We start from the raw sequence: 57,671 nt of genomic DNA on the forward strand, positions 1-57,671 counted from the left end.
ACGCAGGCGACCCGCGGCCCGAGGTTCGTATCGGCACCAGGCGCTAGGCCACGACGCAAAAGCGCATTGCGGAAAGCGCCCCGCGCCCGCTCGCCGTTCAAACGCTGTTCGATCCGTGTGGCGATCTGCCCGAGCGTCTCGCCGTTCGCCGATTCAACCAGGCGAACGTGCAGGATATGCAGAGAGGCAAGACCGGCGTCGTCTAGCTGATCGAGTGTCGAAATATGGAGTTGCCGCGACGCACCCAGCCCCGTCTTGACTTCAAGGCCGTGGCCACGGCACTCGAAGTCATGCAAACCGTCGTCGGGTGCCTTCCACGTGGCGACCGCCCCTGCATTTTCATCAAGCAGCCGATCGAGCACGAGAAGCTCACCGATCAGGCCAACTATCTCATTTCTCGAAAAGGCACCGGCTTGATCGCGTAGAAAGGCGCGCCACGCAGCGAGACGCGCAGCGAGGACTGTGGTCAACTCGGTTTCGCCTTCATCCTCCCGGCGTAGAACGGAGCGGACGCAGTCGCTACAAATTTCAGCGAAGAGATCACGCCTGGAGGGTTCCTCCAGCGAAAGGACAAGAAGGGGGCCGCCTGGATCTGCGGCTCTGGACAGGCGCAGGCCAGCGGTCTCGAAAGAAGCAATAGAATCGCCGGCACTACCCGCCGATGCAACAAGGCATGGCGCACCGTCGGCTTCTCGCAGGCCCATGCGTAGATCCAGAAGCGCGGGGCGGGAGAGTCGTCGAGTACGATATAGCCGGTCTCCGGGCGCCACGGCGGCAAGCTCATGCCACTCCTCCAGCATTGACGCCGCGTCGGGGGTCGTATTCATGGCGCTGCCCGCTGCTGGACGGTATTTTCCAGACGCCACTCAGCCGAGGCCGTCGGCGAGGTCGGGAAGCTGACGACTACGCCCCAAAGTGGGATCCCGGGTTCGAGGCCGGCACCTGCCGGATCGATCGGATAGAGGATAAGCAAACCGCGACGCGGATCATCGCCACGCACCGCTCGAATCCACGGCCCGGCCGGACGGTCGGCGGGCGGCTCACCTTCGTCGGCCAGTACCTGATCGGTATATTCCTGGGCGCGGCGATACTGGTCATCGCTCAGATCTATGGCCTCGTCGAGCGGACTGAGGATCGACTTGGTGATGAAGCGCGCAGTTGTCGAACGCGTGATTGGCGAGCGACGAACGCTGCGCAGGTCGCGCCCGGCTACCTGGACAATGGCTCCGACGCCAGCGGGTACGAACACCGTCCAGTCATTAAGCTCGCCCCGGCCCAGCTGCGTCGTGATGTAGCCCGCCATGCGTTTCCCATCAACATCGCTACTCTCCGGCGGAAACGCCATGGCCTCGAGCAATGCGGCGACGCGATTACCACGAACATTTCGCCAAACGAACCCCGCAGCCGGAGGGCGGCCTCCGGGCCGAGCCGGATCGATCTCCGGCTCCCCCAGTTCGTCAAGTAAGCCATCGACAGCCGCCGCATTCGCGAACGTAGTATCGGGGTCTCGGAACTGCACCGTCTGGATCTTGCCTTCGCCTGCGTAGGTGACCGGACGGAGCACCGCATGCCGACGCTTGTTAGCGGCCGTCACGTTCATGATACTGTGATCAGCGATACTCAGGCCGTAGAGTTTGGGCGTGCCCGCCGTAACCCGCATATGTGCCAGCTGCGCGCGGAGATCCTCGTTGATCGTCGCCAGGTGTCGGAACCAGGTTTCCATATCGATAGTGGTGTAAAGCCGGCAGAGATCAGCGTAGCCGCGGCGGTAACCGAACCAGCGTCCCATCTGCAGCAGGCTGTCGTACTGCCGGGACACGCGGAGGAAGTAGCTGGTCGACAACCCTTCAAGCGTCAGTCCACGTGACAGCTTGTCGCCACCGATGATGATGACTGAGAGGCTCTGCCCGGCAGCGTCGGCAGCGTCATAGTCGACGCCAGTGCGGCTGCGGCCGTTTGAAACCGCGACCTGGATGCGGTCAGCCTCATCTCCAAGCCGTGCCGCGACCTCATCCCAGCCGATCCGCCGGACAGAACGCCCGAATATGGACGACGCCATTGCCTCGGTGGTCGGTTCGAAGTCTTCGCGCCACAGCCGCCGAAGCTCATTCATTTCGACTGGATCGGCCGCAGCGATCGCATTGCGGATCGAGCGAAGCTCTCCTTCGACCTGAGCATGGACCGGGTCATGGACATCCTGAAAACGGGAAACATGCACCAGCATGGTCTTATGCGTATTGCCTTGGCCGCGGGCGGCACGCGCCGCGCAGCATATGACAAAGCTGCGGATCGCCTCAGCGAGACTCGGAGGGACACGCGCCACGCCCCGATAAATCGGCCGCAACATCTTATCGTGTGGGTCAGGAATCCAATTCTCAACGGTCTGGTCGAGATGGCGGATGACGGGCAGCCCTGCTGCATTAGCGTCGTCGTCGCGACCAAATACTGCGAGTGGTCCGAAATAATCGTCAGGAGCGGACAGCGACACGATAAAAGTGGAAGGAAACAGGTCTGCACCATAGTCCTCAGCCGCGCGCTCGTCATGGATCATGATGTTGGCAAAAGGAGTCGCAGTGTAGCCGACATAGGCACTACGCCTGAATCCGCTGAGCAGTTTGCGGATTTCGCCGTTGATACGTTTCGGATCATAATCTTCATCGAAGCTGCCATCCGGAAGGAAGCCCTGATCTCCCGTGTCAGGCGATGCCTGATCCGCTTCATCATCGATCACGAGCAGTGGCGCGTTGCGCGACTCCTCGGGAAGTCGCGCGATCCAGCGATTGAGGTTCTTGAGCACCGCGCCGTTCTTCTTGACGACAAATACGAACGGCCGGTTGGCCGGTGCAAAATTGGAATTTTGCGCGACTGCACGGCTGAAGTCGCCGTTCAACTGAGAAGTGGTCACACTGTCAACCAGCAGCACCGATCCCGGCAGCAAGCCTACGCCGACCGGCCGTCGCCCCCCGCTTCCAGCATTGCCGGCGGTATCGAAGCCGAGAAAATCCTGGTCAAGACGCAGCTGAGTCTGGCGACGCAGGATGTTATGCATCCCTGCCAGGACGATGATCACGCGATAGCCTGCATCAGCGGCTCGATTGATGACGCCTGCGTAGTGTGCAGTCTTGCCTGACTGGACATTGCCGACTACGAGGCCGCGCCAATCCCAGGGCACATCGCGGTCTGGATCATCGATGAGCTCAACGACATCCGCAGTGCTTTCCTCAAGGACTTCAAGAGCGCGGGGCGCCCACCCGCTCTCGCCCAGCTTCTGAAGATACCGTGAGAAAAAGGCGCCCGGCCGACGACGCTCTCCAAGATACCAGGGTGGCGGTTGTGATTCGCCAAGCAGCCGGATCGACGGCCCCTGCGCGACCACGAAAAGGGCCTCGAGGTCGCGGGTTGCTGCTTCAATCTCGTCCTCGGTGAAACTGTGTCCGCTGGTCAAACCCACAAGCGGGGCAGAGGCGCGCACTACTGCCAAGATCTCATCTCGGCCCAGTGTGCGGTCGCCAGCGCGTGGTCCGAGTGCAACCCGAGCAATATTCGCAAGCTGTGTAATTGGATCCATATGCTTAATCCTCCCCCAATTGCTTGATGACAGCAGCGCGCAACGCGGGCTGCTCGACGCCAAGCGAACGCAGTACCGCGTCAAGTCGGTCTTTGGTATCGCCCATCTTGTTCATACTGCGCACAAGTGCCGCAAGCGGCGCGGCCAGTTGGGCAATCTCGGTCCCCACCGGTTGCGCAGGCTCAGCGCCGCCCTGCTCGGCGACATCCAGCCAAATACGTTCGACCGGAACCGTCAGCTCCAGCGCAGAGAGCAACCCTTCAAGGAGCCTCGATTCGGCGCCAAGCGCTGCAACCACCGAAGCAACTGCAGGGTGGTCCCGTCGGACACGATAGCGAGGCACCGCCTTGCCGCTGCGGACTTCCCATGGCCAAGCATCGCCATCAGTGTCGGTCCGGTGGCTCTTGCCACGCGGCCCGACACCGCGCCAGGCGAAGACCTCGCGAGCGCGTCGTCGGCAGTCCGCACCGAGACCTGCTAAACGTCCCCGCGCCCACGCGGGTGGTCGAGCGACGGACTTGCGAATATCGATCCGCCACGCCTCGTCCATCGAGACTGGGAGATCGAGAGCGATGCGCGAAAGCCGACTCGACTCCTCGCGGCTCCAGGCCCGAGCACCGCCGAGGCCAAGCCAACCGCCGGCAGAGACGAGGCGGTCGCCGCGGTAAACATAAAACCCTTGCCGTTCGACCCAGCCACCCGGCCCGCCCGCATCCTCCCATTCGCGCTCGCTCGAAAACCGGTCACGATGAGGGAGAATATATGGCCTTGCCGTGATCGTGCCGTCAGGACCGCGGATGATATCGCGCGGCAACGCCATGGTTGCATCATGTTTCCTGCAAAACGGATCCCAGCCTGCAAGAGGCAAACCGTTAACGCTGATGGCAAGCCGTCGTGCCTCGCCGCTCAGAAAGCGGTGAAAAGTCATCGCGAGATGCGCGCGGATATCGGAAATTCGGTCATTGAAAGCATCGCGATCAAGACCCCAGAGCCCGCCGAACCGGTCCATCCGGTTCCAGCTGATTAGCGTGCCATTGGCTGACGACTGGAATTCTGTTGCCAATTCACCGGGCGGCGAAGCGTCGGGTGCGTCGGCGCACCACCCTTGCTCGACGCGGTCGATATCCCACGCCAGTCGCGCGACTATTCCCTCACGGCGCGAGGCCACAGTCAACTCGCGGCACTGCGACAGCGAGGCAGTTTTCATTCCGAGCCCGAACCGGCCAAGATCTCCGCCTTCTCGCTCGGCATCAGGTCCAGCACCTCCGAATCGCATTGCCTCGACGAGCCGCTCGAAGGTCATGCCGGCGCCATTGTCAAAAATTTCAACGAGTGGGCTGCCCTCGCGCCAATCAAGATGGATCCGGACTTCTCGGGCGCCAGCGGCGAGCGAATTATCGATCAAGTCGGCAAGCGCGGTTTCAGGCGAATAACCAAGACCCCTTAGGGATCGCAGTAGCGCCTTCGGCGATGGATTTATTTCGACAGGACGCAAAGAATTTCTCCGGTAGCAGGCTGGAGCATATGTTTGCCCGTGTACGCCGGGTTGAACTTTGCGAAGAATAGCCCTGACTGACTCAACTCTACAGTTGTCTCACTCCGTCTGGCAATCGTCAGAACATCGGTAATTTTAGGTGGTAACAAGTTATGAAAAGTGGTGCATGGTGATGTGATTTGGTGTATTTTCGCGTCAAGGAGAATCGCGAACTTGGCAACAGGTAAGACCGTCCGCACCACCGTATTGCTACCCGAGGGGGTGCATCGTCAGGTACAGGCTTTGGCTACTGCTAATGACGTTTCATCTGCCTGGGTGATCCGGCAGGCCGTCCTGCATTACCTTGCGACGAAAGCAGGCCAGACCGAGCTACCGCTAGGGAGCCGCGATCGGTCATGAGTGCTGACCCTAGAACCATTCGCCAGAAGATCCAACGTCTGCAGGCTGGCGCGCGCCCTCGCGTTCTGGATCTTTTTTCGGGCTGCGGTGGAATTTCGCTTGGCTTTCAGTCGGCTGGCTACGAGATTGTCGCCGCGATTGAGAATGATCCAGAAGCCGCCCGCTCCCATGGTCTCAATTTCCATCACGGCGAAGATCGCCATAGTATCGCGCGCGACATCACCGCAACATCTCCCACCGATCTCGCGGCGGCGCTCGGTCTCGGACCTGCAGCGGGCGCTTTCGACGTCATTGTCGGCGGTCCACCCTGCCAAGCGTTTGCGCGCGTTGGTCGCTCGAAACTGCGCGAGATCGCTGAGCACCCCGAAGCGTTCCGGCATGATCCGCGCGCGCGGCTCTATATTGAATATCTTTCGTATGTTGAGGCGTGCGCCCCGCTCGCTGTGGTGATCGAGAACGTACCGGACATGCTCAACCATGGGGGCCATAATCTCGCTGCCGAGATCGGCGAGATCCTAGCCGGCAAGGATTATGTTGTCCGCTACACGTTGCTCAACGCAGCCTTCTACGGCGTGCCGCAGATGCGTGAGCGGATGATTCTTATCGCAATCCGCAAGGAACTTGCGGACGATGTCGAATTTCCTGCGCCGACGCACTGGATAGATCTGCCGTCCGGTTATCAAGGTTCGCGAGCAGTCGCGCTCAAACTTGCGACGAGGAAGGATCTACTCACCGCCGCGACCAGCGGGAGCGCATACAAGGCCGCGCCGGAAGCCGATGAAACCTTGCCGCCTGCGATCTGTACCGAACAGGCCATCGGCGATCTTCCCGAAATCATGGCCCGCGAACTGTTCGCTGAAGGGGTCCTCCGACGCGGCACGCGGCGGCTCGATGTGATGTTGCCTTATGGTGGGCACAATAAGCAGAATAACTATGTAAATAGCATGCGAGCTTGGCCCGGCTTCGAAGGCGGTTCCCATGTGCGGGACCATGTCATCCGATATCTCCCGCGCGACTATCGGATCTTCGCTGGACTTAAGCCTGGCGACCAGTATCCAGAAGCGCATCGCTACGCACTCAGCCTTTTCGAGGCTGAGCTTGAGCGTCTCGAAAAGTTAGGCTTGAGGCCGGAAGTTGATAGTCCCGAATGGGACGTCCTCAAGGCGGCTTTCGTGCCGCCTTACGATGCTGGGAAATTCCCGAACAAGTGGCGCAAAATGGAAGCGCTGACTCCGGCCCGCACGCTCCTCGCGCATCTTGGTAAGGACGGCTACAGCCATATTCACTATGACAGCCGGCAGGCACGGCCGATCTCGGTTCGCGAAGCTGCGCGTCTGCAGTCTTTTCCAGATGGCTTCCGGTTCGCTGGAACTATGAACCCGGCTTTCCGGCAGATCGGCAACGCGGTACCCCCTTTGCTCGCGCGCGCAATCGCACAGACACTGCGCAGCCAGCTCGTCGGGGAAGCGTCGGATCAACTACCGCTCGCGGCGGGCGCAAAACGCTGATGGCCCGGCGTGACGAGATCATCGTGGTCAGATCAATTGCCGAGTCGGACCTGGGTATTTTTTCGGCGCACCGTCTGAGCGCAACCAGCAAGCAGCGCGCGATCGCGCTAACGACGCCCGTTGCGCGTCGGCTCCTGAGCTCGCGGTTGTTCGAGAACGGTGGTGGGGACATGGATTTGATCTGTCTCTATGGCGGCTACGGTAACCGTGAGCTCAGGAGTATTGGCAAGGTCGGCAAGAATTGGCGGTTGGGCGGTCGCAAAATCACGGCAAACGCTTGCGGTTTTCTCGACAGCAAAGATTTTGTGCTGCTGCGATCTGTTGGTGAGAATGACGGTGATCAGCCCATCCTGATGACGTTCGTTGGCCGCCAGCGGGAGCGGCTGCTCCACGCAGGTATCGTGGCCAGCCTCGCCGACGACTTCCGGGACAGCGTCGCCATGATGTCAGCGGGGTCGGATGCCTTCGCCGCCCTCTCAGCTGCCTTTCCTGCGGTTCCAGCCGATCTGGTTGTCGGCGTTCCGCTGGCTGAGGATGATGTCATCCCCCGGGAGCGGGTGGCCGGGAGCGATGGCCGATAGACTGACGCCGGACCAGCGCCGGCTCAATATGAGCCGCGTCCGTGCGAAGGATACAGCGCCAGAATGGACTGTACGCCGGCTGCTGTTTAGTCGCGGCTTCCGATACCAGCTTCACCGTAAGGACTTGCCGGGCAAGCCGGACATCGTGCTTCCACGGTTCCGCGCTGCCGTATTCGTGCATGGCTGTTTTTGGCATGGTCACGCTTGTACGCTCTTTCGCATGCCAGCAACCCGTACGGAGTTCTGGTCAGAAAAAATGGCTGCCAACCGACAGCGTGATGCCAAAGCAATTGCATTACTCGACGAGTTGGGGTGGCGCAGCCTTTGGATTTGGGAGTGCGTACTCAAGGGACGCGGCCGCCTGCCGGAAAGCGAGCTTGCTGAGCAAGTTAAAGCCTTTTTGTACAGTGACGCCGCCTTCGCCGAAATTACCGAGAACCGGATTTTCCCTACAGCGGAGGAGATTTTATGAGCGAAACGTTGCCGGTCCTGCCTGCAGATCCGTCGGACGAGCTCGCCGACTTAACCGACATCGGCTTGCTTCGATTGCGGGCCAGGGTGGCAGCGGAGCTAAAGCGTCGCGGGCTTGCGTTGAACGTCGGGCAGGTCGCAGAAAGTCTGGCGATTGCGTTATACAATGCCACTCCCGGCCGCCCGAACTTGCAGTCAGCGCCGACAGGAACGCAGAACGTTGATGCCCTCTCCCGGCGAGGAGACCGCTATTCGATTAAGGGCGTACTCGATGCGAGGAAGACCGGCACCGTGTATCCGGATCGAGATGATCGAGAGAAGCAGTTGTTCGAGTATTTACTCGTTGTGCGCATCGATCCCGATTGGCAGCTGCTGGCGCTTTATGAGTTCGACTGGAAGACGTTTTGCGAAGTGCGTAGCTGGGACCGGCGGATGAACGCCTGGTATGTGGGGCTCGCCGCGAAAACCCTTGCACGAGCGACGCTGTTCACGCCAAGCACCGGCTAAAGGGTCACCGATAAGCCGAAAGAAACTCTAACGCGCGTATCTGATCGGGAACATATCTTCACCCGTATTAGCAAGCGCGAACAAAGCCGCTTTCGGTCCTTTCCACGCGGGGCACGAGCCACTCGCATAATTTTCTGAGTGTTTGAGTTGATCCTTGACCTGTCTCCGAGGATGATCTTCCTAAGAAGCGGTCGAGTGGAATCTGGAACATCATGCCAATTACAGAAGAAGAAGATTTGTCGAGGCTTCTCGCAGATGGTGCCATCACCGCGATTTCTTTCGATACTAATATCTTTGACGAGAAAGGTGGGCAGCTGTCAGCTCCGGCCTTGCAGGCGATCGGCAAGCTAAAGCATCGAAAGTTTGGTTTCGTGCTCTCGGAGACTGTTGCAAAGGAAATCACCGATCATCTCGTGAAAAGCGCCGAAAAGGCATTTGCGGCAACTCGTAAGGCGCTCGGTGACGCGTTGGCGGCGTTTGATGTAAAGAACCCCAGCCGCGACGAACTGCTCGATATCGTTTCCGGAGGACAGACTGCGGCGGCGGCGGCAACCCGCCGCTTCGACGAGTACGTTACTGAGACGGGATGCGAAATCATCGATGATCCTGCGCTCGCCAACATGCGGAAGGTTTTTGACGATTATTTCGCCGGTAATCCACCATTTGGTTCAGGCGCCAAGAAGAACGAGTTTCCAGACGCGATAGCGCTTTCGGCGCTCGAAGTCGAAGCCGAAAGGAGAAACACGCACTTCCTGTTGGTTTCCAAGGATGGCGACTGGCGAAAGTTCTGCGAGCAATCCGAGCGCTTGCATCTCCTCCTGGAACTTGAGCGGGCGCTTGATCTGATCAACGCTCCATCGGTTATTCTAAAGGAAACGGTTCAGACCTGGTTGGAAGAAGGGCAAGACGGTCGGGGGGAGGTGCAAGGCTACTTGTCGAATGAGATCGAGCGCTACGATTTCTCCGTTACCGGAAACGCAACGTCCGGCGAGATGGAAGCGGACGCCTACGGCGGCGAGCTGAAGGAAGTCATCTGGCCGGATCGAGACGAGATTGACATCATTGAACTCGGCGAGGAGGAAAACGGCTTCACGCCGGTGACTCTGAGCTTTCCGATGCTTCTGACCGTCAAGGTGCCGATCGAGCTCTCGTTCTCGGTGTGGGACAGCGTCGATAGAGAAGCGGTCGGAATGGGCGGGAGGTCTGTCGAAGTCGAGCGGGACATCGACGCAAGAGCCGTTCTTTCCATTCGGCTTCACGGTCTCGGATCTGAAGAGCCGGAGATTGAACTGGCGGAATGCGAGTTCGAAGTCGATTATGAAGAGATCGACCTTGGCGACGTCGATGTCTTCGAAGAGGAAGACTATGACGACTGATGTTTTTCACTTGCCTGTTCGAACTCGCGGGCGGTGTGATGGAGAGGAGTTCGCGGAAAAGTCGGATGTTACGAACACTTTGGTGCACTTCGAAAAATGAAATTGCCCATGATCCTTTTACTGGCCGATAATTCTGCATGATTTCTCGAGTCTCGGCGCGAATAGACGCGATCTGAGCGAAAGTTTACGCGATGGGTATATCGCGGCGTCAACTCGCATGGGAGGACTGGTGACTAGCTGGGTCTGTGCATTCTGTGGACCAACGGATCGGAAGCGAACCAAGGAACACCTCTGGCCCGCGAGCCTCCATCGACGCGTCGTAGCCTTGCTCGACGGGGGCGAGCAGAAATTCTGGGTTGCTCGTTTGGATAAGGCTCTTTCAAACGAACCTACTATTCGGGATGTTTGTGCAGTCTGTAACAATGGCGAATTATCGAAGCTTGATAACTATATCTGCGAGGCCTTCGATCGTGATTTCTGTGCAATCCGTGAGCGTGGAGAGAAGGTTTCACTGGATTACGACTATCACCGGCTTAAACGTTGGTTGCTGAAGATGTCGTACAACTCAGCACGTATGAGCGGCACCGACGTGCCCCTGTTTCAGCCGTTGCTTCCGTACATAATGGGGCAGAGCCTGCCCGCAGGACGGAATGTAAAGCTCTTCCTAGAGATGACATATCCCAGCGAAATACCCGCTGACGAGCTGCAAGACGGAATGCCGGCGGCCGTGAGGCCGGCCGTAAACCGTGTCGGGTTCTTTGGCTGCCCGACGCCGAGCGGCATGAAGTGGCTGCGGGCGGTCCATTTGAGGAGCTTCACTTTCCTTCTTGCGTTTTTACCACCGACGGCGAGCGCGGCGTCGATGCACGCTTTCGTCGACGAGCTTCTCTCGAGCCGCCCTTCAGCGTGCGAGCTTCGGGCTTCAATGTCTCGAGTGACGTTGCAGTGTGACGGTATCGATTGCTGGACTTCACTAAAGTCCGGCATGACCAATCGCATCGAGGTGAAATGAAACAACTGACCAAAAAGGAAGGTGATTTCTTTCATCCGGCGTTCAATAGCGGACCCGCGCCCCGGGGGCTGTCGATCCCGGTTTCCGGCTCGTTGCCGGCGCTATGCTAAACCTCCTGCGGCAACCCTTTTAACCGGTCTTGCGGGAGGCGAACGGCTTTTGCAGTTCCTGCTACAGCTGGTATGCCCTTCCCATTTGGACGCTTCTGCCCAGCGACCAAGAGCTGTCACCGCGGTGAATGCCGCAAAATCCGCGGCCGTTGGCAGGAAGATGCCAGGTGATTGGCCGCAGCCGACCCGGCGAAAGCCTAATACCGGCGTAGCAAAGAGCTGCGCTCAGTCGAGCACAAGGTAAGTCGATGACCGCTGAACACTTGGGGTGGTGCTTTGAGGCAAGTAGATCATCCAGCATTTTCAATTGGTTGATGGATCCGAAAAAGTGGCGTGGGTCCGATACCGTTCAAGGCGAAGAAGTCCGTTCGGCATAGTCCGGCCAGCGCCGAACGGCGGCTTCGCGCCCTCGTTCCAGTCATTGACGCGGAATTGGCGAATATCGAAAGCGGAATTTTGGTTTTGTCGGCTCTACGCTCGAAATGGAGGTGGGAAGCTGCCGACGCGCAAATCGTCGAGCTTCCGTTGCAGGCGCAGGCGCTCGTTTTCCTTCTGGCTCGCCGCAACGGCGGCTTCTAGATCCGCGACGGCATCCTCCTCGCCAAGCGCGCTGCGGATATCGTGACGCAAGTCAAGGAACTCGCTCCTAAAACGCTCGGCGCTGAGCTTGGCCAAAGCGCTGTCAACCCATTTTAAGGCGCCGTCGGCATCGCCCTGACCAAGGCGGCATCGCGCCAGCAGTCGTTCCAGCCATTCGGTGTCGAGGCTCGTCTTCTGCCTAAGGATAGTCTCGGCTTCGTCCGGCTTTCCCATGTCGATCAACAGTTCGGCGTGGCGCTGGTGATGAAACTGCATAGGTTTTACGATGGCGAGGTAATGAGCGCGCGCCTTCTCCCTCAGTTCGACAGCCGATGCCGGCGACAGACGGGCGGCCTCGCAGAAGATCTCGGCGCGGGCTGCCCGTTCTCGATCAGACTGCAGCCTTTCCAGTTCCACTTCGGGCAAGCCATCGAAGATTGACCGAAACATCTCTGGCCGCTCTAGGGAGATGTACCTACCAAGAGCGGCGAAGGCGTCGAATGCGTGTTGCGCGCCGGCATTGGCGGCCGATACAATCGTCTGCTCGATCGAGGCGGAATGGCGGTCGATGAGCGCCGCACGCCACCGGCCGGAGCCGGATGGGAGTCGCTCAATTACCCCCAGGAGCACGGAATAGGACAAACCATCGGTGTTGGCGCTTGGTCCGAGCATCTCGTCCACGAGCTGCGTAGCCCTCGTCTCCTTCTCGGGGTGTCCCTTGTAGAGATCGACCAGTTGGAGCCGGGCTTCATGAAGCGGAACCGGGCCGGTAAGCACTTGTTCGAAAAGATCGGCGGCAGCCGACTTATCGCCCAGGCGTTTCAGGGCTTTGCCCTTGTGATGCAACAGCTCTGCGATCTCACGAAGCGTCAGACTTGGAAGCTCGAGCATCTTGTCGAACGCGACCAGACGGTCCCGCAGCCTGTCCTGGGCAGCGGGGTCGTGCCGCTCCTTGTCATAGAGAAAGAGCTGCTCGATAGATTCAATCACCATGTTAATTTCGAGCGGTCGTGGTTTGCGCCCAGCCATCCGTCGCACAATTTCCAAAGGTTCTCCGACCAGCTCTGGCCTGGTCTCGAGAGCGTCCCACGTGGTAAGTAGCGCGAAGAGGAAACTGGGCGGCGTCCCGCCGCGTGCGACCATATCCTCGAGCTTGGGCAGGAGGACGCGAGCATTGCGCCAAAGATCGAGGCCCTCGCCACGGGAGGCTTCGACAAGATATGTGTCCAGCAGATGCTCCAGTTCGACGGAGCGCTCGTTAGTGCACCAACTTCCGTCGAGGGAGGCGTGGACCACGTCGTGCAGGCGGATGGCCCTGTTGCGATCCGGGGCCGTGAGGCTGTTCCCCTTCAACTTTCTAATGCCCAGCGGCTTGATCGCGAAACTGAGGAAATCCTCATCGCAAACAGGAAGGCCCGACCACGCGAACACCGACAATTCCTTGGTCAGCGATGGCCGCAACCGCTCGAGAAGGATATCGGTTAATCGCCGCCCGCCGACTTCCATTTCGCCGATGACCTCGCAATCTTCGAGGATGTCATCCCACGTCGCTCCCTCGTTCACCGCAGCGAGGATGAGCGAAAGCGTCAGCGGATGCCCTTTCACCGTTCCCCAGATCTTGTCGAAAACCGCCTCCGCGCACTTCACTGAGGCAAGCCCTAGGAGCGCCGAGGACTGTAGTCGATCCAGCATGGGCAGATTGAACGATTGCGCATCGGTCGAGCGTTGGGTCAACAGGACATGGGTGCCCTTGCCGCAGATTCTCTCCAACGCCGTCATATCCAGATTTGCCGGAGCGTCATCGATCACCAGCAAGCAGCGCAACGTTTTCATCAATCCAACGACGTTGCGGCTTTCGCCCGCGCGCAAGAGTGGGACCGCTTGCAGATCATCCGCTCTGCGAATCTCGTCGCCGTCTAGCCAGATCCGGACTTCGTAATCGTCCTGATGCCGATGGGCGAAAGCCTGAACGGTCGCGGTCTTCCCAATTCCGCCCACTCCGCCGATGGCCAAAACAGGTTTCTGTCTCAGTCGCTCAACGATCGCCATGTTAATATCGTCTCGAGGCAACCAGCTCGGCAGTGGCTCTGGCACCATTCGGCTCGCCGCTTCCTCCTCCCGAATCCGCTCCAAATCCGGAAGGTATGGAGAGAGCCTGCGGACCACCGAATCACTCAGGATTAGATGGTCGACCAACTGCGTCGCGATCTCCACGGCGCCCCAGAGATAGAGGGTTTTGCCTTCCATCTCGGGCAGGTCGAGCATCGCACGTTCGAACTCCTGAGCGACCTGCGGTCGGCTCGGCTGCCCGGATAGGAGGAATATCTTTTCGGCACTGGGCGCTCCGGCTAGAGCGTGGGCGAGGTCGCCGCGCGCCTTATCCATGTCCCCGCTAAAGTAATCCTTGCGGTCGGAGTACTCGACCGCGACTTTCCCGTCGCCGTTCGTCGTGTCTACAACGCCTGCGACAGGATAGCCGAGCAAGTTCAGTCCCCGGTGGTCCAACGGCAGCTCAAGCAGGGCCTGGACGAGCAGGCCGCCGAACCTCTCGAAATCGGTAGCTATGTAGCCTATCCCGTTCGCCAGCCGGCTGATCAGTGCGGTTCGGCGCTTCGGGTTCATTCAGTTCCTCAGATGAAGGTCAAGCGCGGTCGGTTGGGGGAGGAGGCGGCGCGTCAGGAGTTGTGAAGGTGTACGATGGACACCGCGTTGTCTATGTAATTTCGTCGCTTTGCCGCCTGAATTCAGTCGAAGCCGGGCATGTGACGATCGGTCATCGGGGTCATCCGGTTCGACGTCACGGCGAAGCGGGTCGGAACCGGCCAATCGGCATTGCATTGCGCCCTCGAAGCGGCCGTTCGGGCGGGGTCGCCGCGTTCACAAAACCTCCCGTCCGTTCATCTTCTCGAAGCGTTCGCCGGAAAGACGTACATTGGGAATGTTCCAGCACAACCGCTTTTGGCAGTAAACCGTCCGCGCCGAAGATCTCCGTGACGGGTGCCAAAGACCGCTTCTGCGGTCCTTCATCGTCACAGCTAAGCCTGTCCACGCTCCCACTCTCGCTGCGTTTCATTAGCACCGAAATGGTCGCTTTGAAAAACGGTCGCCGCTGACACGGCGGGTGACGTTCCATCGAATCAGGTGTAACTGTGACGCACGTAAAACGAGAAAACTGCGTCGCGTCAGGGGGCTGCGTTGAAGATTTACGCCGTATCGATCGAGAATTTCCGGGGCATCAGTTATGCGAAGCTTGTGCTGCCCGACCATGCTGTCCTCATCGGCGACAACAACACGGGCAAATCCTCGGTCCTTGAAGCGATAGATCTTGCGCTCGGGCCTGATAGACTGAGCCGCCGCCCTCCGGTCGATGAGCATGATTTTTTTGAGGGCAAATATCTTCCCGTGGCCGCTGTCGCCGCCGAGGAGGGCGCCGTGCCGGATGAGGCTGACGAGGCGCCCGTCGCCGAAACCCCGAAGATCACCGTTGAGGTCACCATCATCTGCCTGTCGGAACAGCAGGAGGCCAGGTTCGGCGGCAATATCGAGTGGCTCAATGTCGAAACCGGCGATTTCTTCACCGAGGCCAACCCGGCGGGTGTCGATGCCGCAAACATCAAAGCGGCGCTGCGCGTCACCTTCATCGGCGCCTACGATTCCGATGAGGACGATTTCGTCGGCAACACCTTCTATTCGCGCAGCATGACGGAGGCGGACAAGCCCGAGCCGTTCTCCAAGAAGGACAAACAGCATTGCGGCTTCCTGTTCCTGCGCTCCCTACGCACTGGGTCGCGCGCACTGAGCCTAGAGCATGGCAGCCTTCTCGACATTATTCTGCGGCTGAAGGAAATTCGGCCGCAGATGTGGGAAGGCACGATCGGCACGCTCGCCGCCTTCGATGTGGCAAGCGACCCCGCGATCGGGATTTCCGGCGTGCTCGACAGCATCGACAAGTCGCTGAAGAAATATGTGCCGCGCGAATGGGGTGTGAAGCCGCACCTTAAGGTGTCGAACCTCACGCGTGAGCATCTGCGCAAGGTAGTGACCGCCTTCATCGCCACCGGCGATGGCGATCACGCCGCGCCCTTCTTCCGGCAGGGCACCGGCACGATCAACATGTTGGTCCTGGCGATGCTGTCGCAGATCGCCGAAGACAAGCAGAACGTCATCTTCGCCATGGAAGAGGTCGAAACCGCGATCCCGCCCTATGCCCAGAAGCGGATCGTGCATGAGCTGCGCAAGCTGGCCTCCCAGTCGATCGTCACCTCGCATTCGCCCTACGTCCTCGAGGAATTTAAGCTCGACGAGACCGTGATTCTGTCGCGGGCCAATGACGGTGTGCTCAGCCAGGCGCAGATTTCGTTGCCCGACAGCGTAAAGCACAAGCGCTATCGGCAGGAGTTTCGCACGCGCTTCTGCGAGGGCCTCCTGTCCCGTCGCGTGCTGATCGCCGAGGGGGCCACCGAGGCCAGCGCCTTTCCGGTGGCCTCGCGCCGGCTGTCGGAGCTAAACCCCGCCACCTATGCCTCGCTTGAGGCGCTTGGCATCTGCATCATTGATGCGGGCACCGAGTCCCAGATCGCCGATCTCGCCGGGCTGTATAGGGGTCTTGGTAAGCGAACGTTCGGGCTTTGCGACAAGCAGACCGATCCGGCGAAGGCTGCGATCGAAGCCCAGGTCGAGCGGCTATTCATGCACGAGGAGAAGGGGATCGAAGATCTCATCCTCAAGAATACGACGAAGGATGCCCTTGAGCGGTTTTCCGACGCGCTTGACTGGCCGCCGCATATCCTCGTGAAATATCCCGATCCGAAGGCCAATGTGATCCCGGCGCTGAAAGAGTATTTCGGCTGGGCAAAGGGCAATTGGGGCATCGCCGATTTCCTTGGCCAGTGCTCCGAGGCCGAAATCCCGTCCTGGATCCGCGCTGCCTGCACAACGCTGAAGGCGATCTGTGATCCCCCGCCTGCGCCCGCCGCGCCGCCCGTGCCGCCAGCGCCTCCGTCCAGCAACGGTGGGGAAGCCGCCGCCGCGCCCGCCGTTTAGAGGACGCGATGGTCAATCTGACGCCCGCGCAAAAGGATGTTCTAACCGTCGAGGGGCACCAACTCGTTGTGGGTGGTCCTGGCTCGGGTAAGACCACTGTGTCGATCCTGAGGGCCGCGAAGATCGCGTCCGAGAAACTGAAGCTGGGACAGCGCATCCTTTTTCTTAGCTTCGCGCGCGCGACAGTCTCGCGCGTGTTCGAGGCGATCGACGAAGAGGAGTCGGTTACGAAGGAGGAAAAGAAGCGGATCGAGGTCGATACCTATCACTCCTTCTTCTGGCGCATCCTCAAGGCGCACGGCTATCTGGTCGGGTTTCCGCGGCGGATGACGATCCTGACGCCGCCGAACGAAGCGATCGCGCTGTCGGCGATCCGCAGCGGCTTCAAGGCGCCGTCCAAGCTGTCGGACGAGGAGAAAGCGCAGAAGGCCGCGCTGGAAGTGGCCGAACGCATGCGATTGGCGACGGACGAGGGCAAGGTCTGTTTCGACCTGTTCGCGGAGCGGGTGGCGATCTTGTTGCATGGCTCGGCTAAGGTCCGCAAGCTTGTGTCGACCATGTACCCGTTCATCATCCTTGACGAATTCCAGGACACGAGCGCCGAGCAATGGCGCGCGGTCGAGGCAATCGGGAAGAGCAGCACGCTGATCGCGCTGGCCGACCCAGAGCAGCGGATCTTCGATTTTATCGGCGCCGATCCCGAGCGCCTCAACCACTTCAAAGAGGCGTGCAAACCCTCCGAACACGACCTGGCCGGGGACAATCACCGGAGCAAGGGCACTGACATCGCGATCTTCGGCAATCACCTCCTTACCGGGAAGTTTCGCGAGGAGCCCTATCAAGGCGTCGAATATCAAGGGTTCGCGTCGAACCCTAACCAAGCCTATGCGTCGCTCGTCGCGCAGGTTTTGCAGGCGCGGCAACGGCTTGTCGCGCTCGGTCGCCGTGACTGGTCGCTCGCGATCTTGGTTCCGACGAAGCGCATGACGCGTCTGGTGTCGGACAATCTGCGCGCGCCGTTTGGCAACGTGCCGCCGATAATGCATACGGCGGCGGTGGATATGGAAGGCCCGATCCTTGCCGCCGAAGTGATCGCCTTCCTCCTGCAACAGCGAAGTCACAGCGGCGGCTTCGATGAATTTGTCGATGTACTCTGCTGCTTCTTCGGCGGACGCGGCGGGGCGACGCCGACGAAGGGTCATCTTGCCGACGCCGCACGTTTCAGGTCGGCGCTGGAAAAGTGGAATGGATGCCTCGCCAAGGGCCAGACGCCGCCGAGTAATAGTGTCCTCCAGGCCACGTTCTCGGTCCACCAGGCCGCGACGGCCATCGCCTTGACCGGACAGCCAGACGCCGATTGGACCGCGGTGCGATCCGTCCTTGAGGCCGGCGCCTGCACGCGGCTCGCCGAGGTGGCGCAGGAAGCCCGCAATGTCCGCCTGCTCGAACGCGGCATGCAGATGCGTCAGAGCCTTGCACAGGATTGGCGCGACACCGGTGGCTACAAGAACGCACTCGCCGTCACGCGGCAGGCGTTCGTCCAGGAACATTTCGCGACGGCGCACAAGCCCGAGTCCGGCATCGTCGTGATGAACATGCACAAGGCTAAGGGGAAGCAGTTCGACGAAGTCATCATCTTCGAAGGCTGGCCGAAGCGGGTTAAGGGGGAGATTGTGGGCAACCCGGATCGTATCGTCGGGGGCAATGTGAACTCAGGTGCGATGATACAGGCCCGCCAGAATTTCCGCGTCAGCGTGACCCGCGCGAAGATCCGGACGACGATCATGTCGCCCAACGACGATGTCTGCGTCCTGCTGAACCGCGTCGAATAAAGCAGAGTGGCGGGCACTGTGTGCGCCCAGGATCACGGGCAGGTTATCTCCGGCCTCCTACCGGCAACGGCTTGGTTGTAGGATAGCGTGTCTATGAGCACTCGGAAGCTGTCATCCGCGTCCGCCTGTGCGGTGCAGCAGCTAACGCGTTTCCGACCCCGAAAGCCGACAGACGGCTCATGGCCCCAATTGGTCGTTCCTCCATGGCCGGGCGAGGTTACCTGGATGTGCAATCTGAACTGAGCCCCCTCTGTGAGCAGTTGGGTGTGGGCTCGGATTTCATCAAGACGCCCAACTCGAACCTGCACTTAATCATTTCTTCGGGACTGGTTTCGGTTTCGGCTGATACAGACGGCGTTTGACGTTTGAGCGCAGAGCGTTGCGAACATCCTTATCCACCATCGACAGGTCGAACCATTCGGAATCAAAATAGCCACCGCACCACCGAATGGTTTCGACATATTCGGGATCTTCCCCGTCTGCGACGATCTCCAGGAACCGCTCATATCCCGATACTCCACCAACATCTTCGGGCGGTCGCGCCCTTTCGCCGGCGACGCAGCTCCCGTGTTTGGGCGTAGCGGCGAGCGTCAAGAACTCCTCGACCGCAACGGTGTGCCGCCAGCCATCCCCGAAATCATAGTGGTAACTGAAGACGGCACCTTGCTCGAAGTCCAGCAAGCGAACCTCTCTCTGATCGAAGACCCGAGGATCGTCATCGGTCGCATCCTCCGTTAGGGTCTCGACTTCCCCATACCGCAGCCCACCAATGCGGAATTCATAGAGGTGATAGTTCCACCAGTTGAATGCGGCCTGAATACCGAGATGCAGATGCTCCAGGTTCCAATGCACCGGCAGGACCAATCGGCGCCAAACGTCCGGCTTGATCTCATCCATGGAAACTCTGACTTGCACGGCGTTTGCGGGTTTGAACATGGCACGAATGAACAAGGTCAGGCAGCGATCGTCAAGAAGGCGCTCAATTGTGACACCGTATTCGAACTGGATCGTTCTTCACGGCATCTTTGCCGGCTTGTCCAGCCCTCGAAGCTTACTATCTCTGGTGTAACCCCAACTGGAGCATCGCCATGGATCGAAACGCGGCCGAAATGCTGTCGGAATTCTATATTGAAATTCTTCCGCCGGACCGCGATGAAACGTGTGCGTCGGATGCAACAACATGTCCGTGCTGTCGAAGGTCACGTCCGGCCTCGCGCATGGATGATGATGGCTGCGGGATCTGCGACGAATGCCTGGCACCATGACCGCCGGCGGCAAAACTTTTCCATCAATCCAGGCGACGTTCGACGACGCGTTAGCGAAATTGCCGGACGGCTATGTCGATGGACATTTTGGTAATCGACCATGGGGCGTGACCGTCAAGCGGTCGGAGGATGGCAAACGAACCTGGCTGTATGGCGAGGAGCTTAGCGGAACCGATATTGTCAGCTTCAACCTTTATCGATTGGCTGGATCGGGGTCGATACTGAAGCCGTGCGAAATGTCCTCCGCCAAGGTGGTCGAATTTGTTCTCAGTTTCGAGCCCAGCAGAGAGAAGGCGGCACCTCGACCATAATGGCCGAAAAATAAGCACAGGATCTATATTGCGTTGCAGAAAGTGCATGGCTGCACTGCGATCTGAGCGCTGGCCGTCGAGGCAGCCTCTGATATCTTCACCTCAACGAAGCAATGCACCTCCTCCCGCAGAGCTTCGTGTCTCAGGCGACCCGCTCCTCCTCCCAAGGGGCGCCTGACGGAACAGCGGCACTCCTCCTCCCAGCCGTTGTTCAATTTTTCGAGAAGCCTGCCGCACCTCCTCCCGCGGCAGGCTTTTTCGTTTTCAAATACATTCAAGCTCTGAGTTCAGGCGTCAAAGCAGGCTGCCTTGTTCGACAGGCTCTCCGGATTTCGACACGATCGTCGATCCGTACGGTTCGCGTGAGGAAATGATCAGCGCGTCATCCGGTTGCGGACGGGCGAGCTCTTTGGCTTCATCCCAGGGCGCCCGCATCCAGATGTCCGTCTCATCCTTCGTCAGCAGCAGGACCGGCATCGCCTTCTCATGGATCGGCTTCACCAGGTCGTTGGGATCTGTGGTCAAAAACCCGTAGAGATCGTCGGTGGTCAGGCCGTCCCTGACCTTTCGGACACTCAGCCATTGCGGCACATGGAGACCGGCAAAGAACATCAGCGACTTCTGCTCGTCGCGGGCGAACCAGGCATTCGGCACGTTGCCGCCATCTTGCTGGCTGGCCGGATCCGGCTCCGCGAAACTGGTGACCGGAACCAGGCATCTGTTTTCGACGCCGAACCATCGTTTCCAGTGCGGAAAACTGAGCTTGCGCACGTTGGTCGTGCCGCGGTCGGCCTCCATGCGGATCAGTTGTTCGAGATCGAAGACCTTGCCCTTGGCGGCAAGTTTCTCGGCCTTGGCTTTGGCCGCCTTCTCAAGGGCGAAGCGCGGCGAGGGAAGTCCCCAGCGCGCATGGACCAGCTGTTTCTGTCCGTCGGCGGCGTTGCGGACGATCGGCCCCATCTGATCGGGGTTCATCTGGTAGGCCGGCATCAGGTTGATCAGGCTTTCGGCATCTTGGGCCCATTTGGCGACCCAGTCCCTGTCTTCCATGCGATACAAGTTGCACATGCTGGATATCCACTCCGCCGAGCTCGAATGGACGACAATCTAACGCATGGCGCTGATTTCGCTAGTCGAGCCGGAAGACGTCGGCATTGTCCTGCGGTTCGCGCAAGCCCTTGTAGGACGGATGGCGCAGTTTTCCGTCGGTCGTCCAGGCGCGAAACTCGATCTCAGCAATCAGGGTCGGCTCGGCCCAGACAATATCGGCACTTCCAAAATAGGGAAGGGGCGGCTGCTTTCGCTTCCATCGAAGCGTGTCCAGCATCTTCCGCAATCGGATCGCCTCGGCTTGCCTGAAGCCTGTGCCAACGCTTCCGACGTTTACGAGATCGCCATCGCGGTAGGCGGCGAGCACCAACGAGCCGAAGCCGGCAGGGGATGCCGTCGACCTCTCATAGCCGACGATGAAGAAGGCCTCGCTCTGGACGCATTTGACTTTTACCCAATCCCCGGTCCGGCCGGAACGATATGGCTGATCAAGATGCTTGCCGACGATGCCTTCCAGGCCGAGGCGGCAGACGTGCTCCAGCAGGACCGTTGGTTCGGCATTGAGTGTTTCCGATAGCCTGACGGCGCCGGCTTGATCATTCTTGAGGCCGTTTAACGTGTCCTCGAGAAGGTGTCTGCGGGACCGGTATTCGACACCGCGCAGATCGTGGCCATCAAGGTACATGAGATCGAAAGCGTAAAGGACGGCGTCGGATGCACGGTTGCCAGCCTGTTTGCCGGATGCGCCCAGCGATTGCTGCAGTAGCCCGAAATCCGGCCGGCCCTCTTCGTCGAGCACGACGGCTTCGCCATCGATGATCATCGTCGCCGGCCCGAGCGCTCGGGCGGCCTGCTCTATCGCCGGAAACCGGTGCGTCCAGTCATGGCCGCCACGGGTGAGGATACGGATCCCTTGCGGCTCGATATGGACCGCAAGGCGATAACCGTCCCATTTCAGCTCCCAGCTCCACTCATCTCCCGTTGGCGGATAGGCCTTCAGTTGCGCTAGCGCGGGTTCGACGCGATCTGGCATGGGATCGAAAGGGAGCTGCGGTTGGGCGAGATTGCGCTTCCTGCGCGGCTTTGTGCGGATCGGAGCCTCGGCGTCACCAAGGAGGGGTTTTGATCTCGGAGGCTTGGTCATGCCAACAGTTCAGCAGAAAAATCTTAAAGACACTGTGACGATGCCGACTTGTCCCAGCAATTCACACAAAGGGAGTAGCGCTCGCAGACGCTCCGGAAAAAACCTCCAGCCGCTACCCTCCTGATTCTCCTGAGTATTCTTCAGTTTCCTAATGTTCAGGATAATATTCCCGGGTGGTGTTCCGGCTGGCCTAAGGCCCCTCCTTGTCGAGCGCAGTCGCGTCATTTGGGCGTAGGAGCTTTAAGTCCGCTCGGGATGCAGGTGAACGGCGGCCCAGTGCAGTGCTTGGTGGTGCGTCCGTGCGTGCAACATTCCGCACGTCCGGGCCGCCGGCGCCAACTGAAAGGGAACGCCGCGAAAATCGAAATAGTGGAACCGTTGGCGCCGGTTATTAAGCCGGTAACAGGGTATCACACACGCCATGAGCCGGCCTATCCGAAAGCGATCTGCCTGGCGCTGGTCGATGGCATCGATACCGCACTTCGCTCCCCCGTGCACATCGATCGATGGGCGTCCCGGCTACTGGCGGTTGCGCCGACGGTCAGGACTAAAGGCGCCGAGCCGGTTCAAAGCAACTGAAGCTTTCGTGAGCAGGGTTAATAAGCCTTATGAGCGAACGGGGGGTTATAGTTTGCGGTTTTGCGCTTAAGCTACGCAAGGCCCATTCACCCCGGACTGGAGGATCTTTCGTGAGCACACCGATCGAATATGAATTGCGCCGCCGAACATTCCTTGCCGGCGGTGCTACAGCGGCCATTGCTGTTCACTTGCCTCGTAGCGCTAGCGCTCAACAGTCCAACTCAGCAGCACCTGTTGGTGCAGAGCAGTCGAACGTTTCGCTGGTTGTCAACGGCAAACAAGAACAGCTTCAGCTCGATAACCGCACGACTTTGCTCGATGCACTGCGCGAACACCTGCGGCTGACGGGGACAAAGAAGGGTTGCGATCATGGGCAGTGTGGCGCCTGCACCGTTACAGTGAATGGCCGCCGGGTAAACTCCTGTCTTAGCCTCGCTGTCATGCATAGTGGCGACGAGGTTACGACGATCGAGGGAATTGGAGGGCCGGATAACTTGGATCCGATGCAAAGCGCCTTCCTGGAGCACGACGGATTCCAATGTGGTTACTGCACACCCGGGCAAATAGCGTCGGCCAAAGCCGTCCTGGATGAAATCCGTGCTGGCATTCCAAGCCATGTCACCCAGGACCTGACAGCTTTGATCAAAGTAACCGATGCTGAGATCCGCGAGCGTATGTCGGGAAACATCTGTCGATGCGGCGCCTACGCCAACATTCTCGCCGCAATCACCCAAGTCGCGGAGGAGCAGGCATGAGAGCGTTTTCCTACGAAAAAGCTGCCGATCCAGTGGCGGCAGCATCTCGTGCAGCACAGGTGCCAGGCGCCAGATTTATCGCTGGCGGCACCAATCTGCTGGATCTCATGAAGCTTGAGATCGAGACCCCCGTCCATTTGATCGACGTCAATGACCTAGCTCTCGACAAGATAACCGAAACCACTGAGGGCGGTCTGCGCATCGGAGCACTTGTGCTCAACACTGATCTCGCGGCCCACGCACGAGTACGGCGCGACTACGGCGTCCTGACCAGAGCACTTGTCGCGGGTGCTTCTGGACAGTTGCGCAACAAGGCGACAACCGCCGGCAATCTTCTACAGCGAACACGCTGTCCGTATTTTTACGATACAGCGCAGCCCTGCAACAAGCGGAACCCAGGTTCGGGCTGTGCGGCATTGAGCCAAGGCGCGTTTTCCCGGCAGCTTGGAATCATCGGCACCTCCGATGCCTGCATCGCAACACATCCGTCGGATATGGCGGTCGCGCTACGCGTCCTCGATGCGGTGGTTGAGACAGTAACATCCACAGGCGTTACCCGTCGCATTCCCATGGAAGAGCTTCACCGCCTGCCGGGTGATACGCCCGATAAAGAGACGGTGTTGATGCCGGGCGAACTGATCACCTCGGTAATGCTTCCGGCTCCGGTAGGCGGCCGCCAGACGTATCACAAGGCACGCGACCGTGCGTCCTACGCATTTGCTCTGGTTTCGGTTGCGCTCATTCGCCAACCCGACGGGAGCGGTCGGGTGGCACTTGGCGGGGTCGCACCCAAGCCATGGCGTCGTGCCGAAGCTGACGCGGAGCTCCCAAATGGTGCGCGCGCCGTCATGGCGCGACTGCTCGAGGGAGCACGTCCCACCGAAGAAAACGCGTTCAAGATCACGTTGGCAGAGCGGACTTTGTCCGCCATGCTTTCCGAGGAGTGAGACGATGGAATTTAACCAGCCCGCCGATCAGAATATTTTCGACCAAGCAACCATCATCGGGAAGCCGCATCAACGGATTGAAGGACGTCTGAAGGTGACGGGTCGCGCACCCTATGCCTATGAGCGCCATGATGTCGTAAACAACCAGCTCGTTGGCTATCCGCTTGGGTCGACGATTTCCAAAGGCCGCATCACGTCCATGGATACCACGGCGGCGCGCGCGGCTCCCGGAGTTGTCGCGGTCGTTACAACGCTGGAAATGGAACCCCTACCGCTCGGTTTCTACAACGTTGCACGATTGTTCGGCGGAAACGAGGTGCAGCACTACCATCAGGCGATCGCCGTGGTCGTGGCCAAGACCTTCGAACAGGCCCGCTCCGCTGCCGCCCTGATCAAAACCAGCTACGAGATCGAAGAGGGCGACTATGACCTGGATGCTGTCTTCAGGCTGGTTCAGGGCTCTGGAAAACCGACGACCGATGTAGGCGATGTTGAGGCTGCCTTCCGGAATGCTGCCGTTGTCACGGACGAGCTTTATCACACGCCGTCGCATAGCCACGCAATGATGGAGCCGCACGCGTCTATCGTTGATTGGTCAGACGGCGACCGACTTACAGTATGGACCTCGAACCAGATGATCAACTGGAACCGGGATTCCCTGGCAACTACATTTGGAATCGATAAAGATAAAATTCGTGTCGAAAGCCCATACATCGGCGGCGGCTTCGGCGGCAAGCTCTGGCTTCGCGCCGATGAGGTTCTCGCTGCGGTGGGGTCTCGCGCTGCGCGCCAACCGGTCAAACTTGCGCTCCCGCGCCCTATGATGATCAACAACACCACGCATCGATCTGCCACAGTGCAGCGCATCCGCTTGGCTGCGGATACGGGCGGCCGCCTCATCGGCATTTGGCATGAAGTCGCGTCGCACACTCTGCCCGGCGGCAGGGGCGAAGACGCGACGGCGCAAACGCCGTTCTTCTATGCTGGAGCCAACCGTCGGATTATCCATCACTTGGTCGATATGAACCTTCCCGAAGCCTCTGACATGCGTGCGCCAGGTGAGGCGTCGGGTCTTATGGCGCTGGAAATCGCCATGGATGAGATGGCAGAGAAACTCGGCATGGATCCGGTTCGGTTCCGCGTCCTCAACGATACCCAGGTTAACCCGAGCGACCCCAAGATACCGTTTTCCGAGCGACATTTTGTTGAGTGCCTTGAACGTGGTGCTGAGTCCTTCGGATGGGACGGTCGTAATAGGTCTCCGGGTAAGAAGCGTGAGGGCATGTGGTTGATCGGTCACGGCATGGCTGGCGCCTACCGGGGAGGACCGACACTGGACTCCGGAGCGCGTGTGCGGCTTAAGGCCGGTCGTTTAATTGTCGAGACCGATATGACGGATATCGGCACGGGTTCGTACACGATCATCGCCCAAACCGCAGCAGAAACCATGGGTTTACCGATGGAAGCAATAGAAGTGCGGCTCGGAAACAGTGCCTTCCCGGTGGCCTCAGGATCTGGGGGTCAATTTGGCGCAGCGAGTTCGACCGCGGGTGTATATGCGGCCTGCCTTGCTCTCCAGGAAACGATCGCCAAACGACTTGGACTGGACAATCCACGGTTCGAGGGTGGCAATGTTCAAACCGCCACAAGGTCAGTTCCTCTCTCTGACGTCGCACCTGATGAAGAGCTGGTCGCCGAAGACACGATTACCTTTGGCGACTTCAAAAAGTCCATGGTGCTCGCCACATTTGGCGCGCATTTTGTAGAAGTCGGCGTCCATATCGGCACCGGTGAAGTCCGTGTTCGGCGTATGCTCGCGGTATGCGATGCCGGCCGCATCTTGAATCCCACCACCGCTCGCAGCCAGGTTATCGGTGGAATGACGATGGGGATCGGCGCGGCACTTTCGGAGGAGCTCGCGACGGACCTCGGCCGCGGCTACTTCGTCAATCACGACCTCGCCGGTTACGAAGTGGCGGTTCACGCTGATGTCCCGCATCAGGAGGTGATCTTTCTGGATACTACCGACGCGTCGTCGACACCGCTGAAAGCCAAAGGTGTTGGCGAGCTCGGGATTTGCGGTGTAGCTGCCGCGATCGCCAATGCCGCTTATAATGCGACGGGCATTCGCGTTCGGGATTATCCGATAACACTGGATCGCATGATAGACAGGCTTCCGGCTGTCGGGTGAGGCTCAACTAGGATCGTGCCGCCTCGCGAAGAGCGAGGTTCAGATATCTACCCGTTGCTCGTCATCCGGCCGGATCAGGCCGTATTTCGCGCTGGCGCACGATATCCCTCGCGTCAATGACCGGCGTGTTGTCAGTGGGATTATTTACGGGTTGAAGCATGGACCTCAGTGGAAAGACGCGCCAAAGAAACATCCGGTGTGCGACCAAGGGGCCGCAGGACGGCTGGTCCACCTGCTGGCCAACTGGTTCCCGCCTTTTCCCGGCTTCTACCTCTACTATCCGAGCCGCCGCCAGATGGCCCAGCCGCTACGCGCGTTCATCGATTTTGTAAGTAACGATGGTCGGGATTAAATCGGAGGGCACTGCGAGAACGTCGGATTTCGGGGCTACAGCGCAGACATAGTGATCATCATCGTCAGGCGCGGCCTTGCCAGCCCTACCGATTGCAGTAAGGCGCGCTAAGGCGCCTGTTTTTGTTTCAACGCTCCCGGTCGAGACAGAAGAACGAGAGCGCCGCGCCGAGAAACAGCACCACTACCGCGACGATGAGCGAGAGATGCATGCCATGCATGAACGCGGTGGATGCCGTATCTCGTACGAAATAGCCGCACGTCTCGACGCCGAGCATGCCGCCGACTTGCCGCGCCGTGTTGAGAACACCTGACGCGATGCCGGCTCGTGATGGTTCGACCGAGGAGAGCGTTACATTTGTCATCGTCGGCACCATCAGCGCGATGCCGCTTGCCGCCATTAGCATCGGCACGACCAGTCGCCAGTACGACGCTGACACTGACGGGAAGTAGGAGAAGGTATCCAACCGCTGCCAGAAGGAGGCCGAACACCATGAGCCGGCGTGCGCCAAGGCGTGTGATCAATCGGCCTGCGATGATGTTCATGACCATGAGAACAATGGTCATGGGCAGGACGGCGATGCCGGTCTCCTGCGGCGAAAGATGCTGCTCCAGTTGGGAAGAACAGGCTGAACCCGAAGATCAGGCCATAATAGGCGAAGTTGACGATAATGCCGGTGAGCGAAACGATTGAGAAAGCAGGACTGGAGGAGAATGACAACGGCAGCATTGGTGCCCGGCTTCCTCGATCAGGATGAAGACCATGGCGGCGAAGATGGCTACGGTAAGGGTCACGAGAATCCGCGGATGGTCAGCGCTGTTGCGAGCGATGCGAGTGCAATGATGGCGGCTGCCTGTCCAGGCAGATCAAGCGAGCGCGTATCGTTTCTGGGACCTGCTACCGAGTGCGGAGGATCATGGCCAGACCGATCAGTCCGATCGGAATGTTGATCAGGAAAATTGCTGAAGCACAGCTCGCCACTGAGTTGGGAACATATCAACCTTACCGGCATCTACACCTGGGATGCGGAACATCAGATGCCGAACGGATTCCGAGCGCTCCGCCTTCCGGCTGGGCTAAGGCGTGCCGCGTGAGTTCGCGCCCCGTTCCCCTTAGCGTACGATTTCGCCCTGCTCTTGTTCCGACCCCATGTCGGCCAGGAATTCCGCCTCGATATCGGGACCGTTCCTGCCGGAGTAGGGTTGCGGAATCTTTTCAATCGCCATTCCCCGACCTGTTCGTTAGATAATCTTGAGTTGCTTATGACCTCGACAGCGCCGCTTCATGAAATTATCTGTAAAACATGACCACGATCACCGAAGACACGATCGCCAATCGAATCAGCCGCATTCTCGCCGACCGTATCATCACAGGTGCGCTGGAGCCTGGTAGTCGGCTTAGGCAGGATCACATTGCTGAAGAATTCGGCACCAGCCACGTGCCAGTGCGGGAGGCTTTCCGTCGTCTGGAGGCGCAAGGACTCGCCGTGAGTGAGGCGCGCCGTGGTGTGCGGGTCGCGTCATTTTCGCTGGCCGAGGTTCAGGAGGTCGCTCGCATGCGTTCTGTCCTGGAGGGACTTGCGCTCCGCCATGCCGCGCCGCATCTCACTCCGTTCATCCTCAGCCAGGCCGAAACGGCGATGGTTGCCGGTGATCGTGCGAGTAATATCCGCGAATGGGACGATGAGAACCGCCGGTTCCACAGGCTGTTGCTCGCACCTTGTGACATGCCGCGCCTGCTCGCGGCGATCGATGATCTACATACGGTCGGATCGCGACTTCTGTTTGTGAGCGGCCGCGGCGGATGGACGCCACGGGTTGATGTCGATCATCATGCCATTCTCGATCATCTGCGTAAGGGCAAAATCGAGCAAGCCATTGTCGTGCTGGATCGGCATGTGCAGAGGATTGGCCAAAAGCCGATCCAGTATGCCTCCGGTGCAACGGGCGAGGCATTTGCCATAGAGGGCTGAGGTAAAGCCCGAGCTTAATTTGTCATCGATTTGAGGCCGGACGTGTGTCGACGGAAAACCTCTCACTTCCGTCTATTCTACTTCCCGTTGCTACCCGGATCAGCATTCGCGTAAATGGCTATTGCAAAGTCCTGCCTTTCGCAGAATTATAGATAAAACTATCTTCTATCTATTGAATGCTGAAGGTGATTGATGACGGATAATGTGACGCCACCGCCCGGTGCTCTCATCTCAATCGGCGAGGCGGAAATTATCTATAATTTGCCGTTCAATGATCTTCTCTTTCGTGCCCACCAAATTCATCGCGCGCACTTTGATCCGAATGCCATTCAGATGAGCCGGCTGCTGTCGATCAAGACTGGTGGCTGTGTCGAGGATTGCGGCTATTGCAGCCAGTCCGCCCACTATCCGACGGGTCTCAAGGCTTCGAAGCTAATGGAAGTCGAGCGCGTGCTTGGCGAGGCGCAGAAGGCAAAGCAAGGTGGCGCGACACGCTACTGCATGGGCGCCGCGTGGCGCAATCCCAAAGAGCGCGACATGGAAGCTCTAGTGGCGATGGTCGAGGGCGTGAAAGCACTGGGGATGGAAACCTGCATGACGCTCGGCATGTTGACGCCGGAGCAATCCGAAAGCTTCGCCGAGGCCGGCCTCGACTACTACAACCACAATGTCGATACCTCCGAGCGCTATTATTCGGAGATCATCACCACCCGCACTTTCGAGGACCGGTTGGCAACGCTCGCCAATGTCCGCGATGCCGGGATCAAGGTCTGCGCGGGTGGCATCCTCGGCATGGGCGAGACGGTCGAAGATCGTATTTCGATGTTGGTGACGCTCGCCAATCTGCCGACACCACCGGAAAGCGTGCCGATCAACATGTTGATTCCGATCCCCGGCTCCAAACTCTCCGATGCCACGCCGGTCGATCCGATCGACTTCGTCCGGACCATTGCGCTCGCCCGTATCCTGATGCCGCGCTCGCATGTCCGCCTTTCGGCCGGCCGCACCGAGATGAGCGAAGAAACGCAGGCCCTTTGCATTTTCGCTGGGGCGAATTCCATCTTCGTCGGCGATACGCTGCTGACGGCCGACAATCCAGGCGAGGATCATGATGCGGCCCTCTTCCGTCGGCTGGGGCTGAAGCCGATGGAACTGGAGCCGTCGGCTTGAGTTCGCCAGCGCTCGCCAGCTACGAAGCGACATTGGCCGGCCTTGAGCGCCGATCGCGGAGACGCGCGCTCACCCCGCACCAAGGCGTGGATTTCACCTCCAACGATTATCTCGGGCTCGCCAATGCCCCCGGCGTGAAGGCAGCGATATCGGCTGCGATCGACAGGGGCGTGCCGGCCGGCGCCGGCGGTTCGCGGCTGCTCCGGGGCAATCACGCCGAACACGAAACACTCGAAGCGCAGGCGGCCGCGTTCTTCGGGGTTGAGAAGGTCCTCTATTTCGGCAGCGGATTTGCGGCCAATGTGGCGCTCTTCTCCACGCTCCCGCATCGCGACGACCTGATCGTCCATGACGCGCTGATCCATGCCAGCGCCCATGACGGCATCTCGGCCAGCAAGGCGCAGGCGGTTGCCGTGCCACACAATGATGTCGAGGCCTTCGAACAGGCGATCCGTCGCTGGCGCGAAGCCGGCGGGAAGGGGCGTCCCTGGATCGCGGTCGAGAGCCTCTATTCCATGGATGGAGACCAGGCGCCGGTCGCTGATCTTGCCAATCTCGCCGATTGGCACGACGGTTTCCTTGTCGTCGACGAAGCCCATGCCACCGGCGTGCTCGGGCCCAGCGGCCGCGGCCTTGCGTCAGGTGTCAAAAGCCGCGGCAATGTCGTGGTGCTGCATGCCTGCGGCAAGGCGCTCGGCGTCTCCGGTGCGCTTCTCGGCCTGCCTTATGTCCTCGCCGATTATATGATCAACCGTGCGCGCAATTTCATCTATTCGACCGCTCCCTCGCCGCTGATGGCGGCTGGCGTGCGCGAAGCCTTGCGCATGGTCGCCGACGAACCGGAGCGGCGCATGCGGCTGGAGCACCTCAAAAATTTCGCCGGCGAACAATTGTCCTCCCGGCTCGGCATCAGTCCCAGCGGTTCGCAGATCCTGCCGGTGATGATCGGGGACAATGCCCGCTCGCTCCGGATCGCCGACCGCATGCGGGCCGAAGGCTACGACATCAGGGCGATCCGGCCGCCGACCGTGCCGGAGGGGACGGCGCGGCTGAGGATTTCCATCACGCTGAATGTCGACGAAGAGCAGATTGCGGACATGGTGCAACGGCTGGCGACCGCGATCGAGGAGGAGAGGTCATGATGCCGCGCTTCGTTGTCTCCGGTACCGATACGGGTATTGGCAAGACAGTCTTTGCCGCCGCCCTGACCGGCGCGCTCGATGGCTATTATTGGAAGCCCGTCCAGGCGGGGCTCGAAGACGAGACCGACAGCGAGACTGTCGCGCGGCTCGGCGGCGTGCCGCGTGCGCGCATCCTGCCGGAAGCCTATCGCCTCGCCACGCCTGCCTCGCCGCATCTTTCGGCCCGGCTGGCTGGCGTTGCGATCGATCCGGAGAGGCTTGTGCCGCCGGTGATCGAGCGGCCACTGGTGATCGAGGGGGCAGGAGGGCTGCTCGTGCCGCTCTCGGACGACCTCGTCTTCGCCGATATATTTGCCCACTGGCAGATTCCGGTCATCCTTTGTGCCAGGACCTTGCTCGGCACGATCAACCATACGCTGCTCTCGCTCGAAGCACTGAAACATCGCAACATTCCGGTGTTCGGCATCGTCTTCATTGGTGAGCAGAACGAGGAAACGCAGCGCATCATCGTCAAGATGGGGGGTGTCCGCTCGCTCGGCCGGCTGCCCTGGCTTCAGAACGTCACTGCCGACGGACTTCGCCAAGCGTTCCGCGACAGTTTCGATCTCGCTTCCTTTACGCAGGTGTCTGCATGAACCGCTCCACCGTCTGGCACCCGTTCACCCAGCATGGGCTCGAACCGCCGATGAAACGCATCGTCTCGGCCGAGGGCGCCTATCTGATCGACGAGGACGGCAATCGCCTTCTCGATGCGATCTCGTCCTGGTGGGTCATCACACATGGCCATCGGCATCCGGCGATCATGGCGGCGATTCGCGCGGCGACAGAGGCCTATGACCAGGTCATCTTCGCCGAATTCTCGCACGAGCCTGCCGAACGACTGGCCGGGGGATTGATCGAGGTCGCGCCGGCGGGATTGAAGCATGTCTTCTATTCCGACAGCGGGTCGACCTCGGTCGAGGTGGCTCTCAAAATGGCGCTCGGCTACTTCCACAACATCGGCAGACCACGCGACCGGATCGTGGTGATGGAGCAAAGCTATCACGGCGACACGATCGGCACGATGTCAATCGGCGAACGCTGCGTGTTTAATGCCGCCTATGAACCGTTGCTCTTCGGCGTCGACCGGCTCGCCTTCCCGCAAACAGGTCATGAGCAGCAGTCGCTTGATATGTTCGAGAGCTTCTGCCGTTCGGGCCGCGTCGCAGCCCTTGTGATCGAGCCTCTGGTGCTGGGGGCGGGCGGCATGAAGATCTATGATGCCGGGGTGCTTGCCGGGCTCAAGGAAATCGCCGAACGACATGGCTGTCTGCTGATCGCCGATGAAGTAATGACCGGCTGGGGCCGGACGGCGACGATGTTCGCCTCCGAGCAGGCCGGCATCACACCCGATATCCTGTGCACGTCCAAGGGGTTGACCGGCGGCGCCCTGCCGCTCGCAGCCACTCTCTGCACCAGCGATATCTTCGACGCCCACCTCTCCACCGACAGGCGCAAGACCTTCTTCCATTCCAGCTCCTATACAGCGAACCCGATCGCTTGCGCAGCCGCTGTCGCCAATCTCAACATCTGGCGCCACGAACCGGTCGTTGAACGGATCGAAAATCTCGAAGCGCTGCATCGTCAGAAGCTCCGGCGATTTGAGGGCGATACGCGCTTCTCCAATATCCGGCAGGCCGGGACGATTGCTGCGCTCGACCTCGTCGCACCCGCGAGCGGTTATCTCGCCGAGGCCGGCCCGCGCATGCGGCGGTTGTTCCGTGAGCGTGGGCTGCTGATCCGTCCGCTCGGCAATGTCATCTACCTGATGCCACCCTATTGCGTGACGGCGGACGAGCTCGGCCGCGCCTATGACGCCATCGACGATGTCGCCTCGATCGTTCTTGGGAGTGTGGGCTGATGTCTGGCCGCTCCTCCCGCATGGTTGGCTTCGGGCATGCCGTGCCGGCGCGGCGTGTCGACAATGCCGAGATCGAGGCGCGCCTGGGTCTCGAAACAGGCTGGATAGAACGCCGCACCGGCATCCGCACACGCCACTGGGCCGAAGACGGCGAGACCCTGAGCGGCCTTGCCGCGAAAGCCGGACGAATTGCGCTCGACGATGCTGCAATTGCCCAAAGCGAGATCGCGCTGACGCTGCTTGCGACCTCGACGCCGGACCATCTCATGCCGCCCTCGGCGCCGCTGCTGGCCCACCGGTTGGGCCTCGAACGGTCCGGCGCGATCGATCTGGCCGGCGCCTGTTCGGGCTTTCTCTACGCACTCACCCTGGCGGATGGTTTCGTCCGCGCCCATGGCCGCGCCGTGCTGGTGGTCGCCGCCAATATCCTCAGCCGCCGCATCAATCCCGCCGAGCGGGCAAGTGCAGTGCTGTTTGCGGACGCGGCCGGCGCCGTCGTGCTGGCGCCGAGCACGAACGGGCGAAGCGGCCTCCTTGCCGCCGATCTCGCATCGGATGGTAGCGGCTATGGCCTGATCAACATTCCCGCTGGCGGCAGCAACCGGCCATTCTCTCCTGAGCTAAGGCCCGAGGATTTCCTGATGACTATGCAGGACGGCCGTGACGTCTTCTCCCGCGCCGTCGCCCTGATGACCGAAACCTCGAAGCGGGCGCTTGAAGAGGCGGGGATTGCCGCATCGGATGTCGACCAGTTCGTGCCGCACCAGGCCAACGCGCGCATATTCGACGCCGTCTCGGGCAACCTCGGCATCGCGCCGGAAAAAACCATCCGCACGATCGAGCGCTTCGGGAATTCGTCCGCCGCCACCATCCCGCTTTCCCTCTCGATAGCCAATGCCGAGCGGCGTTTCGCGGAGGGCGAGGCACTGTTGCTGACTGCCGCCGGGGCTGGCCTCATGGGCGGCGCTGCGGTCTGTCGCATGTAACCACAATGTCGAATCTGGAAGGAGCACAAATTGGAAAAATACGTGGGCGCGAAGCTGCATGGCATTCGAGTGACGGCCTCAAAGCTGAACTACCATGGGTCGATTACCATCGACGCGGACTTCTGCCGGGAGGTCGGCCTGAAACCGCTGGAATATGTGGAAATCTGGAACAAGATGTCCGGGGCCAGAATCAGCACTTACGTGCTCTATGGTGATCCCGGCTGCAAGTGCTGCATTCTCAACGGTGCGGCCGCTCGCACATGCCAGCAAGGCGATGAGATTATTATCGCATCCAGCGTCTTTTGCGAGTTCGATGAGATCATAAAGCTGCGGCCGCGCGTCTTGGTGTTCGGCGCCGGCAATGAGATTGTCGACAGAATTACTTACGAGGTCTTTCGCCGAGCGGACGGCTCTCCCGACATGTCGGTTACCACCGAACTTGCCAATAATGACTACGGATTTCCAGCGGCACTGACATCGAGCCGATCTTCGTAACGCGGTTGGGAATTGGGTTCTGGAATGGTGCCCCAGGGCTTGACGGAGCACCATTTCTCACAATAGCTTAAACCTATTCACCAGGGGGGTCCCGCCAAGGGGCTGAGATACTGCTGGTCGGATCGGCTTTGGCCGGCCGAGGCGCAGTGACCCGTTGAACCTGATCCAGTTCATACTGGCGTAGGGACGGTGCGAGCGCTGCGGCGGCGAGGGCGGGATTCCGTTCTTCGGATTCCGACGTGTTCTTCCATCATTCCAACTCTGGAACTGGGTCTCCAAACGTCAAACCTTGGAGCCTCGAACCATGAATATCGCAACCACCAAGCTCACCCCGGTCGTCACTACCGGCCCGCTTCCCGCCTCCACGAAAGTCCTCAAAGCTGGAACGATCCACCCGGACATCCGCGTGCCGATGCGTCAGATCGCATTGCATCCGACCTCCGGCGAACCGCCGGTCACCGTCTACGATTCCTCTGGTCCCTATACGGTAGAAGGCGCCGCGATCAGTATCGATGCCGGCCTGCCGCGCCTGCGCGAAAGCTGGATTGTCGCCCGCGGCGATGTCGAGGCCTATGAGGGCCGCATCGTCAGGCCGGAGGACAACGGCTTCGTGTCCGGCAGCCACCTGACGCCGGAATTCCCGATCCGCAACCAGCCTTTCAAGGCAAAGGCGGGCAGGGCCGTCACCCAGCTCGCCTATGCGCGAGCCGGGATCATCACGCCGGAGATGGAATTCGTTGCCATCCGCGAGAACCTCGGCCGGCAGGCGGCCAGCGAGCCGCTCATCCGCGACGGCGAAAGTTTCGGCGCCCATGTGCCGGATTTCGTGACGCCGGAATTCGTTCGGCGCGAAGTCGCGGAAGGCCGGGCAATCATTCCCGCCAATATCAACCATCCCGAATCCGAACCGATGATCATCGGCCGGAATTTCCTGGTGAAGATCAATGCCAATATCGGCAATTCCGCCGTCACTTCGTCGATGGCGGAGGAGGTCGAGAAGATGGTCTGGGCGATCCGCTGGGGCGCCGATACGGTCATGGACCTGTCGACCGGCCGCAACATTCACAACATCCGCGACTGGATCATCCGCAATTCGCCCGTGCCGATCGGCACCGTGCCGCTCTACCAGGCACTCGAAAAGGTAAACGGCATTGCCGAGGACCTCACCTGGGAGGTCTATCGCGACACGCTGATCGAGCAGGCCGAGCAGGGTGTCGACTACTTCACCATCCATGCCGGCGTGCGGCTCGCCTATATCCCGTTCACCGTCAACCGCGTCACCGGCATTGTTTCCCGCGGCGGCTCGATCATGGCCAAGTGGTGTCTGCACCACCACAGGGAGAGTTTTCTCTACGAGCATTTCGAGGAGATCTGCGACATCTGCCGCGCTTACGACGTTTCCTTCTCGCTCGGTGATGGCCTGCGCCCGGGATCGATCGCTGATGCCAATGATGCGGCGCAGTTTGCGGAACTGGAAACGCTCGGCGAGTTAACGAAAATCGCCTGGGCGAAGGATTGCCAGGTGATGATCGAAGGTCCCGGCCATGTGCCGATGCACAAGATCAAGGAAAACATGGACAAGCAGCTTGCGGTCTGCGGCGAGGCGCCCTTTTATACGCTCGGACCGTTAACCACCGATATCGCGCCGGGCTACGACCACATCACGTCCGGCATCGGGGCTGCGATGATCGGCTGGTTCGGTACCGCCATGCTCTGCTACGTGACGCCCAAGGAACATCTCGGCCTGCCGGACCGCAACGACGTCAAGGTGGGCGTTATCACCTACAAGATCGCCGCACATGCGGCCGATCTCGCCAAAGGCCATCCGGCGGCCCAGGTGCGTGACGACGCGCTGTCGCGCGCCCGTTTCGAGTTCCGCTGGGAGGACCAGTTCAACCTCTCGCTCGATCCGGAGACGGCGCGTTCGATGCATGACGAGACACTGCCAAAGGAGGCGCACAAGGTGGCGCATTTCTGCTCCATGTGCGGCCCGAAATTCTGCTCGATGCGGATTTCCCACGACATCCGCGCCGAAGCGCAGAAGGAGGGCCTGGAAGCCATGGCCGCCAAATACCGCAATGGCGGCGATCTTTACATGCCGGTCGCCGAAGCGGCGAAAACGCCAACCGGAGAATGACGATGCACATTCTCGTCAAGGGGGCCGGCGTTGCCGGCCTCACCGTTGCCTGGCAGCTCTACCGGCACGGTCTCCGGGTCAGTGTCACTGAACATGCCGACAAGGTCGGGGCCGGCGCTTCCGGCTTTGCCGGTGGCATGCTGGCGCCATGGTGCGAACGGGAAAGCGCAGAGGAGCCGGTACTGGCGCTCGGCCGTCTTGCCGCCGATTGGTGGGAGGCGGCATTGCCCGGCCATGTCCATCGCCGGGGAACACTTGTCGTGGCGGCCGGGCGCGATGCCGGCGAACTTGACCGCTTTTCCCGACGGACGGGCGGATGGGAATGGCTGGACGAGCAGGCGATCGCGGCTCTCGAACCTGATCTCGCAGGCCGTTTCCGTAGCGCACTATTCTTTCGACATGAAGCGCATCTCGATCCGCGACAGGCACTCTCGGGGCTGGCCTCCGGGCTCGAGGAAGCACGCATGCGTCTGACATTCGGCGTCACGCACAATGCTGACGTTGCCCATTATGATCGGGTGATCGACTGCACCGGAGCTGCCCAGATCGGCCAGCTGCCCGGATTGCGCGGCGTTCGCGGAGAGATGCTCTGCGTCGAAACGCGCGAGATAACGCTCTCTCGTCCCGTTCGCCTGCTGCATCCGCGCCACCCGATCTATATCGTGCCGCGCGAAAGACATCGCTTCATGATCGGGGCGACGATGATCGAAAGTGATGATACCGGCCCGATTACCGCGCGTTCGCTGATGGAGTTGCTGAATGCCGCCTACACGCTCAATCCTGTGTTCGGCGAGGCAAGGGTTACGGAAACCGGCGCGGGCGTTCGGCCGGCTTATCCCGACAATCTGCCGCGTGTGACGCAGGAGGGGCGCACCTTTCATGTCAATGGCCTCTACCGCCACGGTTTTCTGCTGGCGCCGGCCATGGCAGGCGAGGTGGCGCGGCTTCTTCTTGAAGAAGGCAAGAAATCGGTAAGGAGAGCGTCATGACCTTCATCATCAATGGCGAGGAACAGGAGGTCGCGGCCACGACGCTCGCAGATCTTCTTCTCGCTCTGGACTACGAAGGCGGATGGCTGGCAACCGCGGTGAACGGCGAGTTGGTGCACCGCGAGGACCGCGCCGATTTCAAGCTCGGCGAACGCGACCGCATCGAAATTCTCTCACCCATGCAAGGAGGCTGAGATGCTGAAACTTTATGATGTTGAAGTCCACTCCCGCCTGCTGCTCGGAACAGCCCGCTATCCGTCTCCAGCTGTCCTTGCAGAGGCGGTGAGGCGCTCGAAGACGGAGATTGTCACCGTTTCGCTTCGCCGCGAAACCGTCGGCGGCAAAGCGGGCGGCGCCTTCATCGAGCTGATCCGCGAGCTTGGCGTGCGCGTGCTGCCGAATACGGCCGGATGTCACAGCGTGCAAGAGGCCGTGCTGACGGCGAAGATGGCGCGCGAAGTCTTCGGCACCGATTGGATCAAGCTGGAAGTGATCGGCCATCACGATACGCTGCAGCCCGACGTCTTCGGCCTTGTCGAGGCGGCTCGCATTCTGACCGGCGAGGGCTTTCAGGTCTTCCCTTACACGACCGACGACCTCGTCGTCGCCGAAAGGCTGCTGGAAGCCGGCTGCCGCATCCTGATGCCCTGGTGCGCGCCGATCGGCTCCGCCATGGGACCGGTGAACCCGATGGCGCTGCGGGCATTCCGGGCGCATTTTCCGGATGTGCCGCTCATCGTCGATGCCGGCATCGGCCGCCCGTCTCATGCTGCCGCCGTCATGGAGTACGGTTATGATGCCGTTCTTCTCAACACCGCCGTTGCCGGCGCAGGCGATCCCGCCGCCATCGCCGAGGCCTTCGCCCTTGCCATCGATGCCGGCCGCCTCGCGCATGGCGCCGTACCGCTGGAGCCACGTGACATGGCCGTTCCATCCACGCCCGTCATCGGAAGGGCAGTTTTCTCATGAAGCTCGACCCCTTCTATCTCATCGTCGATAGCGCCGACTGGGTCGAACGTCTCGTGCCGCTGGGCGTCAAACTGGTGCAACTGCGCGTGAAGGATCGCCCGGACGAGATCCTGCGCCAGGAAATCCGTCGTTCTAAGGCCGTTTGCGCAGCGGCGAATTGCCAGCTGGTTGTCAACGACTACTGGAAACTGGCGATCGACGAGGGATGCGATTTCATCCATCTGGGCCAGGAAGATCTTGTGGAAGCCGACCTTGATGCCATTCGCAGAGCCGGCCTGAAACTCGGTCTTTCCACACATGATGAGGCGGAGCTCGAAACGGCTTTGGCTGCGAAACCTGACTATGTGGCGCTCGGCCCGATCTATCCCACCATTCTCAAGCAGATGAAATGGACGCCCCAAGGTCTGGAACGGATCACAGACTGGAAGAGGCGTGTCGCACCGTTGCCGCTGGTGGTGATCGGAGGGTTGAATGTCGACAGGCTACAGGGCGTATTCGACGCGAGCGCTGACACCGCGGCCGTTGTCACCGACATCACCTTGAATGCCGATCCCGAAGCGCGGACGCGCGAATGGATCGAACGCACGACACCGTGGCGTTAGGGAAGGTGCCACCACGACGCCGTGGCGCGCCCTCAGCTCACACGGGTATACAGCGGATGGTCGGTCGAGCCCTTGCATTTTTTACGACCGAATGTACGAGTTGACCGGCAACAAGAATCCGATCGTTGTCATCAATGTCTCGCACCGCTCTCCGCCGACGCACGCCATGAGGTGAAACACGTGCCCAAGTCCGGGCACGGCGACAAGGGCGGCCACAAGCGCTGATAGGGGCGCAGGCACATGGCGCTGATAGCTTCGCCGGTCCGCTGCAAATAGCGCGACCGTGCTCATTCTCGATGACATCTGCTCGTGAATGAAACTGAGTCGGCAATGCCCACTTCAGCACGTGTCCCGGCCGCAACAGCGCGACCGAGAGTTTCGACGTCGAAGAGCCTCGGGAGAGGCTGCGTCCGAGCAGTACAAGGGACCGTTCGAATTCGGCGGCGTCATCGACAAGGTCGTCATCGATCTGAAGTGGGAAGAGGGTCGCTTCGCCATGGCAGGCGAGACGACCTGGACCACTGGAAACGCCGTCGCCTTCGCGAGGGGCTTGATGTTGGACCGCGGACGCGAATTGGAGAATTCTCCGCGCCTGGAACGTGCCGCCGATCAAGGCGCAACTTACGCTAACCTCCATTCGCGCATCATCAATCACCTTTCCGCGGAGGTAATCAGAAAGTTGTCCGCACCATCGGCGATCGATGGCTGTGTCCTACCTTCTGGACGGTATCGGGTTCCTGTCACCATGCGGCCGGCCGCGACGCAGGGCTAGACCGGTGGCGCGGTAGTCGCTATTTGCAGGGGCATGTTGCGACGCTGAAGACGTCGCCGAAACGTCATCGCACATAACCAAGGCTCCCACGTGAAAAAAGTCCAGCGCAGCTTTGCCGTCGAATACAAATCCGGACGGCGAAAAGCCAATTCCAACCCGAACTCGATCTGGGGAGACATGGATCTCAAGTCCGTTGCGCAAGATCTGCAAGACGAGGCAATGCCATTTCTTTCGGCAGCGCCTCGCGCTAGCAGCGACGCGATGCTTTTACCTGGAGAGCAGGCAGGGCCGTTGTTGACACTGCCGATCGAGCAGGAGACAAATGCATCGGCTTTACAGGAGACCATAATGGCCGACGAAAACGATACGATGACCAAAGCTGACACGCCGGCCGCCGCGGCGCCTGATGTACCGAAGAAGGTGCGCAAACCTCGCGCCAAGAAGGTGGTGCCTGAAACGGCCTCAGCAGCCATTTCTGTGCAATCGGCAGCGGCTTCGAATGCCACAGCCGGTAAGCAGAAGAGAGGACGTAAAGCAAAGTCTGACGACGGTGCGACAAGCGCCAGACGTGCGCCTAATAAACGTGCTCCGAGGGCGGTGCAGACAGCGACTGAACCGTCGGTGGCGGCAGTTGACGAGTTTGCGGATCTTCTGCAGCTGGAAGAGGAAAATCAGAAACTGCGCAAGCTGCTGGCGGAGAAGCTTCGTGCTGAAAATGCTGACTTGCGAAAGCGGCTCAACCTCGGTTGATTGGCAGCATTCGACCAAGCGCTGGCCGCATTCTCATGTTTATTAGGACGATCATTGTGGCGCGGCTATCCCGCCGCCAACGCTTTTGCTCGCAGTCTTGCATGCGGTAGAAATCGAGGTCGAATAAATGGCGTCTCCATGGAAACTGCTTACTCGGCTGGTGTCACGCCGACGGCAGCAGAGGCAAGAACAACCCTCGACCGATGAGGTGAAGCCGGAAGTAGCCTTGACCACCGGTCGGCCAACGGAAACGATCGGCGACAACGGGCCGAACTCCGTGGAGCGTCTTGCCGACGAAGCTCCCGTCACTTACAATCAACACGAGGCGGTGTTAGCGGACCAAGATCATTCCGAGGCTACAAGCAGCGTTGATGACACGGTAGATATCGGAGGCGCCCGGCTCGTTGAAGCGGCTGATCCTGCTTTTTCGAAGGACGCCGATAAAGCCCCATACGACGCGCCAAAGCCCTCGCCGACCGACGAAAGTGCAACGCCAAAGCGCAGCAGACGGGCTAAGAAAACGGAAAGAGTTGAGGTCGTCTTCCCACCGTCTCCAGCCGTCCCCACTTTTTTTGACGATGCGATTTGCCTCGACGAAGAAATCAGGCTGCTACGGGAGCGCTTGGCGCGCAAGCTTCGGCTGCAGAATGCACAACTGAAGAGGATGCTGGAGCGGTTCGAGCACTGAATGTGCCCTTATCCATCTCCGGACCGCTGGCTTGGAGCAGCGGGTCGAACACACATCGTTTTTAAGCTCGGCCGAAAAAGCAGCTTCTGGCCGAACGAGGCGCCCACAAGCGGCAACCTGCGCCTACACTCGAATTCCGGCTGATCAAAATTAGCGGTGCCGGTTCGTGGCCCATCGCATCAGGATTTTTGTCAATTCGGATAGCATTGAACTTCCCCTTTGTCGGCGGATCCACGGTCTGAGCCCATGGCGTTTATCCGCGCCCGTCATCGGACCTGTACAACCTCACACGCGGTCGCCGCTCGGCTGCACCACTATCCCGCTTTCGACGGGCTCGGGCTCGGGAGAACGGGGCCAAACTCAAGATCGGCTCTTAATGCAAATGGGATTCCCGCTCCGTTCACCTGGCTCCGTCAGGGGTGATCACCCTGAAGGATGAGTGGCAATCCCTGTTCGATGTTGCTTCTATGCTTAAGGCAGTTTCATCATCGCGCCCTCGCGCTCTGTCGTGAAAAGTTACTGGCGCCGAACGGCCCTAAAATCCGTCGGGCTGGAGCCGATCAGTTGCCGGAACTGGGTCGAAAAATGGAACGCTGAGTGAAAACCCAGGAGGCCGGCGATCTCCTTGATCGATTTGTCGGTGTTCACCAAAAAGTCGACGGCCCGCTGGATGCGCACCCTCATCTGATATTGCTTGGCCGACATGCCAGTCTGCTCGCGAAACAGACGCCGGAAATAGGGATAGCTGACGCCAAGTTCGTCGGCGAGCTGTTCAACAGACAGAGGCTGGCCGCAGCGCTCCATCAGAATCAACCGTGCACGATCGACGAGCCTGTCGGCAGCATTGGTGTTGAGATCGGCGGGGCGGCATATAAGGGCCAGCAGTTGAAGGCCGAGGGTCGACAGCAGCGGCTGATTGCGCAGGCAATCGTCCTGCGCCAGCGCGTGAATCGACGCAAAAACACCAGATATCTCGGAGCTGCTGGCATGGGCCGGCTGCTCGGGGCGCAACAGGCCTGCATCGCGCGCAAAGTCGAAGGCGCTTCCCCGGCATTCGATCCAATGTTCGACCCATCCGGTCCGGCGGTCCGGAGCAAAACGGTGCCAGACGCCGGGAAAAAGCAGGAAAATAGAGCCTTCGGCGATGGTAATCTGCCGACGTTCTGGTCCGAATTCCAGCCGGCCGCTGCCCGCGCTGATCTGCACGATCTGATAGGCGCTCAGGATACGGCCGCGCGACCAGCTGAAATGGTGGTCGTCCGGATGACGGCTCGGCGGGTAGTCGGAATTCGATCCGATCTCCGTATAGCCGGTGGAGATGGCCGTGCAGCCCCACGCGGCGCAGAGGCGGTTGTCGGGCATGTAGACGAAGTAGCTTTGCATGACGGCGGTCTAGATTGAGGATCATATTTTGCATGCAAAAGATCACTTTTGCGGAATTTGCCGACGTGTCAACGAAAATGCTTAGTGCTAACGTCAGAAGGCAAAGTCATTTTTAGAATGGCCCCGCACATATTTGCTGAGATCATCAGCGGGCCGCCGCTGCCAGGGAGGGCAGTGGCCGGGAGGAGAGAGATATGAAAAATCAAGCCAGACTGCTGGTGGTTGCCGCATGCCTTGCGGCTTCTGCTTCCTATGCCGAGGATTTTCACGGGTTCGATCCAGTGAAGTTCGATGGCAACATGTTATCGCCCGAAAATCTGAAGGCGATGGTGGTCGATGCGGCCAAAGCGACGCCGCCGAGGAACGGAAAGAGCTACAGTATCGGTTTCGCCAATCTGCAGCGCGATATCGCTTTCGGCGTGCTCGTTGAAAAGGGGATTCAGGAAAATGCCGATGCTGCGGGCGTCGAACTTGTGATTGCGGATAATCGCCTCGACGGGCCAACCGCGCTCGCCAATGCCAAGTCCTTCGCAGAACGCAAAGTTGACTACGTCATCGAATTCCAGACGGACGCCAATTTCGGGCAGACTGTAATGGATGTCTTCAAACAGGACGGCACGAAGGTGACTGCGATCGACATCCCGATGCCAGGCGCGAGCTTCTTCGGCGTCAATAATCCGAAATCAGGCTTCATGGGTGGATCCTATCTGGCAACGGCGGCCGCAAAGAAATTCGGCGCCGATGTCGTGAAGACCGGTTATCTGGTCATCGGCGCTTTACCACAGTCGGGCGTCATCCCGCGCATGCGCACGGATGGTCAGCGTTCCGGCTTTATGGCGCTGACCAAGGATTTCCCCGCCGACCATATCATCGAGATCGATACCAAGAACACGCTGCAGGAATCCTTCGCGCAGATGAACAATATCATTGGTCGCATTCCGCCAGGCGCCCCCATCCTCATCATTGCCATCAACGATCAGGCGACAATGGGAATGTTGCAGGCCGTGCGGGCTGCCGGTCGCGTCGATCAGGCGATTGCGGTTGGTAATGGGGCAGATGAGGCCGAGGCGCTCGCCACCGATCCGAACCTGGTTGCCGCCACCGGTTCCTTCCCCGGCAGCTACGGCAATTATTTGATTCCGATCGCACTCTCCGCTCTTGCTGGAAAACCTGTCCCGGAGGCGACCTTCGTGACGCACCAAATGGTCACCAAGGCCAATATCTGCAAGTTCTACAAGGAATTTCCCTGTGCCGGCGAGGCGGATGGATACGTGTTTCCGGAAGCGGAATTCGCGACCTACCTCGCAGACTTGAAGAAGCAGGATTGGCTGAAGGGCTATGAGGCCATTCTCCCTCAGCAATGAGCGAGATAGCGTCAGGGGAGCGTGACATGACCGTCCATAGCACCGAAGGGAGCCGCAATCCGCGGCTCCAGATCGCCAATGTCAGCAAAGCATTTGCCGGCGTGACGGTCTTGAAGAACGTGTCGCTTTCGGCCGATGCGGGCGAGATCGTGGCGCTTCTCGGCGCCAATGGTGCGGGCAAGTCGACGCTCATGAAAATCCTTTCCGGTGTCTACACGCTGGACAGTGGACAGATTAGAATTGACGACACGGCCAGGAATATCGCCACCCCTCAGGATGCAGTTGCTTCCGGCATCCGGCTTATGCCGCAGGAGCTTTCCGTTCATCCGGACCTTTCGGTCGCCGAAAACATCGCGCTTGGCTCCATGCCGAAGCGACGCTTTTTGGGTATTCCGATGATCGATCGGGTGGCCGTCGACGCACAGGCGCGTGCGCTACTCAAGCGATTGCGGCTCGATCATATCGAACCCGGCCGTCGCATGGGCTCGCTGCCATTGTCCGAACAGCGCATTGTCGAAATCGCCCGCGCGCTGGCCGGCAAGGCGCAGATCCTGATCATGGATGAGCCGACGGCGTCGCTGAGCGAGACGGATGCCGACAATCTGTTCGACGTCATCGGGGCCCTGAAAGACCAAGGCGTCACCATCATCTATATTTCGCATTATCTTGACGAGGTCTTCCGGCTCAGCAACCGTATCGTTGTCTTGCGTGACGGCGAGGTCCGAGGTCAGTTCGAAACCCGCGACACCAGTCGCGACGAAGTTCTGACGGCGATGCTCGGCAGCGAACTCGGCGACCTCTACCCCGTCAAATCGAAAATGCTTCAGGACGCAAAGACCGTCCTGTCCGTCGACGGACTGTCTCTTCCCGGATGGCTCTACCGCGTGTCATTTACCGTACGACGCGGTGAGGTGTTCGGCGTCTTCAGCCTGATCGGCTCCGGCGCCGAGAAAATAGGCCGGGCCATCTATGGCGCCGAGCCTGCCGCTCGTGCCAAAGCCATCCAATTGAACGATATCGACATCGGTCTCTCTGGCCCGCGAAAGAGAGTGCGTAGCGGCATCGGGTTCGTGGCCGCGGAGCGAAAGCGCCAGGGACTGATTGGCAATTTGTCGGTGCGAACCAACACGACACTGCCCTACCTCGGACTATTCACGCAATCCGGCGTTGTCGACCGGAAGCGGGAAGTCGACAGCACCCGTGAATGGATCAAAGCCCTGCGGATCAAGACCGCCGGTCCGGATCAGGAGATCCGCCTTCTGTCGGGCGGCAATCAGCAGAAGATCTGCCTTGCCCGCTGGCTGCTCGGAAATCCGAATTTTCTTATCCTCGAAGAGCCGACGCGCGGTGTCGATCTTGGCGCCCGGCGCGAGATCTACATGGAAATCCGCCGCCTGGCGGAGGCGGGGCTGGCTATCCTGATCGTCTCCTCAGATGCGGAAGAGGTGGCGGGGCTCGCAGATCGCAGCCTCGTGCTTGAGGATGGCAAAGTCGTCGCCGAGCTTGGACAGGACGCGACCGCGACGGACCTGATGCGGGCAGCCGAGCCGCGGGCGGCCCTCCGCGATTCGAATGAACTGGAGAAAACATGATCAAGTCGCCTTCCATTCCCGCAGCGTCAGAAGCGTCGATGAGGTCGGCAAACTCGTTCAGCGACCTTCTTGGCCGCCCGGCCGCCGGCATCGTTCTCTTGCTGGTGTTCTACATCCTGCTGCTGATCGCCTTTTCGGTTCTCTCCCCCTATTTCCTGACGCTGAGCAACCTGTCCAACATCGGCACCAACATGGCCTTCATCGGGCTGATGGCAGCCGCGGGCACCCCGCTGATCATCGGCGGAGGGCTCGATCTGTCCGTTGCCGCCGTCGCCGGTCTCGCTGGCGTCATCGTGGCGCTGATGCATGCCAACGGAATCAACATCTGGGCGGGCTGCGTCACCGCTCTCATCATCGGCTGCGCGGTCGGCGTCCTGAACGGCTTCATCGTCACCCGGCTGAAGCTCAATCCGCTCATCGCCACACTCGGCACAATGAGCATCTTTTCCGGTCTCTCCATGGTGCTGACCGGCGGACTTTCGAAGCCGCTCTTCGTTCCGGCTTTCAACTGGCTCGGGTCAGGGCGGCTCTTCGGCATCCCGTTTCCTATCATCCTGATGCTGTTAGTCTTCGTCGCACTTTGGCTGATCTTGTCAAAGACACCGTTCGGACGCTTCGTCTATGCGACCGGCGGCAATCCGGAAGCAAGCAGCCTGCTCGGTGTGCCCGTCGAGCGGACCCAGATGGTGCTCTATGTCGTCTCCGGCCTTTCGGGGGCGGCGGCTGGCATCATCCTTGCAGCAATGCTCGGCGCCGCAGCACCGAATGCCGCAGGGCAGCACCTGCTCACCATCATCGCCGCCATTATCCTCGGTGGTACCAGCCTGTTTGGCGGCCGCGGCAGCGTCTGGGGCACGCTGATTGCCGTTTTGATCCTTGGCACACTGAACAACGGCCTGACGCTGATGAACGTGTCCTCCTTCTGGCAGGACGTGACCCGAGGCGTCGTCCTTTTAATGGCGGTCGGCCTCGATCAGCTGCGCGTGCGCCTGCAGAGCTGACGCCATTCTCATTCCATCGGAGAAGCAGAAATGTCTGAACGCCCCTTGAAGGCCGGCCTTTTCGGTATCGGTCTGGAGGCCTATTGGTCGCAATTCAACGGTCTGGAAGCGCGGTTGCGCGGCTATGTCGATACCGTCGAGGCAAAGCTTGCGCGCCCGGGCGTCGAGGTCGTCAACCTCGGGCTGATCGACACGCCCGAAAAGGCGATCGAGGCCGGTCACCAGTTTCGCCAGGCCGATGTCGATATCATCTTTCTTTACATCACAACCTATGCGTTGTCTTCGACGGTTCTTCCAGTGGTCCGTCGCGCCAAGGTTCCGGTGATCATCCTCAATCTGCAGCCGACCGCAGCCATCGACTATGCCACTTTCAACGCCCTCGGCGATCGGACAGCGATGACCGGCGACTGGCTGGCGCATTGCTCTGCCTGCCCCGTCCCCGAAATCGCCAATGTCTTCCGTCGGGCGGGTATCAGCTTTCACCAGGTGACCGGTGTTCTCACCGGCGATCCGATGGTCGAGAACGAGATCAACGACTGGATCGAGGCCGCCCGCGTCGCGCATGTGATGGCGCATAACCGGCTCGGCGTCATGGGCCGCTACTACAACGGCATGCTCGATATCTATTCAGATCTCACCGCGCAGGCAGCAGCCTTCGGTACCCATATCGAGGTGCTGGAAATCGACGAACTGGCGCGGTTGCGACGTGATGTGAGCGAGGAAGACGTCTCCACCTGCTTGGCGACGATCGTAGCCGAATTCGATGTCCAGCCGGATTGCGACCCCAAGGAACTGGCGCGTGCGGCAAAGACAGCCGTGGCGCTTCGCAAGCTGGTCGATAAGAAATCGCTCGGCTCGCTTGCTTATTACTACGAGTCCCAGCCCGGCCACGAATATGAGGATATCATCACCTCGGTAATCGTCGGCTGTTCGATATTGACGGCCAGTGGCGTGCCGGTTGCCGGCGAATACGAGATCAAGAACGCCCAAGCGATGAAGATCATGGACAGCTTCGGTGTGGGCGGTTCATTCACCGAGTATTATGCCATGGATTTCGCCGCTGACGTCGTACTGATGGGGCATGACGGGCCGGGGCATACCAAAATTGCCCAGGGGCGTACCAAGATCCGGCCCCTTAAAGTTTTTCACGGCAAGGTCGGCTCCGGCGTCAGTGTTGAGATGTCGGTTCAGCATGGGCCGGTGACGCTCCTTTCGATCCTCGAGGACGCTGGCAAGATCAAGCTGCTCTGCGCCGAAGGTGCATCCGTCGCCGGTCCGATCCTCGAAATCGGCAATACAAACAGCCGTTATCAGTTTCCGCTCGGAGCCCGTCGGTTCGTCGAGGCGTGGAATGCGCAGGGGCCGGCCCACCATTGCGCCGTCGGGGTTGGGCATATTGCCGGGCGCATCGAGAAGCTCGGGAGGCTGCTGGACCTGGAGGTCGTCAAAGTTTGTTAGCCGGAGGAGGGAAGAGTGGGGCTTGGCAAATATCAATTGGATGGCCGGGCAATCGGTACCGCTGTCGTCGCGTTACCCTGGGTCCCGTTTAGCCGGCACTGGCTGGTGCGCTGCTAATAGCCCTTACAAGCACAGTCGAAGCTGCATTGCTGGACGGAGCGTCTGGGCACGCCTCGGCCCTTTAGCTCTCGGCCTTAAAGGCATAATCAGTAGGCACTATTCACAAGCGGTGCTCCCGTCAAACGCTCGAGGAAGCGGTTCTTTCTGCTCAATCGATCTCGAGAATGGCTTCGGCACTTTGGGCTGCCGCATCGCGACGCACCAGATCAGGGATGCCGTAACACGACGCAAGGTTGATTGCGGGCGTGGCGGCCGGCGAGCCTTGGGCTTCCGTTGGGTGTGCTCAGCGACGAGCTGGAAGGATCAGAATCTCGAAGCGTCCGAACCGGGAACCTCAACCATCTCTAGATTGATACGTTGTTCCAGGCATTGGGCCACCGTCAGATAATAATTCCGGGCAGTGGCGTTCATCTGACGTTCGCCCAATTCCCGGAGTGCGTGGATCTTGACTGTCGTTGCCCCGCCGTTGCGAGGCTCAAGAGCAAGAACATAGTCAGCCTGTTCAATAGCCCATTGGAATTCGCCGGCCGTAAGCGATGCGTCGGCACTCCCCAGCATTTTCGCTGTGCCTCCGGCCATTGCGACTAACTTTTCTGCACGTTGTTTTTCAGTCAGCGGGAAGATATGCGCAGGGTTGCCATCAAACCAGCCTGCATTCTGCTGATAGATCCCACGTACCGCCCAAGCAACAGTGCCGTAATATTCCTGCAGATATGGATGTTGCGCCAGTTCTGCAGGCAGCCTTATCTCCTGAACCAACTCGTCGGCGGTCTTGCCGTTGGTGATTCCTTCCATGGTCTTTTCGTAGACGAACTTGATTCCATCCCGGTAGGTAGTAAGGGCCTCCTTCCCTTCGTAGGCGCCAGCGATCGTGCCCATGTGGCCAGGAACGACGACCCTCGCATCGAGAGCAATCAGTTTTTCCAGACTTGCAATCCATTTTTCTACGGGACGGGCCGGAAGCCCTCTTAGCGGCGCGATGTTGGGAAAGGTCTTCAGGAGGACGTCGCCAGCGATCAACACCTTGCGGTCCGGCACCCAGACTGAGATGTTTTCATCGGCTTCACCAGGAGTGTGGATCAGTCGGATCGGCACGCCAGCGATCTCTAAGCTTTGTTCTTCTCCATCAAAAGTTTGCGTGGGCGGCAAGAAGCCCTCTCGGGTATGGGGCGTGACCCTGCCATACTCCAGCTGTGTGCCGACGTTTATGAATTGATCGTCGGGCAGAGCGGTTCCGAACGCATCACCACCATCACGTTGTCCGCGAACTGTGTCCGGCTTGGCCATGACTAAAAGCTTATGGCTATAGATTTCCGGCTTGTCATTGCCTGCGAATACCGTTGCACCGCCGGTATGGTCAGGGTGATTGTGGGTGTAGATAATCGCACAAACGGGGCGAGTCATCCGATCGCCAAAGGCTGCAACGATCGCTTTGGCGTCGACAGGGTTGGCTGAGGTGTCGACAATGATCGAGCCGGCTTGAGCGTGAATCAAGGTGACGTTGCTGGCGGAATACCCGACCGCAGTGTAGACGCCCTCGGTTACGTTTTCGACGCGTTTTTGGAATTCGGCAGAGTGCGCCTTCAGCTTGTCTCGCCCGGAGAAATCGTCGGCAGCCAAAGGTGGATCCGTCATGCCGAGCGTTGATACAATAGCCATGGCGCCTCTTACCTGACTTTCCAATGAAAGTGCAATCTAGTAATCGATTTTGAGCAGCCCAACCGGAAGCATGATGCTCATGCGCGGAAGATCCTACTCGTTGGCGACCGACGAAATCAGTTACCTGGAAAAGCCGCTGGTATATTGAATGGAGTGCCAATGCGGGCAGTCTTTCTGTTGCTACCACTCGGTGGGGCTGACTTTGTCGACATGGTTTCGGCCACCGCCACTGACCTTCTGCTCGAACACAGTTGGACTGATCCAAATGGCCCGCGGTTCAAGCAGCAGGGGTGCCTAGATCTCTGTGATGCCGTTCAAATCCGGAAGCTCAAAGCCATTCGAAAAGCGAGAGCTCTGCAGCTTCAACCGCTCATCACTGGTTGCGTACGTGCTGGTTCGTTTAAATGAATCCTCGGGTGGAGCTCAGCTTAACCACAAGCTGACTTACAAACGGCCCTCAGGGTGGCATTTCATCGATACGGGAACTCAACCTGCACAAGAGATCCGAGTTATTTGCCCTGATAGGCTTTGATGCTGGTAACCTGCCAGTAGCGCACATTTGCAGATAGCACATGATTCTGCACGCCTGGATCCTGGCTCACCCATTGTTTGGCTGCTGCGATGTTCTCAGCTTCGAACACAATCATTCCGAGCACCCTGTCATCGGTAAGCGCGCCGAGCAGCCCGCCAGCCAAAAATTTATCCCTTAGTGTCTGCCCATAGGATACGTGTTCCTTAATGGCGATCTGCTCCGTAATGTCTTTGCTGTCGTCGTAGGCAGGACCGCGTTCATATATCACAGCGAAAACGCCACGCGTCCCTGCGGCTGCTTCCTGAGCAGCGGCGCTTGGCGCAAGCTTGGCAACAGTGCCGGTCATGTTTATCTCCAATGATGGGATACAACCGACCATACAAGTGGAGTCACTCAATGATTAGGGGGTAAAAATCGCTAGAGGCTATGATCTCCACTCATCAATCAACTGGACGCGCTTTTCAAATGTAACCCCCTCGAAATCCAGGAAGAGCAGAGCTTCACTCCTGGTGACTTTGACGCTCTGGCCTTCCTATGAAGTTATCTAATCCGGTCAATTTGGTTGAATTTCACGTCGACTCTGCTGTTGGTCTTGTGGGCGTCGTTGTCTGCGAAAGCCGGTTTGAAAAACTATCTGCGCTTTGCATTTTTGCAACCGCTACTGTTGGTCTTGATCATCTTAGCCTTTGCGCCCTCGGCAGTGAGACGCAATCCCGCAAAACCTCGTATTCCGAACGGGCTGGGTGCAGATATTACTAGGTCGCCATTGCACGCGATCCTGACCTATTGGGTGCGCTACCTCTAGCTCTCTGCTTTTAGGGCATGCTTGACGCGGAGAATGGTAATCACAACAGATCCAACAACCACCGGAACAGCGACAAGCATGATCATCGGATCGAAATGGAAGCCTGCGTGGTCTGCTGTTTCATATATAAATTTAAGCAAGCTCAGCAAGTAATAGCTAATTGCGATCATCGAAAAGCCTTCGACCGCCCGCTGGATCTTAACCTGCGTCGCAGCGCGATCAGCCATCGCCTGAATCTGTGTGGCGTTTTGGAACTCAATCTCGACCTGGATTCGCGTTTGGAGCAGGTCGAGCAAGTGCATCGCAGCTCTTGATAGGTGCTCTAGCCTCAACGCGGTTGCTTCGCAGGTACGCACCGCAGGCTTGAACCGTCGCTCTACGAAGGTACCGAAACGTTGAAAGCCGGGGACATGGCTTTCCCGCAAAAGAACAATCCTCTCTTCAACGATTTTGGCGTAGGCAGCGGTTGCTCCAAACCTGCTTCTGGTCTCCGCGGTGGCTAAAATGATATGCGAGGAGAGAACAGTAATCTCCTCGAGCAATTGTTTGTGCTGATGTGCAGGCGTACTCAAGTTTCGATTGGTCAGCCGAACGAGTTCCGCGTCATATCCGCCCAGAAGCGGGGCAAGACGACGCGCTTGCGGCAATCCGAGCAGCGCCATTGACCTATAGGTTTCGATCTCAAAGATCCGCCGTACCATGCGCCCCAGCCGATGGGCATTCAGGTCCTTGTTGAACAGGATGATCCTGCTTGAATTGTCCCCTCGAACGCGAAAATCGGAGCAAACTTGCGCCGCCCCGCCGCCGATTGATGACGCGGCGGTATCGCCGAAGTCGAGGGTTCTGAGAACCGTTCCCAGCTGGTCAGGAGGGTTCCCCAGGACAAGGATACTCACGTGGCAAACGAGCAGAGGAGAGCTCAACCCTGCTAGCCGCGCAAAATCACCTTCACAAAGGTCGGTTTCCGGCCAACCCTCGGGCTCGCTGTCTAATTTTCGGACCCGCGTCACCGTCACGAACTCAGTGTGCCGTTCAACTCTGACTGAAATTCCACCGTGGGCTGCGAGACTATCGTGGAACTCCTTGATCACGCCATCCAATGGCATGAAAGCGACGTGTTCGACGATTGCCGGACCGGTAAAATAGATCGACGGTCGAGCGTGAAGCTCCGAGTTGAAGTCTGCGGCCCTCTGTTCAAAAGCAGCTGGACTAGAGACCTGTGGTGCGGAAGCAGACACCGTTTCTTCCGCGTCCTTTGAAATCATGTTTCTTTCCCATTCCCGAAAGCACACCGGCCGGCGAACCTATATGAAGCGAATGCAATCGATTTGAAAAGCCCGCCTGAGTGGCGAACTTGCCGACCTCGCCGAGGCCGAGCGATTACGGTCGATTTGTGCGGCAAGTCAGGGTGTTGTTTCCCTGTTGCCCGAACTATCGACACTCGGTTGGCAAACGTCAACGCGGAGCGGGCCGCCAATGCACACCTCTCACCAGGAGAACGGACATACGGGAGGTAGAGCCGATAGCACCTAGGTCGGCTGCGACGATGCGCGTTCTTTGACGGCTCCGCGCTTGGCCGCAGGCCCTACCGTTTTCTGCAAGAAGCTCGCGGAGTGCGACCGCATCCAGCATCTGCTCGGTCTCGTCCTAAGCGCCCTCAGCCGCTTCGCCTTGGAGACTTCCATGCCGCCGTATTTGGCCTTCCAGTTATTTGCTTCTGAAATCCCGTGCTGGCGGCAGAGGTCGTTCCCGCCAGCCTCCTGCTCCTTCAGCACACTATGCTCTTCCGTAAATCTCTGCTTCTTCATTCGTCCGTCTCTTAACAGACCGGACTCAAATCCATTCTGGAGGAAATTCTCAGTGGGAAGTCAAATGAGACACACTGAGTTCGTTCCACATCGCCAAGCAGCAGTCCATCGAAGGACGCGACCGGACCATAACGTCAACAACGTCGACCTTTACCGCTGAATGAAGGGATTCACCGGCGCACTCGCCGCGGTAGAGAGAATGATGCCCTTCGTTTCGAGAAATTGATTGATCGCCTCCATGCCGCTTTCCCGGCCAAGCCCGGATCGTTTCATACCGCCGGAAGGCAGCATATAACTGTAGGCACGATAGGTGTTTACCCATACGGTGCCGGCCTTGATCGCCTTAGAGACCCGGACCGCCCGCCCGATGTTCGCAGTCCAGACACCCGCGGCTAGTCCATAAATCACGTCGTTTCCTATTTCGATCGCTTGCTGCTCTGTATCGAACCCCAAAATCGAAAGAATGGGTCCAAAAACTTCCTCTTGTGCAATCCGCATGTCGTTCGTGACGTCTGTGAAAATGGTTGGCTGGATGAATTGACCACCGATTAATCCTGGCCCCGTCGCCGGTCCCCCGCCCAAGATACAACGGGCCCCATCGCTGTTCGCGGTCGCCAAGTAATCGAGCACTTTCTGATATTGAGGCGGTGTAGCGATGGGTCCGACATTGGTCTCAGGTGACATGGGATCGCCAAGGCGAATCTCCTGCGCCAGCGAAATTAGCTTTTTGGTAAAAGCTTCCTTTATCGTATTTTGGACCAGCAGTCTGGAGCCGGCTGTGCACATTTGTCCCGCAGCGCCGAAAATGCCTGAAATGACACCGATGGCTGCAGCGTCCAGGTCGGCGTCATCGAAAACAATGTTGGGCGACTTTCCGCCAAGCTCCATCGTGACGCGTTTCATGCTGCGCGCGGCGATCTCGTAGATCCGCGCGCCGGTGACGTCGGAGCCAGTAAAGGAGATTTTGGAGACGTCTGGATGTTCGATGAGCGCTGCACCGGCTTCAGTTCCAAGGCCGGTTACCACGTTAAGAACACCATCCGGGAGCCCTGCTTTTTTGGTGAGCGCTGCGAATTCAAGCGTGCTTACTGACGCAAATTCAGACGGTTTGAGAACAACGGCACAACCCGCCGCAAGCGCTGGGGCACACTTCATTGCACAAAACATGAGAGGGGAATTCCAGGCCGTGAGCGCCGCGACGACCCCAACTGGTTCACGAAGGGTCAAGGCCAAGCTATCCGCCTTTTCGATGGGAACCACGGTACCCTCGATTTTGTCTGCCAGACCAGCGTAATAGTACCAGTACTCGGAAATCATAGCCAGTTGTCCCCGCATCTCGGTGAGCAACTTGCCGTTGTCACGCACTTCGATCTCCGCCAGACGGTCCGCATTCTCAACGACGGCATCGCCAATCTTGCGAAGGATTTTACCTCGTTGGGTCGCCGACATCTCTGCCCACGCACCGGTCATGGCAAGCTTGGCGGCGGCGACTGCCCGAGACGCATCGTCCTTGTTTCCACGTGCAATCCTAGCCCAGGCTGTACCCTTATAAGGGTCGATCGTCTCGAGCCATTCACCACTTGAGGGATCAACATCTTGACCACCGATATATAACTTATACTCTTGCACTTCGTTCTCCTCTTTGCAGCTAAGGCCCAAGAAATGTCAGGCGTCTTCCAAAAGAAAGGACGCCGCCCGTTCACCGATCATAATCGCGGTTGCATTTGTTGGCCCGGAAACAATGGACGGCATGATCGAGGCGTCGGCAACGACCAGACCTTCTAGCCCCCTCACTCGAAGCCTCGAGTCGACGACTGCATCGAGGCCGGATCCCATCTTACAGGTTCCACATGCGTGATAGACCGAGCTGGCGCTGGATCGAATGTAACTCAACAGCTCGTCGTCGCTGCTTATGTCGATGCCCGGCCGTTCCTCACGCTCGATTTCGCGTCGGAGCGGATCTGTCGCGGCAATGGCGCGAGCAATGCGTAAGCCCGTCAACACGGCCTGCTGATCGCTCTCAGCAACCAAATAATTCGGTTGGATCACAGGCTGCTCCATTCTGTTGTCGGAGCGCAGCCGGACCGAGCCGCGACTTTGAGGACGGAGTTGGAACGCAGAAATAGAAAATCCGGAAAATTCGTCGAGCCCTTTGCGATAGTCCGTGCTGCTGAACGGCATGAACATCACCAGGATATCGGGCCTTTCAAGATCAGCTCGGGTCCGAAGGAACCCACCAACCTGCGCTCCGGATGATGTCAGGGGACCTCGCCGGAAGAGTAAGTATTGGACCCCCATTTGCATTTTCGCGAGTGGACTCTTCACCTTGTCGTTAAGGGTTTGATAGCGGCGGCTCTTGAGCACAAGGCGTGCCTGGACATGATCATGCAGATTGGCGCCAACCCCCCTCAGCTCATGCTGAACCCGCACGCCTGCATCCTGTAACCACTGTCCCCGCCCAATACCGGATCGTTGAAGGATCACGGGTGAATTAATGGCACCCGCCGACAGGATCACAGCCTGGCGGGCCGCCACTGTCTGTGCATGACCGTCGGTCGTGTAGCTTACGCCTATCACCCTCCCATTCTCCAGCAGCAGTTTCTCAACCTCGACATCGATCTTCAGCGTGAAGTTTCGTCGGCGCTTCGCACTTGCCAGGAATGCCACGGCGCTGCTCGCGCGCTTGCCTGCGCGGGCTGTCATCTGGAAATCCCCGACGCCTTCCTGTGAGGAGCCGTTGAAATCATCGTTCGATGGGAAACCTGCATTCAAAGCACTTTGCGTGAAAGCTCTACTGAGTGGATTCCGGTCAATCAGATTTGAGACGGAAAGCGGGCCACCGCTGCCGTGAAAATCGTCTGGCCCATTCTCTTGGTCCTCCGACTTTCGGAAGAAGGGCAGAACCTCATCGTAGCTCCAGCCAAGATTGCCATCCTGCTGCCAACTGTCAAAATCCTCCCGCTGCCCCCTGGTGTAAACAAGTCCATTTATCGAACTTGATCCGCCAAGGACCTTGCCAGATGGCGTGAAGATCGTCCGTCCGCCGAGACCGGGCGAAGGTGCCGTCGAGTAGTTCCAAGTCAACTTCTTGTTTACTATTGTTTTGCCGAAGCCCATCGGGATATGGATCCAGGGGTTCCGATCGGGTCCCCCAGCCTCGAGCAAGAGTACGCTACTTCGGCCGGACTCGCTTAGCCGGTTTGCGACAGCGCAGCCTGCCGAGCCAGCTCCAACAACGATGTAATCAAAAGTACTCATTTCCATTCGTAACAATGCTCCAGTAGTGCGCAATTGTTTTGGTTAGACCAGAGAACACGCCGGAACGGGCGCCGCTACGAGAATGAAACTTCCGGCTTGGATTCAGCCTTTGGGGACTTTGCCGACGAACGGAGGCGAGCGATCGCTTCCCCCACCACGCCACGCCGAAACAGCAGCACACAGCTAACGAAAACGACGCCTTGTGCGACAAGGACCCACTCTCCGAGGGACGCAAAGTAATAGGTTAACCCGAACACGATGACAGCGCCGACGATGGGACCATAAAGGGTTCCCATTCCACCGATCAGCACCATCAACAAGGCCTGACCGGACATGGACCAGTGCATGTCTGACAGGTTGGCGCTTTGTGAAACGACTGACTTCAGGCCTCCAGCCAATCCGGCCAGGGCCCCTGAAATCACAAAGGCGATCAGCTTGTAACGATCAGCGCGATATCCAAGCGATATAGCTCTTGCTTCGTTGTCGCGAACTGCTTTCAGGACTTCGCCAAACGGTGAATTGACGATCCGCCCCAGACCTAAAATGATCCCGATAAACAAAATGGAGACAACGATGTAGAGGATGGTCGGATCAGACAGGGGCAATAGACCAAAAAGCGCTGTCTGAGGAACATTCTGAATTCCATCCTCACCATGTGTGAATTCGGCTTTAAGCGCGATAAAATACATCATCTGCCCGATACCCAGCGTAATCATGGCGAAGTAGATGCCCTGGCGCCGGAGAGCCACCAGACCGACCACAAACGCAAGCGCTGCGGAGCCTAGAACCCCGATCAGGACCGACAATTCACTGGGGACGCCCCACACCGCTCCAAGCTGCGCCACAGCATAGGATCCAGCACCGAAGAACATAGCGTGTCCGAAGGACAGCAATCCCACGTAGGAAATGAGAAATCCGACGGAAAGTGCATAGATTGCGAAGCATACGGCCTGAATGACCGTGTATTTGTACACGAAAAAGAATGCGACGGTCAGAGCAAGAGCTACCAGAATGGCGGTGATCTTAACGCCCTTTGCGGAAACA

General features: G+C 59.3%; 46 protein-coding genes, 3 pseudogenes and 1 riboswitch (2 of these 50 cut by a window edge). Of the genes and pseudogenes, 32 read left to right on the plus strand and 17 right to left on the minus strand.

The features are described 5' to 3' along the window. The 3 genes in view from FHX14_RS26990 to FHX14_RS27000 are tightly spaced (at most 4 nt apart) and all read right to left on the minus strand, a layout consistent with a single transcriptional unit that may run on beyond the window. A protein-coding gene (locus FHX14_RS26990) for a PD-(D/E)XK motif protein (RefSeq protein WP_184379929.1) crosses the window boundary here: on the minus strand, window positions 1-827 show its 5' portion. 169 nt of this gene lie to the left of the window's left edge; the window shows 827 of its 996 coding nt (coding positions 1-827); it begins with the start codon at window positions 825-827; its stop codon lies beyond the left edge, outside the window. Continuing rightward, window positions 824-3,568: a Z1 domain-containing protein gene (locus FHX14_RS26995; protein WP_184379931.1), complete on the minus strand. Its 2,745-nt coding sequence runs from the start codon at window positions 3,566-3,568 to the stop codon at window positions 824-826. The genes FHX14_RS26990 and FHX14_RS26995 overlap by 4 nt, the downstream gene beginning before the upstream one ends. Before the next feature lie 4 nt (window positions 3,569-3,572). Next, on the minus strand, window positions 3,573-5,063 hold the full coding sequence (locus FHX14_RS27000; protein ID WP_184379933.1) for an ATP-binding protein: 1,491 nt from the start codon (window positions 5,061-5,063) through the stop codon (window positions 3,573-3,575). A gap of 174 nt (window positions 5,064-5,237) precedes the next feature. On the opposite strand from FHX14_RS27000, the gene FHX14_RS33185 reads away from it, so the two are divergent. The 6 genes from FHX14_RS33185 to FHX14_RS27030 all read left to right on the plus strand — a co-directional run bounded on the left by FHX14_RS33185 (window position 5,238) and on the right by FHX14_RS27030 (window position 9,905). Further along, window positions 5,238-5,462 carry a CopG family transcriptional regulator gene (locus FHX14_RS33185; RefSeq protein WP_348649271.1) on the plus strand — a complete coding sequence of 75 codons (225 nt, stop codon included), beginning with the start codon at window positions 5,238-5,240 and terminating at the stop codon, window positions 5,460-5,462. Continuing rightward, window positions 5,459-6,970: a DNA cytosine methyltransferase gene (locus tag FHX14_RS27010; RefSeq protein ID WP_184379934.1), complete on the plus strand. Its 1,512-nt coding sequence runs from the start codon at window positions 5,459-5,461 to the stop codon at window positions 6,968-6,970. The genes FHX14_RS33185 and FHX14_RS27010 overlap by 4 nt, the downstream gene beginning before the upstream one ends. Beyond that, a complete protein-coding gene (locus FHX14_RS27015) occupies window positions 6,970-7,551 on the plus strand; it encodes a hypothetical protein (RefSeq protein WP_184379936.1) in 582 nt (193 codons plus the stop codon). The genes FHX14_RS27010 and FHX14_RS27015 overlap by 1 nt, the downstream gene beginning before the upstream one ends. Then, a complete protein-coding gene (locus tag FHX14_RS27020) occupies window positions 7,541-8,023 on the plus strand; it encodes a very short patch repair endonuclease (protein WP_184379938.1) in 483 nt (160 codons plus the stop codon). Before FHX14_RS27015 ends, FHX14_RS27020 begins: the two co-directional genes overlap by 11 nt. Beyond that, on the plus strand, window positions 8,020-8,529 hold the full coding sequence (locus FHX14_RS27025; protein WP_184379940.1) for a hypothetical protein: 510 nt from the start codon (window positions 8,020-8,022) through the stop codon (window positions 8,527-8,529). Before FHX14_RS27020 ends, FHX14_RS27025 begins: the two co-directional genes overlap by 4 nt. Window positions 8,530-8,741: 212 nt before the next feature. Beyond that, the gene (locus FHX14_RS27030; protein ID WP_184379941.1) at window positions 8,742-9,905 is read left to right on the plus strand and encodes a PIN domain-containing protein; all 1,164 of its coding nucleotides are present in this window, start codon (window positions 8,742-8,744) and stop codon (window positions 9,903-9,905) included. 600 nt (window positions 9,906-10,505) lie between these two features. Here FHX14_RS27030 and FHX14_RS27035 read toward each other — a convergent pair. Then, window positions 10,506-10,952, minus strand: a complete 447-nt coding sequence (locus FHX14_RS27035; protein ID WP_184379943.1) for a hypothetical protein — start codon at window positions 10,950-10,952, stop codon at window positions 10,506-10,508. A 546-nt stretch (window positions 10,953-11,498) separates the two neighbouring features. Continuing rightward, the gene (locus FHX14_RS27040; RefSeq protein ID WP_184379945.1) at window positions 11,499-14,228 is read right to left on the minus strand and encodes a hypothetical protein; all 2,730 of its coding nucleotides are present in this window, start codon (window positions 14,226-14,228) and stop codon (window positions 11,499-11,501) included. Between the two features lie 573 nt (window positions 14,229-14,801). Between FHX14_RS27040 and FHX14_RS27045 the strand changes: the two genes are divergently transcribed. Together FHX14_RS27045 and FHX14_RS27050 are read left to right on the plus strand one after the other, a co-directional pair. Next, complete coding sequence (locus tag FHX14_RS27045) at window positions 14,802-16,649, plus strand: AAA family ATPase (protein WP_184379947.1); 1,848 nt, start codon at window positions 14,802-14,804, stop codon at window positions 16,647-16,649. A gap of 8 nt (window positions 16,650-16,657) precedes the next feature. Beyond that, the gene (locus tag FHX14_RS27050; RefSeq protein WP_184379948.1) at window positions 16,658-18,481 is read left to right on the plus strand and encodes a UvrD-helicase domain-containing protein; all 1,824 of its coding nucleotides are present in this window, start codon (window positions 16,658-16,660) and stop codon (window positions 18,479-18,481) included. Between the two features lie 312 nt (window positions 18,482-18,793). On the opposite strand, the gene FHX14_RS27055 is transcribed toward FHX14_RS27050, so the two are convergent. Continuing rightward, a complete protein-coding gene (locus tag FHX14_RS27055; RefSeq protein WP_184380041.1) occupies window positions 18,794-19,417 on the minus strand; it encodes a plasmid pRiA4b ORF-3 family protein in 624 nt (207 codons plus the stop codon). Between the two features lie 313 nt (window positions 19,418-19,730). Here FHX14_RS27055 and FHX14_RS27060 point away from each other — a divergent pair, with 313 nt between their 5' ends. Next, window positions 19,731-20,057, plus strand: coding sequence for a hypothetical protein (locus FHX14_RS27060; RefSeq protein ID WP_184379950.1), 327 nt, complete (start codon window positions 19,731-19,733; stop codon window positions 20,055-20,057). 294 nt (window positions 20,058-20,351) lie between these two features. Here FHX14_RS27060 and FHX14_RS27065 read toward each other — a convergent pair whose 3' ends face one another. After that, on the minus strand, window positions 20,352-21,125 hold the full coding sequence (locus FHX14_RS27065) for an SOS response-associated peptidase (RefSeq protein ID WP_184379952.1): 774 nt from the start codon (window positions 21,123-21,125) through the stop codon (window positions 20,352-20,354). Window positions 21,126-21,186: 61 nt separating this feature from the next. Further along, a complete protein-coding gene (gene ligD / locus FHX14_RS27070) occupies window positions 21,187-22,251 on the minus strand; it encodes a non-homologous end-joining DNA ligase (RefSeq protein ID WP_184379954.1) in 1,065 nt (354 codons plus the stop codon). Window positions 22,252-22,674: 423 nt separating this feature from the next. On the opposite strand from ligD, the pseudogene FHX14_RS27075 reads away from it, so the two are divergent. From FHX14_RS27075 to FHX14_RS33190, 5 genes and pseudogenes are all read left to right on the plus strand, one after another. Beyond that, window positions 22,675-22,818 (plus strand): annotated as a pseudogene (locus FHX14_RS27075) (DUF1403 family protein); the annotation flags it as partial. Window positions 22,819-22,940: 122 nt separating this feature from the next. Then, window positions 22,941-23,585 (plus strand): aldehyde dehydrogenase iron-sulfur subunit PaoA, encoded by a 645-nt coding sequence (paoA, locus tag FHX14_RS27080; protein ID WP_348649269.1) that lies wholly within the window; start codon window positions 22,941-22,943, stop codon window positions 23,583-23,585. After that, the gene (locus FHX14_RS27085) at window positions 23,582-24,532 is read left to right on the plus strand and encodes a xanthine dehydrogenase family protein subunit M (RefSeq protein WP_184379958.1); all 951 of its coding nucleotides are present in this window, start codon (window positions 23,582-23,584) and stop codon (window positions 24,530-24,532) included. Before paoA ends, FHX14_RS27085 begins: the two co-directional genes overlap by 4 nt. A gap of 4 nt (window positions 24,533-24,536) precedes the next feature. Next, window positions 24,537-26,723: an aldehyde oxidoreductase molybdenum-binding subunit PaoC gene (gene paoC, locus FHX14_RS27090; RefSeq protein WP_184379960.1), complete on the plus strand. Its 2,187-nt coding sequence runs from the start codon at window positions 24,537-24,539 to the stop codon at window positions 26,721-26,723. A 214-nt stretch (window positions 26,724-26,937) separates the two neighbouring features. Then, window positions 26,938-27,075, plus strand: a pseudogene (locus FHX14_RS33190) (LysR family transcriptional regulator); the annotation flags it as partial. A gap of 127 nt (window positions 27,076-27,202) precedes the next feature. Here the strand turns inward: FHX14_RS33190 and FHX14_RS33195 are convergent. Beyond that, window positions 27,203-27,487, minus strand: coding sequence for a hypothetical protein (locus FHX14_RS33195; RefSeq protein WP_246713468.1), 285 nt, complete (start codon window positions 27,485-27,487; stop codon window positions 27,203-27,205). 891 nt (window positions 27,488-28,378) lie between these two features. On the opposite strand from FHX14_RS33195, the gene FHX14_RS27100 reads away from it, so the two are divergent. From FHX14_RS27100 to FHX14_RS27165, 14 genes are all read left to right on the plus strand, one after another. After that, window positions 28,379-29,047, plus strand: coding sequence for a GntR family transcriptional regulator (locus FHX14_RS27100; RefSeq protein ID WP_184379962.1), 669 nt, complete (start codon window positions 28,379-28,381; stop codon window positions 29,045-29,047). Window positions 29,048-29,239: 192 nt separating this feature from the next. Further along, window positions 29,240-30,217, plus strand: a complete 978-nt coding sequence (bioB, locus tag FHX14_RS27105; protein WP_184379964.1) for a biotin synthase BioB — start codon at window positions 29,240-29,242, stop codon at window positions 30,215-30,217. Further along, the gene (locus FHX14_RS27110; RefSeq protein WP_184379966.1) at window positions 30,214-31,359 is read left to right on the plus strand and encodes an 8-amino-7-oxononanoate synthase; all 1,146 of its coding nucleotides are present in this window, start codon (window positions 30,214-30,216) and stop codon (window positions 31,357-31,359) included. Before bioB ends, FHX14_RS27110 begins: the two co-directional genes overlap by 4 nt. Continuing rightward, a complete protein-coding gene (gene bioD, locus FHX14_RS27115; protein ID WP_184379968.1) occupies window positions 31,356-31,994 on the plus strand; it encodes a dethiobiotin synthase in 639 nt (212 codons plus the stop codon). Before FHX14_RS27110 ends, bioD begins: the two co-directional genes overlap by 4 nt. Beyond that, a complete protein-coding gene (locus tag FHX14_RS27120) occupies window positions 31,991-33,259 on the plus strand; it encodes an adenosylmethionine--8-amino-7-oxononanoate transaminase (protein WP_184379970.1) in 1,269 nt (422 codons plus the stop codon). The genes bioD and FHX14_RS27120 overlap by 4 nt, the downstream gene beginning before the upstream one ends. Then, window positions 33,259-34,245 carry a beta-ketoacyl-ACP synthase III gene (locus tag FHX14_RS27125; protein ID WP_184379972.1) on the plus strand — a complete coding sequence of 329 codons (987 nt, stop codon included), beginning with the start codon at window positions 33,259-33,261 and terminating at the stop codon, window positions 34,243-34,245. Before FHX14_RS27120 ends, FHX14_RS27125 begins: the two co-directional genes overlap by 1 nt. 30 nt (window positions 34,246-34,275) lie before the next feature. Continuing rightward, the gene (locus tag FHX14_RS27130) at window positions 34,276-34,740 is read left to right on the plus strand and encodes an aspartate 1-decarboxylase (RefSeq protein ID WP_168325280.1); all 465 of its coding nucleotides are present in this window, start codon (window positions 34,276-34,278) and stop codon (window positions 34,738-34,740) included. 72 nt (window positions 34,741-34,812) lie between these two features. Beyond that, a riboswitch (TPP riboswitch) is annotated at window positions 34,813-34,945 on the plus strand. Between the two features lie 99 nt (window positions 34,946-35,044). Next, window positions 35,045-36,877, plus strand: coding sequence for a phosphomethylpyrimidine synthase ThiC (thiC, locus tag FHX14_RS27135; protein ID WP_184379974.1), 1,833 nt, complete (start codon window positions 35,045-35,047; stop codon window positions 36,875-36,877). Between the two features lie 2 nt (window positions 36,878-36,879). Beyond that, a complete protein-coding gene (gene thiO / locus FHX14_RS27140) occupies window positions 36,880-37,866 on the plus strand; it encodes a glycine oxidase ThiO (RefSeq protein WP_184379976.1) in 987 nt (328 codons plus the stop codon). Beyond that, on the plus strand, window positions 37,863-38,060 hold the full coding sequence (gene thiS, locus FHX14_RS27145) for a sulfur carrier protein ThiS (protein ID WP_130824939.1): 198 nt from the start codon (window positions 37,863-37,865) through the stop codon (window positions 38,058-38,060). The genes thiO and thiS overlap by 4 nt, the downstream gene beginning before the upstream one ends. Before the next feature lies 1 nt (window position 38,061). Beyond that, the gene (locus tag FHX14_RS27150) at window positions 38,062-38,835 is read left to right on the plus strand and encodes a thiazole synthase (protein WP_184379978.1); all 774 of its coding nucleotides are present in this window, start codon (window positions 38,062-38,064) and stop codon (window positions 38,833-38,835) included. Then, complete coding sequence (locus FHX14_RS27155; RefSeq protein WP_168307252.1) at window positions 38,832-39,437, plus strand: thiamine phosphate synthase; 606 nt, start codon at window positions 38,832-38,834, stop codon at window positions 39,435-39,437. The genes FHX14_RS27150 and FHX14_RS27155 overlap by 4 nt, the downstream gene beginning before the upstream one ends. A gap of 862 nt (window positions 39,438-40,299) precedes the next feature. Beyond that, entirely contained in the window at window positions 40,300-40,959 is a 660-nt protein-coding gene (locus tag FHX14_RS27160; RefSeq protein WP_184379980.1) for a transcriptional regulator, read from the plus strand. 127 nt (window positions 40,960-41,086) lie between these two features. Further along, a complete protein-coding gene (locus FHX14_RS27165; RefSeq protein ID WP_184379982.1) occupies window positions 41,087-41,647 on the plus strand; it encodes a hypothetical protein in 561 nt (186 codons plus the stop codon). A 516-nt stretch (window positions 41,648-42,163) separates the two neighbouring features. On the opposite strand, the gene FHX14_RS27170 is transcribed toward FHX14_RS27165, so the two are convergent. Next, window positions 42,164-43,030, minus strand: a complete 867-nt coding sequence (locus FHX14_RS27170; protein WP_184379984.1) for an AraC family transcriptional regulator — start codon at window positions 43,028-43,030, stop codon at window positions 42,164-42,166. Window positions 43,031-43,224: 194 nt separating this feature from the next. Between FHX14_RS27170 and FHX14_RS27175 the strand changes: the two genes are divergently transcribed. From FHX14_RS27175 to FHX14_RS27190, 4 genes are read left to right on the plus strand one after another with little or no spacing between them, the layout of a single operon-like run. Further along, window positions 43,225-44,394 carry a sugar ABC transporter substrate-binding protein gene (locus tag FHX14_RS27175; protein WP_184379986.1) on the plus strand — a complete coding sequence of 390 codons (1,170 nt, stop codon included), beginning with the start codon at window positions 43,225-43,227 and terminating at the stop codon, window positions 44,392-44,394. Between the two features lie 26 nt (window positions 44,395-44,420). Beyond that, window positions 44,421-45,986 (plus strand): sugar ABC transporter ATP-binding protein, encoded by a 1,566-nt coding sequence (locus FHX14_RS27180; protein ID WP_184379988.1) that lies wholly within the window; start codon window positions 44,421-44,423, stop codon window positions 45,984-45,986. Next, on the plus strand, window positions 45,983-46,987 hold the full coding sequence (locus FHX14_RS27185; protein ID WP_184379990.1) for an ABC transporter permease: 1,005 nt from the start codon (window positions 45,983-45,985) through the stop codon (window positions 46,985-46,987). The genes FHX14_RS27180 and FHX14_RS27185 overlap by 4 nt, the downstream gene beginning before the upstream one ends. A 30-nt stretch (window positions 46,988-47,017) precedes the next feature. Next, window positions 47,018-48,445, plus strand: coding sequence for an arabinose isomerase (locus tag FHX14_RS27190; protein WP_184379991.1), 1,428 nt, complete (start codon window positions 47,018-47,020; stop codon window positions 48,443-48,445). 423 nt (window positions 48,446-48,868) lie between these two features. Here the strand turns inward: FHX14_RS27190 and FHX14_RS27195 are convergent, their stop codons facing one another. From FHX14_RS27195 to FHX14_RS27225, 7 genes and pseudogenes are all read right to left on the minus strand, one after another. Beyond that, window positions 48,869-50,224 carry an alkyl/aryl-sulfatase gene (locus tag FHX14_RS27195; protein WP_184379993.1) on the minus strand — a complete coding sequence of 452 codons (1,356 nt, stop codon included), beginning with the start codon at window positions 50,222-50,224 and terminating at the stop codon, window positions 48,869-48,871. 509 nt (window positions 50,225-50,733) lie between these two features. Beyond that, window positions 50,734-51,102, minus strand: a complete 369-nt coding sequence (locus FHX14_RS27200; RefSeq protein WP_165422182.1) for a YciI family protein — start codon at window positions 51,100-51,102, stop codon at window positions 50,734-50,736. 455 nt (window positions 51,103-51,557) lie between these two features. Then, window positions 51,558-52,826: a DUF3422 domain-containing protein gene (locus FHX14_RS27205; protein ID WP_184379995.1), complete on the minus strand. Its 1,269-nt coding sequence runs from the start codon at window positions 52,824-52,826 to the stop codon at window positions 51,558-51,560. 384 nt (window positions 52,827-53,210) lie between these two features. Then, a pseudogene (locus FHX14_RS27210) lies at window positions 53,211-53,369 on the minus strand (transposase); the annotation flags it as partial. A 150-nt stretch (window positions 53,370-53,519) separates the two neighbouring features. Next, window positions 53,520-54,998 carry an aldehyde dehydrogenase gene (locus FHX14_RS27215; protein WP_184379998.1) on the minus strand — a complete coding sequence of 493 codons (1,479 nt, stop codon included), beginning with the start codon at window positions 54,996-54,998 and terminating at the stop codon, window positions 53,520-53,522. A gap of 36 nt (window positions 54,999-55,034) precedes the next feature. Then, window positions 55,035-56,633, minus strand: a complete 1,599-nt coding sequence (locus tag FHX14_RS27220; protein ID WP_184380000.1) for an FAD-dependent oxidoreductase — start codon at window positions 56,631-56,633, stop codon at window positions 55,035-55,037. A 68-nt stretch (window positions 56,634-56,701) separates the two neighbouring features. Further along, window positions 56,702-57,671, minus strand: the 3' portion of a protein-coding gene (locus FHX14_RS27225; protein WP_210301148.1) for an ABC transporter permease. 917 nt of this gene lie beyond the right edge of the window; 970 of the gene's 1,887 nt are visible here — the last part of the coding sequence; its start codon lies off the right edge, out of view; the stop codon is at window positions 56,702-56,704.

This window comes from Rhizobium sp. BK619, from assembly GCF_014195245.1.
GTDB lineage: Bacteria > Pseudomonadota > Alphaproteobacteria > Rhizobiales > Rhizobiaceae > Rhizobium > Rhizobium acidisoli.

Bases quoted from the DNA above. Each gene is read 5' to 3' on its own strand.
- FHX14_RS27030 (WP_184379941.1), top strand. From the start codon at position 8,742: ATGCCAATTACAGAAGAAGAAGATTTGTCGAGGCTTCTCGCAGATGGT.
- FHX14_RS27065 (WP_184379952.1), bottom strand. From the start codon at position 21,125: ATGTGCAACTTGTATCGCATGGAAGACAGGGACTGGGTCGCCAAATGG.
- bioD (WP_184379968.1), top strand. From the start codon at position 31,356: ATGATGCCGCGCTTCGTTGTCTCCGGTACCGATACGGGTATTGGCAAG.
- FHX14_RS27165 (WP_184379982.1), top strand. From the start codon at position 41,087: ATGGCGTCTCCATGGAAACTGCTTACTCGGCTGGTGTCACGCCGACGG.
- FHX14_RS27035 (WP_184379943.1), bottom strand. From the start codon at position 10,952: ATGAAAGAAATCACCTTCCTTTTTGGTCAGTTGTTTCATTTCACCTCG.
- FHX14_RS27220 (WP_184380000.1), bottom strand. From the start codon at position 56,633: ATGGAAATGAGTACTTTTGATTACATCGTTGTTGGAGCTGGCTCGGCA.
- FHX14_RS27170 (WP_184379984.1), bottom strand. From the start codon at position 43,030: ATGCAAAGCTACTTCGTCTACATGCCCGACAACCGCCTCTGCGCCGCG.
- FHX14_RS27180 (WP_184379988.1), top strand. From the start codon at position 44,421: ATGACCGTCCATAGCACCGAAGGGAGCCGCAATCCGCGGCTCCAGATC.
- thiO (WP_184379976.1), top strand. From the start codon at position 36,880: ATGCACATTCTCGTCAAGGGGGCCGGCGTTGCCGGCCTCACCGTTGCC.
- FHX14_RS27205 (WP_184379995.1), bottom strand. From the start codon at position 52,826: ATGATTTCAAAGGACGCGGAAGAAACGGTGTCTGCTTCCGCACCACAG.
- FHX14_RS27010 (WP_184379934.1), top strand. From the start codon at position 5,459: ATGAGTGCTGACCCTAGAACCATTCGCCAGAAGATCCAACGTCTGCAG.
- FHX14_RS27185 (WP_184379990.1), top strand. From the start codon at position 45,983: ATGATCAAGTCGCCTTCCATTCCCGCAGCGTCAGAAGCGTCGATGAGG.
- FHX14_RS27155 (WP_168307252.1), top strand. From the start codon at position 38,832: ATGAAGCTCGACCCCTTCTATCTCATCGTCGATAGCGCCGACTGGGTC.
- FHX14_RS27200 (WP_165422182.1), bottom strand. From the start codon at position 51,102: ATGACCGGCACTGTTGCCAAGCTTGCGCCAAGCGCCGCTGCTCAGGAA.
- FHX14_RS27195 (WP_184379993.1), bottom strand. From the start codon at position 50,224: ATGGCTATTGTATCAACGCTCGGCATGACGGATCCACCTTTGGCTGCC.
- thiS (WP_130824939.1), top strand. From the start codon at position 37,863: ATGACCTTCATCATCAATGGCGAGGAACAGGAGGTCGCGGCCACGACG.
- ligD (WP_184379954.1), bottom strand. From the start codon at position 22,251: ATGACCAAGCCTCCGAGATCAAAACCCCTCCTTGGTGACGCCGAGGCT.
- FHX14_RS27125 (WP_184379972.1), top strand. From the start codon at position 33,259: ATGTCTGGCCGCTCCTCCCGCATGGTTGGCTTCGGGCATGCCGTGCCG.
- FHX14_RS27150 (WP_184379978.1), top strand. From the start codon at position 38,062: ATGCTGAAACTTTATGATGTTGAAGTCCACTCCCGCCTGCTGCTCGGA.
- FHX14_RS27120 (WP_184379970.1), top strand. From the start codon at position 31,991: ATGAACCGCTCCACCGTCTGGCACCCGTTCACCCAGCATGGGCTCGAA.
- FHX14_RS27190 (WP_184379991.1), top strand. From the start codon at position 47,018: ATGTCTGAACGCCCCTTGAAGGCCGGCCTTTTCGGTATCGGTCTGGAG.
- FHX14_RS26995 (WP_184379931.1), bottom strand. From the start codon at position 3,568: ATGGATCCAATTACACAGCTTGCGAATATTGCTCGGGTTGCACTCGGA.
- thiC (WP_184379974.1), top strand. From the start codon at position 35,045: ATGAATATCGCAACCACCAAGCTCACCCCGGTCGTCACTACCGGCCCG.
- FHX14_RS27100 (WP_184379962.1), top strand. From the start codon at position 28,379: ATGACCACGATCACCGAAGACACGATCGCCAATCGAATCAGCCGCATT.
- FHX14_RS27175 (WP_184379986.1), top strand. From the start codon at position 43,225: ATGAAAAATCAAGCCAGACTGCTGGTGGTTGCCGCATGCCTTGCGGCT.
- FHX14_RS27020 (WP_184379938.1), top strand. From the start codon at position 7,541: ATGGCCGATAGACTGACGCCGGACCAGCGCCGGCTCAATATGAGCCGC.
- paoC (WP_184379960.1), top strand. From the start codon at position 24,537: ATGGAATTTAACCAGCCCGCCGATCAGAATATTTTCGACCAAGCAACC.
- FHX14_RS27085 (WP_184379958.1), top strand. From the start codon at position 23,582: ATGAGAGCGTTTTCCTACGAAAAAGCTGCCGATCCAGTGGCGGCAGCA.
- FHX14_RS27060 (WP_184379950.1), top strand. From the start codon at position 19,731: ATGCCTGGCACCATGACCGCCGGCGGCAAAACTTTTCCATCAATCCAG.
- bioB (WP_184379964.1), top strand. From the start codon at position 29,240: ATGACGGATAATGTGACGCCACCGCCCGGTGCTCTCATCTCAATCGGC.
- FHX14_RS27015 (WP_184379936.1), top strand. From the start codon at position 6,970: ATGGCCCGGCGTGACGAGATCATCGTGGTCAGATCAATTGCCGAGTCG.
- FHX14_RS27025 (WP_184379940.1), top strand. From the start codon at position 8,020: ATGAGCGAAACGTTGCCGGTCCTGCCTGCAGATCCGTCGGACGAGCTC.
- FHX14_RS27040 (WP_184379945.1), bottom strand. From the start codon at position 14,228: ATGAACCCGAAGCGCCGAACCGCACTGATCAGCCGGCTGGCGAACGGG.
- FHX14_RS27050 (WP_184379948.1), top strand. From the start codon at position 16,658: ATGGTCAATCTGACGCCCGCGCAAAAGGATGTTCTAACCGTCGAGGGG.
- FHX14_RS27055 (WP_184380041.1), bottom strand. From the start codon at position 19,417: ATGTTCAAACCCGCAAACGCCGTGCAAGTCAGAGTTTCCATGGATGAG.